41 protein-coding genes and 2 pseudogenes are annotated in these 53778 nt (G+C 56.8%); 32 read left to right on the top strand and 11 right to left on the bottom strand.

The genetic code is table 11. The features are described 5' to 3' along the window. The coding region (locus P3T22_RS30910; protein WP_429327017.1) for a porin at window positions 1-137 on the bottom strand (137 nt) is incomplete at its 3' end. A 324-nt stretch (window positions 138-461) separates the two neighbouring features. On the opposite strand from P3T22_RS30910, the pseudogene P3T22_RS30905 reads away from it, so the two are divergent. Beyond that, window positions 462-832: pseudogene (locus tag P3T22_RS30905) on the top strand (IS481 family transposase); the annotation flags it as partial. Window positions 833-1270: 438 nt separating this feature from the next. Then, window positions 1271-1831 carry a Uma2 family endonuclease gene (locus P3T22_RS30900; RefSeq protein ID WP_063498601.1) on the top strand — a complete coding sequence of 187 codons (561 nt, stop codon included), beginning with the start codon at window positions 1271-1273 and terminating at the stop codon, window positions 1829-1831. Window positions 1832-2230: 399 nt separating this feature from the next. On the opposite strand, the gene P3T22_RS30895 is transcribed toward P3T22_RS30900, so the two are convergent. Continuing rightward, on the bottom strand, window positions 2231-2512 hold the full coding sequence (locus P3T22_RS30895; protein WP_429327016.1) for a response regulator: 282 nt from the start codon (window positions 2510-2512) through the stop codon (window positions 2231-2233). 705 nt (window positions 2513-3217) lie between these two features. On the opposite strand from P3T22_RS30895, the gene P3T22_RS30890 reads away from it, so the two are divergent. After that, entirely contained in the window at window positions 3218-3910 is a 693-nt protein-coding gene (locus P3T22_RS30890) for a Crp/Fnr family transcriptional regulator (protein ID WP_429327013.1), read from the top strand. Between the two features lie 139 nt (window positions 3911-4049). Here P3T22_RS30890 and P3T22_RS30885 read toward each other — a convergent pair whose 3' ends face one another. After that, window positions 4050-5705, bottom strand: a complete 1656-nt coding sequence (locus tag P3T22_RS30885) for an AMP-binding protein (protein WP_429327012.1) — start codon at window positions 5703-5705, stop codon at window positions 4050-4052. Between the two features lie 317 nt (window positions 5706-6022). Between P3T22_RS30885 and P3T22_RS30880 the strand changes: the two genes are divergently transcribed. The 3 genes from P3T22_RS30880 (at window position 6023) to P3T22_RS30870 (ending at window position 9793) form a co-directional block, all read left to right on the top strand. Beyond that, window positions 6023-6748 (top strand): nitroreductase, encoded by a 726-nt coding sequence (locus tag P3T22_RS30880; protein WP_429327011.1) that lies wholly within the window; start codon window positions 6023-6025, stop codon window positions 6746-6748. 259 nt (window positions 6749-7007) lie between these two features. Beyond that, a complete protein-coding gene (locus P3T22_RS30875) occupies window positions 7008-7772 on the top strand; it encodes an SDR family NAD(P)-dependent oxidoreductase (RefSeq protein WP_429327015.1) in 765 nt (254 codons plus the stop codon). Between the two features lie 1091 nt (window positions 7773-8863). After that, the gene (locus P3T22_RS30870; protein WP_429327010.1) at window positions 8864-9793 is read left to right on the top strand and encodes a LysR family transcriptional regulator; all 930 of its coding nucleotides are present in this window, start codon (window positions 8864-8866) and stop codon (window positions 9791-9793) included. Window positions 9794-10118: 325 nt separating this feature from the next. Here P3T22_RS30870 and P3T22_RS30865 read toward each other — a convergent pair whose 3' ends face one another. Further along, window positions 10119-11306: an acetyl-CoA C-acyltransferase gene (locus P3T22_RS30865; RefSeq protein WP_429327009.1), complete on the bottom strand. Its 1188-nt coding sequence runs from the start codon at window positions 11304-11306 to the stop codon at window positions 10119-10121. Between the two features lie 21 nt (window positions 11307-11327). Then, window positions 11328-12095 (bottom strand): 3-hydroxyacyl-CoA dehydrogenase, encoded by a 768-nt coding sequence (locus P3T22_RS30860; RefSeq protein WP_063498593.1) that lies wholly within the window; start codon window positions 12093-12095, stop codon window positions 11328-11330. 502 nt (window positions 12096-12597) lie between these two features. Between P3T22_RS30860 and P3T22_RS30855 the strand changes: the two genes are divergently transcribed. The 6 genes from P3T22_RS30855 (at window position 12598) to P3T22_RS30830 (ending at window position 19623) form a co-directional block, all read left to right on the top strand. Then, on the top strand, window positions 12598-13617 hold the full coding sequence (locus tag P3T22_RS30855; RefSeq protein WP_429327008.1) for an AraC family transcriptional regulator: 1020 nt from the start codon (window positions 12598-12600) through the stop codon (window positions 13615-13617). Between the two features lie 413 nt (window positions 13618-14030). Then, a complete protein-coding gene (locus P3T22_RS30850; RefSeq protein WP_429327007.1) occupies window positions 14031-15344 on the top strand; it encodes an MFS transporter in 1314 nt (437 codons plus the stop codon). A gap of 43 nt (window positions 15345-15387) precedes the next feature. Continuing rightward, the gene (gene ltnD, locus P3T22_RS30845) at window positions 15388-16275 is read left to right on the top strand and encodes an L-threonate dehydrogenase (protein ID WP_429327006.1); all 888 of its coding nucleotides are present in this window, start codon (window positions 15388-15390) and stop codon (window positions 16273-16275) included. A gap of 28 nt (window positions 16276-16303) precedes the next feature. Continuing rightward, window positions 16304-17470: an acetyl-CoA acetyltransferase gene (locus P3T22_RS30840; RefSeq protein ID WP_429327005.1), complete on the top strand. Its 1167-nt coding sequence runs from the start codon at window positions 16304-16306 to the stop codon at window positions 17468-17470. Window positions 17471-17501: 31 nt separating this feature from the next. Continuing rightward, on the top strand, window positions 17502-19097 hold the full coding sequence (locus P3T22_RS30835) for an acyl-CoA synthetase (protein ID WP_429327004.1): 1596 nt from the start codon (window positions 17502-17504) through the stop codon (window positions 19095-19097). A gap of 1 nt (window position 19098) precedes the next feature. Continuing rightward, the gene (locus tag P3T22_RS30830; RefSeq protein ID WP_429327003.1) at window positions 19099-19623 is read left to right on the top strand and encodes a gamma carbonic anhydrase family protein; all 525 of its coding nucleotides are present in this window, start codon (window positions 19099-19101) and stop codon (window positions 19621-19623) included. A 412-nt stretch (window positions 19624-20035) separates the two neighbouring features. Here P3T22_RS30830 and P3T22_RS30825 read toward each other — a convergent pair whose 3' ends face one another. Next, window positions 20036-20260: a hypothetical protein gene (locus P3T22_RS30825; RefSeq protein ID WP_429327002.1), complete on the bottom strand. Its 225-nt coding sequence runs from the start codon at window positions 20258-20260 to the stop codon at window positions 20036-20038. Between the two features lie 362 nt (window positions 20261-20622). Between P3T22_RS30825 and dld the strand changes: the two genes are divergently transcribed. Then, window positions 20623-22341, top strand: coding sequence for a D-lactate dehydrogenase (dld, locus tag P3T22_RS30820; protein WP_429327014.1), 1719 nt, complete (start codon window positions 20623-20625; stop codon window positions 22339-22341). Window positions 22342-23240: 899 nt separating this feature from the next. On the opposite strand, the gene P3T22_RS30815 is transcribed toward dld, so the two are convergent. The 3 genes from P3T22_RS30815 to P3T22_RS30805 all read right to left on the bottom strand — a co-directional run bounded on the left by P3T22_RS30815 (window position 23241) and on the right by P3T22_RS30805 (window position 25289). Then, window positions 23241-23639 carry a PPC domain-containing DNA-binding protein gene (locus P3T22_RS30815; RefSeq protein ID WP_082855255.1) on the bottom strand — a complete coding sequence of 133 codons (399 nt, stop codon included), beginning with the start codon at window positions 23637-23639 and terminating at the stop codon, window positions 23241-23243. Between the two features lie 8 nt (window positions 23640-23647). Continuing rightward, window positions 23648-24325, bottom strand: coding sequence for a hypothetical protein (locus P3T22_RS30810; protein ID WP_429327001.1), 678 nt, complete (start codon window positions 24323-24325; stop codon window positions 23648-23650). Window positions 24326-24389: 64 nt separating this feature from the next. Continuing rightward, entirely contained in the window at window positions 24390-25289 is a 900-nt protein-coding gene (locus tag P3T22_RS30805; protein WP_429327000.1) for a LysR family transcriptional regulator, read from the bottom strand. Between the two features lie 176 nt (window positions 25290-25465). Here P3T22_RS30805 and P3T22_RS30800 point away from each other — a divergent pair, with 176 nt between their 5' ends. The 8 genes from P3T22_RS30800 (at window position 25466) to P3T22_RS30765 (ending at window position 36993) form a co-directional block, all read left to right on the top strand. Next, window positions 25466-26557, top strand: a complete 1092-nt coding sequence (locus P3T22_RS30800; RefSeq protein ID WP_429326999.1) for a sigma-54-dependent Fis family transcriptional regulator — start codon at window positions 25466-25468, stop codon at window positions 26555-26557. 85 nt (window positions 26558-26642) lie between these two features. Beyond that, window positions 26643-27662 (top strand): TRAP transporter substrate-binding protein, encoded by a 1020-nt coding sequence (locus tag P3T22_RS30795; protein WP_429326998.1) that lies wholly within the window; start codon window positions 26643-26645, stop codon window positions 27660-27662. 3 nt (window positions 27663-27665) lie between these two features. Then, a complete protein-coding gene (locus tag P3T22_RS30790; protein ID WP_429326997.1) occupies window positions 27666-29561 on the top strand; it encodes a TRAP transporter large permease subunit in 1896 nt (631 codons plus the stop codon). 18 nt (window positions 29562-29579) lie between these two features. Beyond that, a complete protein-coding gene (locus P3T22_RS30785; RefSeq protein ID WP_082855252.1) occupies window positions 29580-30389 on the top strand; it encodes an SDR family NAD(P)-dependent oxidoreductase in 810 nt (269 codons plus the stop codon). Window positions 30390-31643: 1254 nt separating this feature from the next. Continuing rightward, window positions 31644-32813: a porin gene (locus tag P3T22_RS30780; protein WP_063498581.1), complete on the top strand. Its 1170-nt coding sequence runs from the start codon at window positions 31644-31646 to the stop codon at window positions 32811-32813. A gap of 922 nt (window positions 32814-33735) precedes the next feature. Then, entirely contained in the window at window positions 33736-34902 is a 1167-nt protein-coding gene (gene prpC / locus P3T22_RS30775) for a bifunctional 2-methylcitrate synthase/citrate synthase (protein WP_429326996.1), read from the top strand. 508 nt (window positions 34903-35410) lie between these two features. After that, window positions 35411-36100 carry an adenylate kinase gene (gene adk, locus P3T22_RS30770; protein ID WP_429326995.1) on the top strand — a complete coding sequence of 230 codons (690 nt, stop codon included), beginning with the start codon at window positions 35411-35413 and terminating at the stop codon, window positions 36098-36100. A 242-nt stretch (window positions 36101-36342) separates the two neighbouring features. After that, on the top strand, window positions 36343-36993 hold the full coding sequence (locus P3T22_RS30765) for a reverse transcriptase domain-containing protein (protein WP_082855251.1): 651 nt from the start codon (window positions 36343-36345) through the stop codon (window positions 36991-36993). A gap of 333 nt (window positions 36994-37326) precedes the next feature. Here the strand turns inward: P3T22_RS30765 and P3T22_RS30760 are convergent, their stop codons facing one another. Continuing rightward, window positions 37327-38142: an IclR family transcriptional regulator gene (locus tag P3T22_RS30760; protein WP_063498574.1), complete on the bottom strand. Its 816-nt coding sequence runs from the start codon at window positions 38140-38142 to the stop codon at window positions 37327-37329. Window positions 38143-39119: 977 nt separating this feature from the next. Here P3T22_RS30760 and P3T22_RS30755 point away from each other — a divergent pair. From P3T22_RS30755 to P3T22_RS30730, 6 genes are read left to right on the top strand one after another with little or no spacing between them, the layout of a single operon-like run. Beyond that, window positions 39120-39434 carry a MarR family winged helix-turn-helix transcriptional regulator gene (locus P3T22_RS30755; RefSeq protein WP_082855250.1) on the top strand — a complete coding sequence of 105 codons (315 nt, stop codon included), beginning with the start codon at window positions 39120-39122 and terminating at the stop codon, window positions 39432-39434. Between the two features lie 5 nt (window positions 39435-39439). After that, window positions 39440-41503 carry an FUSC family protein gene (locus P3T22_RS30750; RefSeq protein WP_429326994.1) on the top strand — a complete coding sequence of 688 codons (2064 nt, stop codon included), beginning with the start codon at window positions 39440-39442 and terminating at the stop codon, window positions 41501-41503. Next, window positions 41500-41706 carry a DUF1656 domain-containing protein gene (locus tag P3T22_RS30745; protein WP_063498571.1) on the top strand — a complete coding sequence of 69 codons (207 nt, stop codon included), beginning with the start codon at window positions 41500-41502 and terminating at the stop codon, window positions 41704-41706. Before P3T22_RS30750 ends, P3T22_RS30745 begins: the two co-directional genes overlap by 4 nt. Beyond that, window positions 41703-42596, top strand: coding sequence for an efflux RND transporter periplasmic adaptor subunit (locus P3T22_RS30740; RefSeq protein ID WP_429326993.1), 894 nt, complete (start codon window positions 41703-41705; stop codon window positions 42594-42596). The genes P3T22_RS30745 and P3T22_RS30740 overlap by 4 nt, the downstream gene beginning before the upstream one ends. Next, window positions 42593-44038, top strand: a complete 1446-nt coding sequence (locus tag P3T22_RS30735; protein ID WP_063498569.1) for an efflux transporter outer membrane subunit — start codon at window positions 42593-42595, stop codon at window positions 44036-44038. The genes P3T22_RS30740 and P3T22_RS30735 overlap by 4 nt, the downstream gene beginning before the upstream one ends. Before the next feature lie 20 nt (window positions 44039-44058). Beyond that, window positions 44059-45012, top strand: a complete 954-nt coding sequence (locus tag P3T22_RS30730; RefSeq protein ID WP_429326992.1) for a LysR family transcriptional regulator — start codon at window positions 44059-44061, stop codon at window positions 45010-45012. Window positions 45013-45464: 452 nt separating this feature from the next. Here P3T22_RS30730 and P3T22_RS30725 read toward each other — a convergent pair whose 3' ends face one another. Further along, window positions 45465-46040: a TetR/AcrR family transcriptional regulator gene (locus P3T22_RS30725; RefSeq protein ID WP_063498567.1), complete on the bottom strand. Its 576-nt coding sequence runs from the start codon at window positions 46038-46040 to the stop codon at window positions 45465-45467. Window positions 46041-46563: 523 nt separating this feature from the next. On the opposite strand from P3T22_RS30725, the gene P3T22_RS30720 reads away from it, so the two are divergent. The 5 genes and pseudogenes from P3T22_RS30720 to P3T22_RS30700 all read left to right on the top strand — a co-directional run. Continuing rightward, window positions 46564-49434 carry an ATP-binding protein gene (locus P3T22_RS30720; RefSeq protein ID WP_429326991.1) on the top strand — a complete coding sequence of 957 codons (2871 nt, stop codon included), beginning with the start codon at window positions 46564-46566 and terminating at the stop codon, window positions 49432-49434. Continuing rightward, a complete protein-coding gene (locus P3T22_RS30715; protein WP_429326990.1) occupies window positions 49418-49642 on the top strand; it encodes a hypothetical protein in 225 nt (74 codons plus the stop codon). Before P3T22_RS30720 ends, P3T22_RS30715 begins: the two co-directional genes overlap by 17 nt. Before the next feature lie 206 nt (window positions 49643-49848). Then, window positions 49849-51318 (top strand): mechanosensitive ion channel domain-containing protein, encoded by a 1470-nt coding sequence (locus P3T22_RS30710; RefSeq protein ID WP_429326989.1) that lies wholly within the window; start codon window positions 49849-49851, stop codon window positions 51316-51318. Between the two features lie 1009 nt (window positions 51319-52327). Beyond that, window positions 52328-53551: a bacteriohopanetetrol glucosamine biosynthesis glycosyltransferase HpnI gene (gene hpnI, locus P3T22_RS30705; RefSeq protein ID WP_429326988.1), complete on the top strand. Its 1224-nt coding sequence runs from the start codon at window positions 52328-52330 to the stop codon at window positions 53549-53551. Between the two features lie 42 nt (window positions 53552-53593). Beyond that, window positions 53594-53778, top strand: a pseudogene (locus P3T22_RS30700) (hopanoid biosynthesis associated radical SAM protein HpnJ); the annotation flags it as partial.

The following is a 53778-nucleotide window of genomic DNA, read 5'->3' as shown; positions in this document are numbered from 1 at the left end:
GTGGCGGAGGTCTTGACGTTGTTGGTATACATCAGACCGGCATCGATCAGGCCGTACAGGGTGACCGAACTCTGTGCATGGGCGGCCGATGCGGCGAGGGCCGCGGATACGCCGAGGGCAACGGGGATCTTTTTCATAAATTCACTCCAGCGTGTTTGGATTGAGCCTTAAAGCAACGACGCGAGTATAGGAGGCGGGTGCAGTCCACCATCATTTTCGGACTGCATAAGATTTTCCCGATTTTCCGGGATAATCCGTCACAAACTCGCAACTATCGCGATGCAGCGCCACCAGCCAAGGTGCAGTACAGCCGAGTTTAATCCGTTTGGTAGGGTGTGTTGTTGTATCAACGCGACGGCGCCGGTGTTATCCGGAGTTCACACTTTTGACGTAGGGAAAAATGCGCATCGTCGATGTTTTCGCCTGGCATCACGCATCCCTCAGGAAACTGTTTGTTCGTTGAAGCGGCCCTGCAGGAAATCTCCCACCACCGCCCGCTGCTGAAGAACCACGTGGATCCGCAGGTCGAGGCCGCGGTGATCGAACTGGCCCTGGAACTGCCCGCTTACGGCCAGATCCGTATCGCCAACGAGGTGCTCAAACGCCATGCCCTCAGCGTCTCGCTGCAGGGGGTGCGTAGCATCTGGCTGCGCCATGCCCCTGGAGACCATGAACAAGCGCCTGAAGGCGCTGGAGGCGAAGTCCGCCCTGGAAGGGCTGGTGCTGATCGAATCGCAGCTCACCGCGCTGGAGCGCGGCCAAGCTGGAAAAGGAAACGCATGGCGAATTCGAATCTGAATGCCCCGGCTACTGCAGCGCGCAATCGAGATACCAGTTTGCGCGTTCTCCCGAATTGGTTTGCGTGCGAGCAACGCAACGGGTCGGCCGAACGAGGTGTTCGGTATCGCGCAAGCCAGCGCCAGGCGCGTTGCGCGTGAGAGTATCTGCCATTTCGGCTCGCAAATCACCCGCTGTATTGGAAGACATCTTTGCTCGATTAGCCACAATTGGGCCTGCACAGCCGGCTATGATTAGGTGGGGTCCCGAACACTATCGTCGCGACAGGCGGGACGCAGCGCGCGGGTGGATCGTTTGGGCGTGGCCGTCCCGATAGCTTCCGCATGGTGATTGAACTCCGCGGTGTAGGAGAGCTATCCCCGAAGGTTGAAGCTGATCCGAGAAGTCTCGTTGTTTGCGCTGTGCCTGTATATGAAGATATCGAACCGAGAAACGAGCGTCTACACCTAATTTAGTTACCTGTGAGAACCTAATGGATCGGTTGCCTTTCTTGGACCGCAACGCGTTGATTATGATGTGGCAGCGCCTGACCGTGAAGCCGGACGTGGTTCAATGGTACCCGTACGAGTTGAACGAGTGCGGGGAAATAGTCGCGAATGCATGCCCGTCGGCTCGGCGCCAGATAGTGCTCACGGACGTTTATGTCCAACTGAACGAGCGGTTGGGTCATCTTGCGGCAATGTCGGTGGCCGTTACCACTCTCTGCTTTGGCATCATGGTCCCGGACGTCGTATGGATGTTGCCCGAGAAATGGGAAGATTTCGACCGCGACGACCCGGTGCCGTTCGTGCCCGACCTCTGTGTCGAGGTGCTCCTGGATAGCGAGCGACAGCAGAACATAGCCCACCGGGTGCACGCCTATCTGGAAGGGGGAGCCCGTGAAGTCATCGTTGTCGGTCCAGACGGGAAGGTGGAGTTCTGGGGAGCGGAGGGTCTGCGACAGACATCGATGTTCGAAGTGGTGTTATCGCTTGACAGCGGGTATTTCGAGGTGGACGGCGCCATCGCAGAGCCAAATGGCGTCCGTTCGTGAAAGGCGGTAGGTCACTCAAGAACCTCTGCCACGTTTCATTCTTTGCGCAACAACTTGCTTAGTAGCACCGTCAGAATTCAATTCTTTTCTGCTGCGACGGGATGGCATTGCTGGTAAGTGACTGGCCCTAGGCTCGGGGCTCCAGACACCCTTCACAGGACGGCTCGTCCATCTGGTGGGGCGCGGCGGTAACGCTGTTTTTGGTGGCGGTCGCTTCCCAAAAAATGAGACTAAGGAAAAAGTTTCGATGGATTCGTTGACACAGGAGGAGAATCAAGTGCAGTAATAGTTGTGCAGTAGTGCTTGAATAGTGGAGACATCTTCGCCTCCGGGGAAAAAAACGCGAGACGTTCAAATAATCGATAGCCGATGGTGAATACCGAATTCTCCTGATCGGGCTTATCGCTCTGTCCTACCTACGACAGCCTCGAGGAGGGTGAGTAGCCGCACTGGAGCGAGTGGCTTTACACAGTACCCGTCAAAACCGGCCTCGAACGCCCGGGCTATGTCTTGGCGAGAGGCCCGTGCAGCGAACGCAACGAGCAGCATGTCGCAAGTGAGCGTGCTTGCCTTAAACCGGCGAGCGAGATCAATCCCGGTCATCCCGGGCGTCGCTATGTCGATAACGATGGCGAATGGTTGCCATTGTTCGGCGAGCGCGTACGCCGCGCTCGCGTCAATTCAATTTACCGGTGCTAGCCCGCATCGTCGATTGGCGTGCCGCGCTCGCCCCGCTGTTCAAGTCGGAGCGCGGGAAGTTTGTTCGCCCCCGGCGATCCCACGCAAGGCACATTCGGCCGTGTCGTTGTCAATTTCGACGCTGCCCGTCATCATGACGACATCCAAGTGTCTCATTGCGTGTTTCGGCTCTCGATCGGATCGCGTCCAACACGTGGTTCGAGTAGATCTGCGGAATCACGACAGATCAGTTGTACCTGATTGTCGCAGACATCGTTAAAAATGGCCAACTTCTTCGACCTCAGATATCTCATGGAACACGTCCAGGCGGGTGACAGATTTGTCGGTAGCGTTCGTCATCTTTCACGATTGGCGCCTATCCAGAGTATGGCGTCCGAACGTGTCGATTCGAACGTACACGCCGGCAAAAGCGCGGCGTTTTGGTAGACACTTTGGGCAGCCACTCCCGTGTGCTAGAAGATGTTGTAGTCGACCATCGAGTCGCCTTGCTGCCATTTCCTCTACGCATTTCCCGTCGGCGTGTCGTAGAAGCCATCCGCGAAGTTGTACCTCACGAATGCAAAGAGCCCGAGTGAGAACCGTAACGGTCCAAAGACTTCGACGTCACCTACAAATCTGGTCATCGTTCGGCGTCGGCCGGTAAATGGTTAAACTATGGCCACTTGAGACTTCGAACGTAACCTCCCTATGTCCCTCTCAATTGAGTTGCAGAGCTTCATATCGCGCTCCGCCTGGTCGGTTAATTTGACACGGGAGCAACTCGCTCGCGTGGAGAAAGATGCCTTTCAACGATCGTATGCTGCCGGCGCTCCGGTCTGTCATCGGGGAAGCCCAGCGGATCATTGGCTTGGCGTGATCGAAGGTTTAGTCAAAGTCGATGCGGTCTCTACAGCGGGGCGGTCCACAACGTTCGCCGGCGTGCCGGGGGGATGCTGGTTTGGAGAGGGCGCCGTACTAAAAGATGAGCCTCGTCCATACTCAGTGGTCGCGCTGCGCGACAGCGAAGTGGCTTTTATCCCGCGCAGCACATTCGAGTGGCTGCTTGACAATAGCCATTCGTTCAGCCGATTTGTCATCGATCAACTCAATGCACGGTGCGGATACTACGTAGGTCTCGTCGGCAGCCTGCGTTGGCATAAAGCGTCCGCAAGAGTCGCTTTCTGTCTCGCTGAGCTGTTCAATCCTCAACTCTTTAATGCTACTGATTTGACACTGGGTCTTTCGCAAGAAGAAATCGGGCGCCTGTCCGGCCTATCCAGGCAGAACACAAACCGAGCGCTTCGCGAGCTCGCTGATGCGGGATTCTTAATGATCGAGTACGGCTCGGTCCGAATTGTTGACCTGAAAGGGTTGCGAGATTTCGCCCACTCCGGAGATTGATCGCGCCATGGGTGCGATCGGTGTCGCAAGTGCAAGCATCGTTGCACCCGCGACATGGCTTAACTCGCTGCTGATGTAAGCAAAACTGGGGTTCGCTTCCCTGCGTTCCGAAGGTTGAGCCCGAAGGCCGCCTAAGTAGTTATGCGTGAGATAGCTTCGTAATGGCCTCCCGGCTACCAGCTTCCGCGCGAAGTCGGAATTTTTGAATTTTGCCGGTACCTGTTTTTGGCAGGGTGCCGTACACGATCCTCACGGGGCACTTGTAGTGAGCGAGCCGCTCACGACAGAACGTAATCAGCTCTCGTTCCGGCGGGGCATCGAAACCCTGCTTCAATTCGACAAATGCGCAGGGCACTTCGCCCCACTTGGCATCCGGCTGCGCCACGACTGCCGCGATGAGGACGGCCGGGTGTTGGTGCAGTACGTCTTCCACCTCTACTGATGAAATATTTTCACCACCCGAAATGATGACGTCTTTGGAACGGTCCGTGATCTGAACGTATCCATCGGGGTGCACTACGGCAATATCGCCGGTGTGGAACCAGCCACCTTCAAAAGCGTTTCGGGTCGCCTCCTCGTTCTTCAGATAGCCTTTCATGATTACATTGCCACGCAGCAATATCTCTCCCTCAGTCTTTCCGTCCGCAGGAACCGGCTCAAGCGTGGTGTGAGTTGCTACTCGCATGGCTTCAAGTCCGGAGGTCCGGTGACCTTGACGCGCCTTCAGGCGCGCCTGCTCCTCGTTGGCCAATGCGTGCCAGTTAGCCTGGATGAAGCAACTGACCGGCGTGCCCGACGCTTCGGTAATGCCGTACACGTGCTCAACTTCGAATCCCAACTCGCTTACCGACTTCAACACGCCGGCCGGGGGAGGTGAACCCGCCGTGCGCACGCGAACGGTCCGAGGCAACGGGCTACGCTCGCTGGCGGGTGCGTCGGCCAATGCGGCGAGGACGATTGGCGCCGCACAAAAATGGTCGACGCCGTGCTCCCGGATGGCTCTAAATATTCCTGCGGCATTGACTTTGCGCAGACAGACATGGGTTCCGCCAGCGGCGGTGACCGCCCACGCGAAGCACCATCCATTGGCATGGAACATGGGGAGCGTCCAGAGATACACCGGCCCGCGGGGCACGCCCCAATCGATCAACTGAAGCATGCTCATAAGTTGAGCCCCACGGTGACTGAACACGACCCCTTTCGGGTCTGAGGTCGTTCCAGACGTGTAGTTCAATGCGATAGCGTCCCATTCGTCTGCGGGCCATATGCCCTCGAAGTCCGGATCACCCTCTTCGAGCAATTGCTCATAGTCGAGCTCACCTATCGATGACCCAGGCGGCGCTTCGAGATCGGCAATGTCGATCACGAGTGGCCTATCTGGGACGTGCGCGAGGGCTTCCGCGGCAAGGGCGGCAAATTCACGATCCACAAGAAGAACCTTACATTCCCCGTGAAGCAGGATGAACCGAATGCCGTCGGCATCCAGCCTGCAATTGATCGCGTTGAGCACGGCGCCGCTCAGCGGCACCCCGAAATGTGCCTCCACCAGCGCAGGCGTGTTAGGCGCGATAATCGATACCGTATCGCCGCGCTTGACCCCTCGCCGGGCCAGCGCGCTGGCCAGTCGGCGGCAGCGACTGCGCGTGGCCGCCCATGTCTGGTGCAACGCACCATGCACGATAGCGATGCGCTCGGGAAACAATTCGGCACATCGATCGAGCGAGTGCAGCGGTGTCAGCGGCACATAGTTGGCTTCGTTTCGATCGAGCCCGTGCTCGTAAATTTGGGTGGGCATGTCATGTCTCCTCGCCGGTATGTGAATGTCTTCCGAACACAAGCGGTGCGTAGGTGCAACCTCTGAATTGGATCGCATCGAACCTTACGATGCCGGATCAAGTTTATACGCTGCACTAGCCAGGCACTGTCCCGAAGATGACACTTCGTGGGTTTATTGAAGCGATCGGCTATTGGTGTTGATTGCCATGTTCAAGACAATGTCTTGTACGAGACAACATATCTCTTTCCGCCCCGCTAATATTGCTCGCAAAAGCAATGCTGCCGAGTAAGGGAGTTGCTCGGCTTTGCCGAACTTGGAGACAGAGGGAGTGACCGATGAAAAGAAGTGACACACCGCCGCCGATGGATGCCGATGCGCTTCGCAAGGCTATCGAATGGGCCATCCTGTCACGTCGCAGCGTGAGGGCGTTTCTGCCCACGCCCGTACCTCGAGAGACGGTGGAATCGATATTGGACGTGGCGCGGTTCGCTGCCACGGGCGTCAACATCCAGCCCTGGCGAGTACACGTCGTCACGGGTCACGCCAAAGATCGCGTCTGTGCCGCGATTCAACAGGTTAATGACAATTCGGCATTGGACGAGACATGCGCGGACGAGTGGGACTATTACCCGCGTGAGTGGATATCGCCATACCTGGAAAGAAAACGCGCCGTGGGGTGGGAGCTATATGGGTTGCTTGGAATCGAAAAGGGCGACAAGGAACGAATGCAGGCCCAACACAGCCGCAACTATCAATTCTTCGACGCGCCCGTCGGCCTGCTCTTCACAATCGACCGCGTTATGCAGCAGGGCAGCCTGCTCGACTACGGCATGTTCCTGCAAAACATCATGATCGCTGCACGCGCCCATGGCTTGAGCACATGCCCTCAGGCGGCATTCATGAAGTACCACAAAGTCATTGCCGATCAACTCCGACTGGAGACGAATGAGATGTTCGTCGTCGGCATGAGTCTTGGATTTGCGGATCCCTCATGTATCGAGAACACCCTCGTCACGGAAAGAGCAGAGGTTGGCTCGTTCACAACGTTTTACTCAGACTAGCTGCGCGTCACCGGGACCGGGTTTGACCGGTTGAGGACCACTCGCGCGCACTGCGGACGACGTCCTAACTCAATAGCGATTGGACAGCCCCACCGCACCGGGCTGCGGGACTGCTTGTGCCCTCGCGAGTCTGCAGTTTTGCCCCGTGGAGAACAGCATCTGGGGCTGGCTGAAGGCGCCCTTGTCACGCATTCATTACGACGACGCTGCTTCGACTAGCGACGCGTTAACGGCAGCATCACATGAAAGAAAATCGGACATGCAGATCAAAGACAACGTGTTTGTAGTAACTGGGGCCGGTTCCGGTCTCGGGGCGGCCACAGCGAAAATGATCGTCGAACGGGGCGGGAAAGTGGTTCTGGCGGACCTCAACGCCGACGCGGGCAAGGCCATCGCCGCTGAGCTTGGGCCGAATGCCCGATTCGTTGTCACGGATGTCGCCAGCGAACACAGCGCCAAAGCAACTTTCGCAGTGGCCATGGAAATGGGGCTCCTCCGGGGACTCGTCAATTGCGCAGGTGTTGCTCCCGCCGAAAAGGTCATCGGTCGTCAGGGGACCCACAAATTGGATTCCTTCGCTCGAACGATCCATATCAACCTGGTAGGCAGTTTCAATATGATCCGAATTGCGGCGGAAGTGATGAGCACGTGCCCGCAAGAGACCTCCGGCGAGCGCGGGGTCATCATCTGCACAGCCTCGGTGGCCGCGTTTGAGGGACAGGCGGGACAGGCAGCCTACGCGGCTTCCAAGGGTGGCATTGTAGCAATGACGTTGCCACTCGCACGGGAACTCTCCCGACGGGGTATCCGGGTCATGACAGTAGCGCCAGGCATTATGGAAACCCCTATGCTGCTCGGCATGCCCACTGAAGTACAGGACGCGCTGGGCAAAACGGTGCCGTTTCCATCCCGATTGGGTAAGCCCGTGGAGTACGCCGCTCTTGTGGAGCACATCCTCATGAACGAATATCTGAACGGCGAGGTCATCCGTCTCGACGGCGCAATCCGTATGGCCGCCAAGTAAGCCGAATGGTTCGTTGTCAGCGGACAGGCCATGTCCATCGATTTCGTAGTGATCGTTTCTTCGTTCGCCTCCTTGCGTCAAAAGGTCTTTCCAGCAGCACGACGCCGTATTTCGGCGCCTTCGCAGTAAAGGCCGCTACCCAGTACGCCAGCATCAGCGCCTGGAAGGTCCAGCAACCATCGAACTATCGTTCTGGGATGTGTGCCGGCCGCCTGTCTCGGCCAGCTTCCCGGTGGGCCTGTCGGCACTCACCGGTGTTAAGCTTCTCCACTGTCAGCAACGTGCGGGATCTCCGCCATGCGACGTATGACTGTCGATCGCGGCAAAGTCAACATACTCGGAGGCACCTGTGTCATGTTTCTCTGCACCATCGGTGCAGGGTCCCTGCACCTTGAGAAAGCGCTGCACCAAATTTCCACCACGCCCGCCAAAAACCGAGGCGTAATATGTGCATTACGCTCATGTTGAGCGCACGCTGAAGACTGCATTTGCCACGAAATCTATCTATCGATAGATTCACAACAAGATACAATCGAACTTTTTGTATGAGGAATTTGACACGCGTTTCTAAACGGCTCCGAAACGCGCCCACTGCAATCTTAAGCATCGAACTCATGCATTGCATTCTCAAAGGGCCGCTCGATCTCACGGCCCTGCATCTCCAGGGTACCTGTTATTCTCGATTTGGAGGACGGTTCGTTCAACTCTTCAAGGCCGCGGCGGAAAATGGGGGCGAATCCAAGACACGCCAGCGTGAAATCGCATCGACCCGTGGTTTGAGCGCGGCTCCGATCAAGCGCTCGCAGTCGCACTTCCCGGCTTCACCTCGGCACGCGCCATTTCCGTCGCCGTTGCTTGCTCCACCGTCTACTACACAAGTTGACAGAGCTGCCGGCGCGGTACTTTGCTTACTGTAACGCCGAGAGACCTCTTCTGTCGGTCGGATGCCGGGTTCCCACCAACGTCTCTGACTGGCTGCGACTGCGGTACGAAGACTAGCGACAAGTCCAGTGGAAAGTTGGCGAAACCGGGTCGGCGCTCTTCAACTGCGTTTGGGATCGATGCAGTTTTAACTACGGGATGGATTCAACATGGACATACTGCACAGCATGCGCGTGTTCACGCGTGTCGTCGACGCAGGTGGTTTTACGGCCGCTGCATCAAGCATGGATATCACAACGGGGCACGCATCTCGGGCCGTCGCTGAACTGGAGGCACACCTCCAAGCCCGCTTGTTACACCGGACTACGCGCCGGGTAGCGCTGACTGATACCGGGGCACGCTTTCTCTCAAGGTGCGAGCAGATCCTTGAAGCAGTAGATCAGGCGGAAGTCGAAGCTCGGGATGCTATCTTCCGTCCTGCGGGAAAACTGCGGGTGCACGCTATGGGCAGTTTCAGTCAGCACTACGTGGTGCCGGCAATCGGTCGGTATCAGCAACGCTATCCGGATGTGAGGATTGAACTTACGCTAACGCAGCGTGTACCGGACCTCCTCGAGGAGGGGTACGACGTTTCGTTGGTCGCTTCGACTGGGCTGGAGGATTCCGGTCTAATTTGTCAGAGATTGGGAACCGCGTTCAGTATTGTTTGCGCCTCCTCGGAATATCTCGCGAAGCACGGTGTCCCGCAATGCCCGGCGGACCTTGTAGGCCATACTTGTCTCCAGCTCGAATCGCCAGTCTTTCGGTCGAACTTATGGACATTGCACCGAGCGGACGACATCGAGAACATTGAACTCGGGCCGTCAACATTCAAGGTCAACATAGCAGACGCTATGGTCGTCGCGGTGAAGACCGGAATTGGGATTGGGTTGCTTCCCATTTATACGGCTATGGATGGCCTATCGTCTGGAGAGCTGACGCGCATTCTGCCCGAGTACGTGTCTCAGGAAATGGACATATATGCTATGTATCTTTCCCGCGAGTTTCTTGACTCGAAGATTCGAACGTGGGTCGACTTTCTCCGCGAGGAAATGCCGAAGAGGCTTGAGGTCGATGTTGCGAAGCTCCGTTCCGAATGACCTGTGAGCTCCGAACTGGCATAGCGCGTTTTTATAGATTGAGGGAGCTGTTACCGCACCGCTCGATGCGGTAACAGCTAACCGATTACCTGCTACTCCCTGGCCGCCTTTAAGTGCACTGACGACGGAACCTCTGGATCAACGAGGAGTGTCCCCAGGCAATGTAACTGCGGAAGCAAATCGCGAGGCGTGGCTCGGGATTCGCGGCCGTCCTGGGCCCGTCTCAGGCAATCGACAATAGAATGTTTTTGCAGCGCGGCCTCGATCCCCTCCCGCAAGCTGATAATGCCTCCGGTACGCCTCAGCGACATCTAGGCACGCAACGTCATAGAGCTTCGATTGCGATGGCGGTAGCTTCACCGCCGCCTAGACATAGACTTGCGATCCCGCGTTTGAGCCCACGTGCGCGCAATGCGTGAATCAGCGTCACGATAATGCGGGCCCCCGATGCGCCGATCGGATGCCCGAGCGCGCAGGCGCCGCCATTCACGTTGACCTTGTCGTGCGGCAGATCGAGATCGCGCATCGCCGCCATCACGGCCACCGCGAACGCTTCGTTGAACTCGAACAGATCGACCTCCCGCAGATTCCAGCCAGTCTTCTCCGTCAGCTTGCGCACCGCACCGATCGGGGCCGTGGCAAAGAGGCTGGGCTTGTCAGCATGTGTAGCGTGCCCGACGATCACAGCCATCGGCGTCAAGCCGCGCCGAATGGCCTCAGAGCGACGCATCAGTACAAGCGCTGCCGCACCGTCCGAAATCGACGATGAGTTCGCCGCCGTCACCGTGCCGTCGTCCCGAAACGCCGGCTTGAGCATCGGGATCTTGTCGAGCTTCGCTTTGCCCGGCTGTTCGTCGATCTCGACCACCGTATCCGTCTTGCCCGCACGCACGGTCACGGGTGCAATCTCCTCCTTGAAGCTTCCGTCGGCGATCGCACGTTGCGCACGCGTGAGCGAGGCTATAGCGTACGCGTCCTGGGCCTCGCGCGTGAACTGGAAAGCTGCCGCGCAATCCTCGGCGAACGCGCCCATCAGACGGCCCTTGTCGTACGCGTCCTCGAGCCCGTCGAGGAACATGTGATCGAGCACCTGCCCATGGCCCATACGGTAGCCACCGCGCGCCTTGGGCAGTAGATACGGGGCCTGCGTCATGCTCTCCATGCCACCAGCGACCATCACGTTCGCTGAGCCCGCCAGCAACAGATCGTGCGCCAGCATCACCGCCTTCATGCCCGAACCGCACATCTTGTTGACCGTCGTTGCGCCCGCCGACAACGGCAGCCCCGCCTTCAGCGCCGCCTGCCGCGCCGGTGCCTGACCCTGGCCCGCCGGCAGCACGCAGCCGAAGATAATTTCGTCGATCTGCTCCGCCGACACGCCAGCGCGTTCGGCTGCGGCGCGAATCGATACCGCACCGAGTTCGCTTGCGCTGGCGGCCGCCAAGTCACCCTGAAATCCGCCCATCGGCGTGCGTGCCGCTCCAACAATAACAATCGGATCGTTTGTCGTCATAATTCCTTTACCTCCAGTAAGTCAACGCGGAGCCATGCGCAACGCGCCATCGAGACGAATCACTTCGCCGTTTAACATCGGGTTCTCGGCGATATGGCGTACCAGCGCCGCAAATTCCTCCGGCCGCCCGAGACGCGACGGGAACGGCACGCCCTTGCCGAGCGAATCCTGTACGTCCTGAGGCATCGCCGACATCATCGGTGTCGCGAAGATCCCCGGCGCGATAGTCACCACCCGGATACCGAAACGAGCCAGTTCACGCGCCACCGGCAGCGTTAGTCCAACCACGCCGCTTTTAGACGCGGCATAAGCGGCCTGCCCTATCTGTCCGTCGAACGCCGCGATCGACGCGGTGTTGACGATCACGCCGCGTCCGCCGTCCTCATCTACTTCCTGCTTCGACATGGCGTCAGCAGCGAGCCGGATCATGTTGAATGTGCCGACCAGATTGATCGAGACCGCGCGTGCGAAGCTGGCAAGACCGTGCGGTCCCTCGCGGCCGACTACCTTCTCGCCCGGCGCAACGCCCGCGCAGTTGACAAGGCCATCGATGCGGCCGAACGCGTCCAGCGCGGCGGCGACTGCGGCCTGGCCGTCGGTCTCGCTGGTTACATCTGCCGTCTGGAAGCGCGCCGCAGCGCCAAGTTCACGCGCCAGCGCCCCAACCGCTTCAGCGTTGACGTCGAGCAGCATCGCTTTGCCGCGCTGCGCCACAACCATGCGTGCCACAGCAGCACCGAGGCCTGAACCCGCTCCAGTGATGAGAAATACCCGATTTGTGATGTTCATTCGCTCCGCCCTCTTAAGTGTCTGATGCCCTGTCGGTTTCCATGTTGCACAGAAGGATGCCGGCGCGTGCCGCTCAGGGTCGACGGCAACGAGCCGCCTAATTCGAGCGCTCGTCGATAGGCCCGCACCGGGAGCGCCCATATCCGCGCGAAACTGAAGCTGCGATGCTGTCTGTTGACAGCGGCCGGGTCGAAGGCCGTCGTGTCCGTGGTTACAGACCTGTCGCCACATTCGACGCACCCGTTCAACCCGCGATCGACGTCACCGTGCAGATGCGCAACTTCAGCCCCAATGAATGCGGGCGCGGGCGACGGCGTCGGCATATACCTGTATCGACCGACTGATGGCTGCTGCTGGCATGGGTGCTCCTTCTTTCCATTTCGGCCGGAATCCACATGGCTACGACAGATTTGCTTCCAATGATCGGCAGTTCGAACATTGCAATCAATGACAAATAGAACCTAGAATTTTGATTGGATTTGCCATATGAGGAGACCACCAAATGGAGCCGCAGATGATCTCGCCGGGTTTTGTCGATGACGCTCTCGCGTGTCTGCGTCGGCAAGGATTTGCCGTGGAGCCGGTATTACGGGCAGCAGGCCTGCCGACCACGGTGCATGAATCCGTAACGACGCAGGAGTACGGTCGGCTCTGGCTTGCGATCGCCGACGCGTCCGACGATGAATTCTTCGGCTTGTCCGCGCGCCCGATGCGGCGCGGCAGCTTCACGCTGCTGGCCCAAGTGGTACTGCACGCGGAAACGCTCCGCAAAGCGTTACGCCGCGCGCTTCAATTCCTGCGGGTTGTGCTCGACGACCCACGTGGTGAGCTCATTGTCACGGACGGTCAGGCGCAGATCGTTCTCGCTGGAGAAGGCACTCCGTACCCGGCCTTTGCCTATCGGACGTTCTGGCTGATTCTGCTGGGTCTGGCCTGCTGGCTGATTGGCCGGCGCATCCCGCTGCAACGCATCGATTTCGCGTGCTCGAGCCCTGACCACCGTGCCGATTATCATCAATTCTTTGGTGTGCCTGTGCACTTTGATCAACCGAACAGTTGTCTTGCCTTTGACGCCGCCTATCTCGACCTGCCAACGATTCGTTCCGAGCAGGCGCTGAAGACCTTTCTGCGAAGCGCACCCAGCAATCTACTCGTACGCTATCACCACGACACCAGGTGGGTGACGAAAATGCGCTCACACCTGAAGAGCGTGCCTCTGGCGGAGTGGCCGGACTTCGACACACTGGCCCGACAATTACGCATGACGCCCGCGACGTTGCGTCGACGTCTGCGCAGCGAAGGCCAGAGCTTTGCCTCCATCAAGGAAGAGATGCGAAGCACGCTGGCGCAATCACTACTCCGGGAGCGCGGACTCAGCGTGGCCGACATTGCGAGCGAAGTTGGCTTCACAGAACCGAGCGCGTTTCATCGAGCCTTTCGCAAATGGACTGGAACCAGCCCGGGCGCATTTCGCCGCGACTTGTCCGACACCAAGCCAGCGCACCGGATCAAACGGAGCTAACCACCCGAGCGTACGCGGTGATCAAGCGCAAGAGAATACTGCTCGACCACGCATTCTGCGATGAGCGCGAGCCGGATCGGGAGTCGGCTCGTTCAACTCGGTACCGCGCACGAGTTGGACGAGATTGATGCCTGCTGTGCGGGTCTTTGCCACCGTTCGCAGCACGCGCAGCGCAAGTGATCCCGCGTGCGCGCCGGGACCCACCCTCCCTGAAATCATCAATAAATAACGGTCCATATTGTAGCTCCATAGTTAACCCTACTTAGGCACACTTTCCCCTTTAAATATATGGACTCTACCGTTAGCATAAGTCTACTTGATTAACTTTAAAACACAGAGTCCATTATATGGACCGTTAATCGGAAGGTAACCATCGGATCCAAGCGATTCTGGAACCTTCCAGAAGGAGGCACATGTCTAGCGTCAAAGGTATTACCCAGTCTGGGGAGGCAGTTAGTCAAAATTCCGAAGCCGCGGTGTATTCGAAGGTCACGTGGCGAGTGATTCCGCTTTTGCTCATGTGCTACGTCGTCGCCTACCTAGATCGCGTAAACGTTGGCTTTGCCAAGCTTCAGATGCTTCGCGACCTACACTTCGACGAAACTGTGTACGGTTTGGGTGCCGGCATTTTCTTTATCGGCTACTTTCTATTCGAGGTTCCAAGCAACATCATCCTGCACAAAGTCGGCGCACGCGTGTGGATTGCGCGGGTTATGGTCACGTGGGCGTTCATTTCGGCTGCAACGATGTTTGTTACCACGCCCACCATGTTCTACTTCTTTCGCTTTGCTTTAGGCCTTGCCGAAGCGGGACTATTTCCAGGCGTAATCTTGTATCTCACGTACTGGTATCCATCAAAGCGTCGGTCGAAAATGATCTCGCTTTTTATGACTAGCATCCCGGTAGCAGGCGTGATCGGTGGCCCGTTGTCTGGTTGGATCATGCATTCAATGTCGGGCGTATACGGATGGGCCGGGTGGCAATGGCTCTTCCTGCTTGAGGCATTGCCCTCAATCGTCATGGCAATTGCTGTTCTCGCTTACCTCGACGACCGAATCAGCGACGCGAAATGGCTCACAGACGATGAGCGCAGGTTGATCACCGCAGAAATCGCCAAGGACCAGGCTCAAACACAATCCCACTCACTGCGCGATGGTTTCACTAACCCGCGCGTCTGGCTCATGTGCAGTATCTATTTCTTTCTAGCCGTCGAACTTTACGGCGTCGGATTCTTTCTGCCGACGCTGATCAGGAACTCCGGCGTCAAGGATCCGCTTGCAATTGGCATTTTGAGCATGGCGCCGTACGCGGCCGCAGTGATCGGAACGATCCTCGTTGGTCGCTCATCAGACGCGATGCACGAACGCCGCTTGCACATCACCATACCGGCGTTGATCGGTGCGCTCGCCTGGCTCGTCGCTGTGCGGTTCGGCCACGACATCGTCGTCGCGATGATCGCACTTACGGTGGTGACCTGCTGCGTGATCATCGCTATCTCGCAGTTCTGGTGCCTACCCACGGCCATTTTAAGTGGTGCTGCCGCGGCCGCGGGAATAGCGGTCGTGAATTCTGTCGGCAATCTTTCGGGTTTCCTAGGACCTTTCTTTATCGGGTGGGTTACCGAGAAGACTCATTCAACCGATATCGGACTTTACGTTCTGGCGACAGCACTCGCAATCGGCGGACTGCTGGTGCTGCACGTCCGGAAAGAACTAGTGAACCGATAGCAATATTTATATGCGGTGCCAGGCGCCGTAATGGAGAAAACGGATGAAAAGAGTCGGCGTCATTGGACTCGGTGCGATGGGACAGGGCGTGGCCAAAAATCTCATCAAAGCCGGCTTCGAAGTATTTGGATGCGACGTTCGCGCAGAGTCAGTCGCGGCCTTCGTAGAGCACGGCGGCAAGGGTTGCGATACCCCTGCGCAGCTTGGCTCTCAATGCGACGTGGTGATCACGTTGGTGGTCAACGCAGAGCAGACTGAGCATGTATTGTTCGGCGAAGCCGGCGCAGCGCAACAACTCCGTCCAGGCAGCGTTGTCGTGGCGGCGGCCACGGTACCGCCCGGATATGCGGCTCAGTTGGGCAGGCACCTCGCCGAAAGGAGCATCGACCTCATTGATTCGCCCGTGTCGGGTGGAGTGGTCGGTGCCGCAAACGGCACTTTGGTATTACTCAGTTCGGGACCAGAGTCTGCTTATGCAGCCTGCGGCGACGTTCTCGACGCGATTTCCTCGAAAGTGTACCGACTGGGTGGCGAGCACGGAATTGGTTCGACAGTGAAGGTAATTAACCAACTGCTTGTCGGGGTCCAGATAGCGGCTGCCGCAGAGGCGATGGCATTGGGATTGCGAGAGGGTATTGACCCGCAGAAGCTCTACGACGTGATCAGCCATAGCGCAGGGAATTCATGGGCATTCACGGACCGCGTCCCTCACATACTGCGCGGAGAATTCGCGCCCCCTCACACGGCACTAGACATTTTCGTCAAGGACCTGGGGCTCGTGCTGGACGCGGCACGATCGAGCAAGTTTCCGCTACCGCTCGCGTCCGTCGCCCACCAGATGTTTACTACGGCATCCGCCGCCGGCTTCGGAAACGAGGACGATACAGCTGTCATCAAAATTTTTCCCGGCATCACGCTTCCCCGCGTTTAAATTCCCTTCTCTCTCAGAGGTCAAGAAAATGCAACCTTCCATCATCGGCTGGAGCCATCTCCCCTTCGGCAAGCTCGACGCTCTCGAACCGGAGGAAATGATTTCCCGAGTCGCCATTGAGGCTCTCGAGCACGCCGGGATCGACGCAAAAGCAGTCGATTCCGTCCACATTGGTACGTTCAACGGTGGCTTCGTGTATCAGGATTTCCCGTCGACACTCGTTTTCAATGCCATTCCCGAACTCCGCTATACCTCGACGGTGCGCAGTGAGAACGCGTGTGCTACAGGGTCGGCCGCGATTTATTCAGCCCTCGACGCTATTCGCGCTTGTCGCTCAAAGTACGCGCTGGTAATTGGCTACGAAAAGATGACTAGCCTCCCGACGAAAGAAGTCGGCGAAATACTTCAGAAGTGCTCGTACGCGAAGGAAGAAGCCAGCGTACCTGGTGGTTTCGCAGGGATATTTGGAACGATCGCACAAGCGTATTTCGATCGCTATGGTGACCAGTCTGACGCGCTGGCTGCGATCGCAGCAAAGAATCACCGCAACGGCATGTCGAACCCCTATGCGCACATGCGGCGTGATCTGGGTTTTGATTTCTGCCGCACGCCTTCCGAAAAGAATCCCTTTGTCGCCGGCCCACTCAAGCGCACCGACTGCTCGATGATCTCCGACGGCGCAGCAGCCATGGTTATTGCCGCGCCCGACGCGGCCCGTGACGCAAAGCGCGCAATCACGTTCCGATCGTCGGTTCAGATCAGTGACTTTCTTCCGTTGTCACGGCGCGAACGGACTGAATTTTCTGGAGCCCGCCTCGCATGGCAACGGGGATTGAGCTTGGCAAAACTGACGCTCGACGACCTTGCATTCGTCGAAACGCATGACTGCTTCACCATCGCGGAACTGCTGGAATACGAGGCAATGGGTCTGGCTGAACCGGGGCAAGGAGCCCGCGTGATTCTCGATGGCGTAACGACGAAGGAAGGCCGATTGCCCGTCAATCCGTCTGGCGGCCTGAAGGCAAAGGGACATCCGATCGGCGCGACGGGCGTCTCGATGCACGTGATGGCGGCGATGCAGCTCTCGGGTGACGCTGGAGACATGCAGATTCCAGACGCCAATATCGCCGGTGTCTTCAATATGGGGGGCGCAGCAGTCACCAACTACCTCAGCATTCTCGAACGTCGCGCCTGAAGATGCCGGCATTAAGATAGAGAGACTCGCAATGCTAACCACTGTCATGAATCTCGGCGACCTATTGACCCAAGTCGCACACCGCCATCCCGACGAACCCGGTTTTATTACCCCGACACGGACGCATAGCTGGGCCGAAATCAACCGACGCGTCGATGCCGTATGCACTGCCCTGCGAGAGCAAGGCGTGAAAAAAGGCGACAAAATCCTCGTGCACTCCCGTAACAACCTTTCACTATTTGAAAGCGCATATATCGCGTTCAAGCTGGGAGCTGTGTGGGTCCCGACGAACTTTCGCATAGCGCCGCCCGAGGCGGCCTACCTCGGAAAGTCGAGCGCCGCGAGGGTAATGATTTACGACTCAGGCTTCGAGAGTTACGTCGACGCCGTGCGCGATGCGTCGTCAGCACTGGAATTAGTTGTTTCCCTGGGTAACCCCAGAAGTGGCGAGTTCGCATACGAAGCTTTCGCCGAAAGACCCACAGCGCGATTTCCGTCTGAGAAGGTCGACCGAGATGACCCGCTGTGGTTTTTCTACACTTCCGGCACTACCGGGCATCCAAAGGCGGGCACGCTGACGCACGGCCAGATGGCCTTCGTTGTGACCAATCACCTCGCAGATCTAATGCCCGGCATCGACTATCGATCACGCTCGCTAGTCGTCGCTCCCCTTTCACACGGTGCCGGTATCCATGCCATTGTGAATACGGCCCGGGGCGCGGCTAGCGTTTTGCCGGGCTCCGAACGGATGGAGCCGGAAGAAATCTGGGCACTGGTCGAAAAGCATCGGATCGACAACATGTTCACGGTGCCAACCATCGTCAAGATGCTCACCGAGCATGAATCGGTGGATCGCTTCGATCACAGCTCGCTGAAGTTCGTGATCTATGCCGGCGCGCCCATGTATCGTGCGGACCAAAAGCACGCGCTACGCAAACTCGGCCGCGTGCTGGTGCAGTATTACGGCCTTGGCGAAGTAACGGGAAACATCACAGTGCTGCCGCCGTCGATGCACGAAGAGAACGACGATGCCCCGAACAGCCGGCTCGGTACGTGCGGCTACCCCCGGACCGGTATTGAAGTGGCCATCTGTGACGAGACAGGAGAGCAACTCGAGCCCTACGAAACGGGCGAAGTCTGCGTTCGTGGTCCCGCGGTTATGCTTGGCTACGACAACAATCCGGAAGCCAACGACAAGGCGTTCAAGCACGGATTTTTCCACACCGGCGACCTCGGTCACCTCGATAGAGAAGGTTTTCTGTACATCACCGGTCGATCATCCGACATGTATATCTCAGGTGGGTCGAACGTCTATCCGCGAGAGGTGGAGGAGGCGTTGCTGATTCATGACAGTGTCCATGAAGTGGCGGTGCTTGGTATGCCCGACTCAAAATGGGGCGAGCTTGGCGTGGCCGTGATCGTCTGCAAGGCAGGATGCCAAGCTACGTCCGACGAGCTGATCGAGCATCTGGACGGCAAGCTTGCGCGCTACAAATGGCCACGGCACGTAGTGTTCTGGGACGCGTTGCCGAAATCCGCATATGGCAAGATAACCAAAAAAGACGTTCGTGCCTTGCTCGCAAAAGAGTGGGAGAAGTTCTGTCTCGATCAGAAAGCGAGCGTTTGATATGGCCGTCTACCGAATAGGGTCGCAACGGCCGCTAATCCATCCCGGCGCGTACGTGTCCGAGGAAGCAGTGATCATTGGGGACGTCGAGATCGAGGAAGGCGCGTCCGTCTGGCCCGGAGCCGTGATTCGGGGCGACAACGAAAAGATCATAATCCGGCGCGACGCTAACGTGCAAGACGGTGCGGTTATTCATGGGGACCCCGGCTTTCCAGTAATCATCGGTGAGGGTGTTTCCATCGGCCATCAAGCAATGCTGCACGGATGCACGGTTGGACAAAACTGTCTCATTGGAATTCAGGCAGTTGTGTTAAACGGCGCGATGGTCGGCTCGAATTGCCTAGTCGGAGCTGGCACTTTGATCGGGGAAGGAAAGTCATTCCCCGCGCGAAGCTTGATTATCGGTGCGCCAGCAAAGGTACTTCGAGAGCTAACGGATGAGGTTATTGCGAAATTGCGCGCAAACGCGATCGACTACCGTGAACGCGGCATGAATTACTCGAAAGAACTGGAACGAATCGACTAGGCCGCTCATTGGCTCGACGATTACTGACCATCTCGACATCGGAGCCGCTGCACTGCGGCCCGATGTCGACCCGTGATTTGAAACCCATGCTCGATGGAATGAAAGTACGTTGAATCTGGTAGAGGGCTCGATATGTTGGAACGACACGCCATTGCCGGAAATCGCACCTACTCGCTTAAATAGCGACGATCGTATTGCATTGCTCGACGCTATCTCGAGTCACGATGAGCCTTGTTTCCTCGTCACTACGGGAGACAACGTTATTCGTCGTTCCATTCGACGATCGACTCGGCTCGTGGCGTGACAGAAGTACAGTCGCGATAGTGCTCGCGGTCGCCACGAACTTCGTTGAAGCGACCCCGAGTCCGACGAGGTGCTGAGCTTCAACTCGCCGCCCAGCTAGAAACGCCGCTCAGGCCAAACGTGTGTTTACCCAATCGCGCACTACCGGGAAAGAAATTGAAGGACCGTCGGAGGACGGCGGGATGTCAGATAGCAAATTGGCAAACAAGGCACGACGGGCACCACTCAGTGACAGACGAACCAGCCACCCCGACGCGAGATGATCGACGACGGAATATTCCGGTACCCACGCAACTTCCTTTGCGCCCGACGCCGCACAGACGATCAAGTTCATGTTGCCAGGCGTTCATCGACCCAACAACACCAGTACAGGCGATGCTAGAGCTCCCAACGACAAGCTGCGTCGTTCACGAATCGGTATGGGACGGAGCAATGTCGGGCCCAGTTCCCGGGGTGTCGCGGGGATCGTGGTGAGACTGCTCGTCAGCGATAAGAGGAAGTGGCGCATCCGGCGGAGTCACATCTCCTTCGTTCCCGAAAAACGGCGTCGAGGTATTGAACCAACGACCGACCTAATTTTACGCCCTTGTGTCGACCCGACGCGCTCGAAGGTTGCCGCCAAAACGCTGGGTTAAGTCGATCGCGCCACCTTTAACATTTCGAGAGAAAAATTTGATGTCTGAAGCTTGCGCGCAGATGGCAGTTACTCCCGCCGATGTGGTCCACGCGTTGATTGTGGACCTGGGCAATATCGTCGGCAAGAAGTACACCCTGACCGATGAAGGCGCGACCCGCCGCTACCGCACCGGTTTTCGCTTTGGTTTAGGCAAGGCGCTCGCGGTGGTACGTCCTGGTACGATCGTCGAACAATGGAAAGTGCTGCAGGCGTGCACTGCAGCGAATGTGATTGTGATCACGCAGGCATCGAACACGGGCCTCACTGGCGGCTCGACACCGGACGGCAACGACTATGATCGCGACATCGTGATCGTCAGCACGAGCCGCATGAAGAAGGTGTACGTGATCGATGGTGGCAAGCAGGTCGTCTGCTTTCCCGGGGCAACGCTCGACCAGTTAGAACAGACATTGAAGCCCCTTGGCCGCGAGCCGCATTCGGTGATCGGCTCAAGTTGCATCGGCGCATCGGTATTCGGCGGAGTCTGCAACAACTCGGGCGGTGCGCTGGTGCAGCGCGGCCCAGCGTATACGGAAATGGCGGTATTCGGGCAGGTGGATGTGACGGGAAAACTGAACCTCGTCAACCATCTGGGAATCGAACTCGGCGACACCCCTGAAGACATCCTTGGCCGGCTCGAGCGCGGTGAGTTCACAGATGCCGATATTCGCCACAATGCGGGCGCAGGGTCCGATCGCGGCTACGCGACCCATGTTCGTGAGATCGATGCCGATACGCCGGCGCGGTTCAACGCCGATCTGCAGCGCCTCCATGAGGCATCAGGCTCGGCTGGCAAAGTCATGGTGTTTGGAGTGCGGCTCGATACGTTTCCGATTGAGCGGAACACCCAAGTGTTCTATATCGGTACGAACCGCCCTGACGAGCTTACCGAGATCCGCCGTCATGCACTGCACGACTTCAAGCATTTGCCAATCTCGGGCGAATATATCCATAGAAACGCTTTCGACATCGCTGAGGAATACGGAAAGGATACTTTCATCGCGATAAACTATCTCGGCACGTCCCGGTTGCCCGCATTGTTCAGACTAAAAAGCCGTTTGGAAGCGCTGTTTGATCGGCTCGGGTTTTTCCCTTCGCATTTCACTGACCGCGTGATGCAGGCAGCGAGCCGGCTATTGCCGAGCCACCTGCCCCCGCGAATGAAACAGTATCGTGAAAAGTACGAGCACCACCTGATGCTGAAGGTTACTGCCGAAGGCGTCGACGAAACTCGCGCGTTCCTTGCAAGCTACTTCGCCGACGCCACCGGGGGCTATTTCGAATGCACTGTCGACGAAGGCAGAAAAGCGTTCTTGCATCGCTTCGTCGCTGCCGGTGCAGCCGTCCGCTATCGTGCAGTGCATACCCGGGAAGTGGAGAATATCGTCGCGCTCGACATAGCCTTACGTCGCAACGATCCCGACTGGATGGAGACGCTGCCGCCCGGCATCGAAGATGCAATCCTCTTGAAGTTGTATTACGGCCACTTTCTATGCCACGTGTTCCACCAGGATTACATCGTCAAAAAAGGCAACGACTGCCTCGAAATTGAACACAAGATGTGGAGGCTGCTTGATCGCCGAGGCGCCGAATATCCAGCGGAACACAATGTCGGCCATCTGTATCACGCGAAGCCACAGCTTGCGGCGTTCTATCAGAAACTGGATCCGTGCAATTGCTTCAACCGGGGAATCGGAAAGACATCGAAATTGGCGAAGTACCGGGAAGCGGCCGCTTAGTGGTGAGTAGCCCCGGGGAGTTTCGCCCCGAGGCTCTCGTAGAACCGGACATGAGGCTCGCGCCTCATCCGGCTCCCCTTAGTCAACCGGGCACCGAGCGACACGCCAGTGGGCGAACAACCGCGGAGCAAACTCCTTCATCTTGCGAGCCATTAGACGCTGCGCTGCTTTCGCCGTCGCATGGTCTTGTACCTGCGTCTGGCCCACAGGGCGAGTTTCTGGTCCATGTAACGGAAGAGCTAGCGCATCCCCGCCCCATAGAACGCTCCGTAGTGGTTCCACTGCCCTGTTATCGTTCGATTGCATAACTGCGTGAGATCCTCAAGCGTCGTCGCCGCCCGCCGGCGATGGAGCCAGCCACGCACGACCCGCCTCATCCGCTTGAGCGCGTCGCCACTCACTGCCGGCAAGAAACCGGTGAACAGCCGGTTGTGTCGGCTTCGCACCCCTCTGGGCCGAAACGTGAAGACCAGAATCGTGAACTGCACGTTCGGATACCAATTAAGGATAACGTTGATTGAGCAACACACTGATGCGCAACCTCGGCGTCGCGATAGCTATCGCTGTCGCGAGTACGATGCTCAACGATCGCCTGCCCTCCACTACGAGTAGCTTGCCGAACACGTGACAGTAGAACGTCCGCTTATCGAGCCGTTGCTACACGCGCGGACCGTGCGCTTGGCGCCGGTTGCGAGCGACACCTGGACCCGACCGGAGCTGGCTTGGAGATGCTGCATGCATCTGATGATGCGTGAAGCGCTTGTGATGACTTTCTCCGACGCGTTACACGTGCTCGCGTCGTGCTTCGCGGTGGGCCTGTGCAGCATCATTCCGTTATTTGCAGAAATTGCACCAGGCAGGTGTCAATGTGCGAATTTCCGTGCGCCCCCTTTCTCATCTCAATCAGATATCCATTCTTGCAGCGATACTTCAATCGTTATGAACGAAAGATTCGCACCTCGTCTGAAGCGTCCAGCGAACATTTGTCCTTTGGTGTCTGCGACGATTCCGCTGAGTACCGTATTTGGGTAAGCCCGGTCCCTCAAATCGATTTCACCAAATACGTTCAAGATCTCGACCCCCGGCCCAGAAATAGGCTGCTCACAGGTTGTATTTCCATGCCCGCGCTCCAGGGATGCGTCAACGAGACTTCCCACGACACCACGGATGATTGCTCGACCAATCCCATGCTCAAGGCATTTGTTTTCGAGCGATTCAATCAAATCCTCATTGGGTTTGAGACGCGCAACCACAAGTCGCCCATAATGTCCGGACTCAACAACGACATCGGTATCCATAGTAGATTTCACCGTACCTTAATTGGAAGTAAAAGATCGAAGGTTGTCTCGTGATCGGGTGAGGCAACGAGATCCACCTGTTCGAATAGGCAGAGCCTCACGATCATTGGACTGCCTGCCACGACTGTCTCATCGAGAATGATGTGACCACCGTGCTGAGTGCCGCTGCTGTCGAGGAAGCCGCCGTGGCAATGTAGGATGCGCTTTCCATCACCGCGATGGCCGATGGTGATAGCCGCGGTAATCAATGTGCATTCAAGCGCACAAAGGATCGGTGCCCCATAGACGAAAGGTTTGACGCCTTGTGTTGCCTTCGTCATAACGTGGTACTGGATCGTGCCACAAAGGCCATAGACGATTCTGCCGCAACCACCGCTGTTCGGATAAGCGTCAAGGACGCGGTGCAAGGCTGGTCCCACACTCGCTAGTGCCGGGAGCGAGATACGAAGGTCGCGCGTTCCCGTTGTCGTCGTCACGTCGACAACACGGGGGGCGCAAGCTGTTCCGGGGTGTGTGAATCGCTTGGCCCGAGCGCGCGACTCGGAAACTTGCTCAGACTTGTGTGCCGCTTGATGCATGATTTCAGCCTCCAGATCGTGGTTTCTATCCACAGGCAAGAAGAATGCCAATCTGAAGTACGTTCCTATCCACGCGGACCCGCGCGGGTCTGCGGTCGCTTTCGCCACGACTTTCTCTTGTGCGCATGCGCCTCAATGCGACATGTGTCGCTCGCCGATGGACAACTGTCGCTTATCCGGTTCCGTTTGTGAGTTCATTCGAGATCTGATTTGCGACTGCGACAAAGGTCTCAATGCAAGGGTTGTGATTCTCCTGATTCCAACTGACATTCAGATCGACGATCGGGGGATTGGCTAGCGTCCTGAACTTCACATTCAACGGGCGAGCGGTCTTCATTGACCGATGAACCAGCGCGACTCCGAGTCCTTGTCCGACAAGGTTCACGATGGTCTGCTGATAGTTGGTTTCGAGCCGTATCTTGGGAACGAACCCGCATTGCTTGCAATGTGAGACGATCGCGTCATAGATGTAGGGCGCGGCTCGGCGCGGCGATATGAGAAAGGACTCCTTGCGCAACTCAGAGGCCTCAATGGTGGGGCAGCGTGCCAGGGGGTGATCGGCCGGAAGGGCTACCACAAGGGGTTCCCTAAAGACAGTTCGAGTTTCTAACCCCTCGGTGTCTTCGGGCGGGTACATGATTCCGACGTCAGAATTGCTCGTCCTGATTTCTTCGACCAGCAGCGCAGGTATCGACTCTGTGAGCTGTAGATCTACCTCAGGGTAGGTGGAAGTGTAGGCGCGCGCAATGGCCGGGACGACGCTATAGCTGGCGGAAAACATAAAGCCAACGGACAACGTGCCGGTGTGTCCAAGGCTCGCTGTCAACGCATTGCGCTTTGCCCGTTGCACAGAGCTAAGAATCTCCTTCGCATCAAGAAAAAATCTCTCCCCCGCTGCAGACAGTCGGACGCTGCGGCGTGTTCTATCGAAGAGTACGACACCCAACTCCTTTTCCAGCAACGCAATCTGCCTGGATAGTGGCGGCTGCGAGATGTGCAGAAGCTCCGCTGCACGACCGAAATGAAGCGTCTCTGCCAGAACGACAAAGTACTGGAGATGGCGCAATTCCATATTTATGCCTTCATGGTATTACAGGGTGACTATTATTGTATTGGAAAATATTAGTGGGCGACATTAACCTGTATTCACAGCGGTACCACCAGCACACGGTCACAAGCCGTTGACGGCTTCGGTTCACTGCCAGTCGCGGCGGCCCGACGTTGGAAAAATATTCGATGGAGATAGACGTGAGCGCTCGTCAAACAACTCACTGTGATTCGGGCCCGTGGAATAAGCCTTATCCGCGACTCGAAGAGCTCACTGCCAACGACGCGGTCATGATCGAGATTGTCGAGAGAGGAAAACGTTTCGTAGATCGGGGCATTCCGGTACTTATCCTTGGCGAAACCGGAACCGGGAAGGAATTGTTGGCGCGAGCGCTGCATGCTTACAGCACTCGGCGCGATGCGGCCTTCGTAGCGCTAAATTGTGCGTCGATTCCTGATACCTTGATTGAAAGTGAGCTGTTCGGTTATACGCGAGGCGCCTTTTCCGGCGCGCTGACTGCTGGTATGAAGGGGAAGCTGATTCAAGCGAACGGCGGCACGCTGCTTCTTGACGAGATTGGCGATATGCCTGCGGCGCAGCAAACACGGTTGCTGAGAGCGCTATCCGAACGCGAGGTCACACCGCTCGGTGCTGCATCGCCAACTGCGATAAATTTCCAACTGATCTGTGCAACGCATCAAGACCTCAGCGCTCTTGTGGAAGAAGGTTGCTTCCGGGCCGACTTATTTTATCGGATCGCGGTAGGCGTCCTGCGCCTGCCCGCGCTCCGGGAACGTAGTGACCTAGTGAAACTGATTGAGCGCATCACTAACGAGGAAGCGGACGACCAGGTCGACCAAGTGACCTTCGAGGCCGATGCTCTCGGCGTTCTGATGTCATGCGAGTGGCCCGGCAATCTTAGGCAGCTCCGAGCCGCCCTTCGCTACGCGTGTGCTGTCATGAAGGATTCGACAATCCGCGTCGAAGATCTCCCCCGTGAGTTGATGAACGTGCGCGCATTCTCGGCCAAACAGCAACGCATAGGACAGACCCTTTCCCAGATCGAAGATTGCGTCAAGCCGGACCGCCGCGACCGGCTTCTTGAGGTTCTGGCTGACAAGCGCTGGAACATCTCCGCAGCGGCGAAAGACCTTGGAATCTGTCGATCGTCACTGTATCGGCAATTGAAATCGCTTGGCATCCCGCACGTGCGCGACGCCGGGCACGAGTTACTGAAAGCGCGGGAAAATCGCGCTTTGCCAATCTGGGGAGGACCGGCCATCGCAAATTGAACTTCGCGTCGTTCCGAGCGCCTCGATTCAAGGGCCACCTCAACTTAGAAAAAGCCGGAACACCGGCTGGTCTCAGGAGACAATCATGCATCCGACGAGCAGACGTTCCTTCCTGCAAGGGATTTCACTTGCGGTAGCCGCACCCGCGCTGTCATTGATTTCAACGCGAGCCAGTGCCGCGGAATTTACCCTTAGGTACGCCAATAACCTGCCGGCGACGCATCCAATGAACATGCGCGCGAAAGAGATGGCATCACGTATTCTTGCCGAATCAAAGGGGCGCGTGGATATTCAGGTATTTCCAAGCAATCAACTCGGCAGCGACACTGATACGCTTTCTCAACTTCGCTCAGGAGCTGTCGATTTCTTCACGCTGTCACCACTGATCCTCGGCACTTTTGTACCAGAGGCGCAGATCAGCGGCATCGGCTTCGCCTTCAAAAACTATGATGAGGTGTGGAAGGCCCTCGACGGTGACCTCGGGGCACATGTGAGAGCGAAGATCGGAACTACGTCAATTTTTGCGTTCGAGAAGATCTGGAACGGCGGATTCAGGCAGATCACCACATCGGAGCGTCCGGTCGCCCACCCCAAGGACCTGAAAGGCCTGAAGCTAAGAGTTCCGCCGAGCCCCTTGTGGACATCAATGTTCAAAGATCTAGGGACGTCCCCGGCAAGTGTCAATTTCGCAGAGGTCTATTCCGCATTGCAAACTCACGTCGTGGAGGGGCAAGAAAATCCTCTATCGATTATTTACACGGCGAAGCTTTATGAGGTTCAGAAGTTCTGCGCGTTGAGCAACCACATGTGGGATGGATTTTGGTTCCTTGCTAATAAAGACTCATTTTCACGTCTGCCCAGGGAGCTTCAAAAAATCGTTGCCGACGCGATCAATGACGCGGGCGTCAAGCAGCGACAAGACGTGCAGCGGCTTGATCAAACACTTCGGGCCAAACTCGAATCCGCCGGACTCAGGTTTAATGAGATCGATACGGATGCATTTCGCAAACAGCTGAACTTGTCCGGGTTCTACACGGATTGGCGTAGCAAGTTTGGCGCTGAAACGTGGGGCCTACTCGAAAAGTACACCGGAACGCTGGGGTGAGATATGCAAACCGTTGGACATCTATCCGTGCCCGCGACGCTCTCCGAGCTTCGTCACTCCTTTAGCGCTGCACGCACCGCAGTATGTCTCATCGAGGTTTTCGCAGCGGTGCTTCTGGCAGCCGAGGTAACGATTCTGCTTTGCGGGGCAATCTGGCGTTATGCCTTGAACTCCCCTTTGATCTGGTCCGACGAACTTGCTTCGTCTCTGTTCAGTTGGCTAGCAATGACGGGCGCAGTTTTAGCGCTTATTCGCGGCGAGCACATGAAAATGACAGCCGTCGTCAAGCGATGGAGCCCGGCCTTGCAGGATTGGGCAGAGAGTGTCTCGTCATTAATTGTCTGTGTCTTTGTAGCGATGGTCATGCTCCCTGCGGGACAGCACGCAATCGGGCAAATGGAGATCACCACACCTGCGCTAAATATACCTGACGGACTTCGAGCTTTTGCGTTGCCTTTCGGGGCAGCATTGATGTCTCTTGTGGCGGTGGCAAAGGCGTTCAGCTTGGGAAGTTTTCGACGTACGGCATGGGCAATCCTGACAGTGGCTATTGTCGTAGCGATCCTTTGGGTGTCCGCGCCTGCGTTGATCGCGATGGGCAACCTCAATCTGCTGGTGTTCTTTGTTGCCTTGGTCGGCGTCGCGATCGTACTTGGCACACCGATCGCCTTCGCTTTTGGGATCGCGACAGTTAGCTACCTGGCACTTGTGACCCATGCGCCGCTTGCGATCGTCGTGAGCAGAATGGACGAAGGGATGGCGAACCTAGTTCTGCTGGCCGTTCCGGTGTTCGTGTTGCTGGGAGCGATGCTCGAACTTAGTGGTATGGCCCAAGCACTGATCAACTTCATGTGCTCACTCCTTGGCCACGTCCGCGGTGGGCTGCAGTACGTCCTGCTAGGTGCGATCTTCCTTGTCTCCGGCATCTCGGGTTCCAAGGCCGCGGATATGGCTGCGGTTGCTCCCGCACTGTTCCCTGAGATGCAGAAGCGTGGATCCGACCCGGAGGAACTGGCGGCGCTCCTCAGTGCTTCTGGCGCGATGACAGAAACTATCCCCCCAAGCCTTGTTCTGATTACCATTGGAGCGGTGTGTGGCGTTTCCATCAACGCTCTGTTTGTCGGGGGCCTCATGCCGGCGGTTGTCGCCACCGTGACAATTGCCTTGGTTTGCTGGTTACGGACACGTCATGAGAAGCCGACGCACGCTCAGCGGGCACCTGTCAAACAGATTCTTCGCACGTTTGTTATCGCATTGCCCGCTCTGCTGCTCCCAATCCTGATCCGCGTGGCAGTGATCGAAGGTATCGCAACCGCGACGGAGGTGTCGACAATTGGTGTCGCGTACACGTTGGTCGTCGCAGTCATTGCGCGCTTGTGCGGCAAACCGGTTGAATTACGCCGGCTCTACGGGATGTGCGTAGATGCGGCCGCGCTTTCAGGCGCCATCTTGCTAATCATCGGTCTAGCCACGTCTATGGCATGGGCGCTCACGCGTTCTGGGTTCTCGTCGCAACTCGTTTCCCTCATGCAATCCGTCCCTGGAGGAACGATCGGTTTCTTGCTCGTGACGATCGCTTGCTTTGCGATTCTTGGCAGTGTTCTGGAAGGTATTCCGGCGATCGTGCTCTTTGGACCACTTCTTTTTCCGGTGGCCAGATCAATGCAGATTAGTGACGTGCATTACGCGATGGTTGTGATCCTCGCCATGGGCGTGGGCCTCTTCGCACCGCCCTTTGGCGTCGGCTTCTATGCCGCGTGCGCAATCGGCAAGGTATCCCCTGATGGCGTTAGCAGACGTGTATGGCCTTACATGCTTGCGCTTCTCGTTGCACTCGTGCTTGTCACCTTCATTCCATGGATTTCCACCGGCTTTCTTGGTGCCACACCAAACTTTTAATCGATAACGGAGCATTTGATGAATGACACCACTTGCGCTGATCTGTCCGTGGTAGCTCATGCGCCCCAACGGAGCAACGGTAGGGTCGCCCTCGTAACCGGAGGCGCGATGGGTATTGGCGCTGCCATTGTTGAGCGGCTCGCAACCGACGGTTTTACAGTCGTCGTAGCTGATCGAAACGTGCCTGCAGCGGAAGAGACGGCTGGAAAGTGCCGTAGCACGGGGTTGCGAGCGTTGGCGATGAGTGTGGACGTCGGGAGCAGCTCGTCCATTGCATCGCTGTTCGAGAGCATTGCCGCCGAGGTCGGTCGCTGCGATGTGCTTGTGAACAACGCCGGTATCGCAAAGACGTATCCCTTTTGCGAGTACCCGATCGATCATTGGCGTGCGGTAATGGACATCAACGTCACCGGACCGATGTTTTTGACTCAGGAAGCAGCACGGCATATGAAGAAGGAGCGCTGGGGCCGCATCATTAACATTGCGTCGGTGAGCGGGTTGCGTGCAAGCGCCGGTCGTGCAGCCTACGGCACCTCGAAGTCGGCGGTGATAGGCCTTACGCGGCAGGCGGCGATCGAGCTCGCTGAGTTTGGGATTACAGCCAATGCAATCGCGCCCGGACCGATTGAAACGCCCTTGGTTGCGACGCTGCACTCGCAAGTTACACGCGACAATTATCTTCGGGCTGTGCCTATGGGCCGGTACGGTGCTCCGGCCGAGATCGCCAGCGTTGTTTCGTTTCTTGCATCAGAGGATGCATCTTATGTTACGGGTCAGACGCTGGCCGTCGATGGCGGATTCATTGCAGCGGGCGTACTTGAAATTTGAACAGCGCCTGTTCCTCGTTTTAGTACGATAGGACAATTGAAGGGAACGCAGATGGATTCTGCAAGAATGTCTTTGCAATGCCTACGCGCCGGTCAGCGTATCGACGACCGCTTGTTCGGTTCTTCAGCCGCAAATACACTTCATCACGTCGAGTGGGACCGACCTGGGTGCAATGCAGGCAGTCGATGCGTCACGTCAGCCGCGATCATCTGGGTTTGCTATCTTACCCACCGGGTGGCAGCAGATTCCGGAACAGGCGAAAGCGCTCAGCATTCCAGACGCTGAAATCGAAAATCCGCGGGTAGTCACCAATCGTGAAAAATGGCGTAGGCTACGTTCAATACAATTTCTGATGACGATCTGAGCGCACAAAGCCGATCCAGATACGAATGTGCTACTGAATGCTGTGACAGCAAAAGGTACGTTCGAACTACTTTCGCGGTTGGCCGTGGCGAAACATGCAGACATAGGGCTGCTGGAAAAGGCTGCACTGCAAGAATCCAGCCTTCAGTTGTGGCAGAAAACCCGTTGTGAGATCGACCCGCCCTGCTTCCATCGCGTCCCTCAGATTCACTGCGGTGTTGCGCAGCTTGCTCACAGAAACCCCGGGGGTGACGTCTAGCAGTGGGTTTCAGCTTGAATGGCTCTTCAAGCATCCCGGATGCCGGCAGAATCCTAGCGGCATCTATCGCGAATGAAATAGGTCATTCTCGATTGGCCCAAACCGCTGCAGTTTCGTAATCGGTATAACGTCCCGGTCAAATTGACTCGCGAACTTGCCGACTTCATCTCCCGAGTGCCCCGCCTTGCGCTAGATTCGTCGTTGCTTCCCCGCAACAAGAACGCTCGTGTCGAATCGCATATTTGCTGACCTGCGAGTAATTGCATCTTAATAAACATTACGTTATGGCTTCAAGCGCCACGACTCCCAAGACTAGAAAACTAGGGCTACTCCGCGCCGGGCGAGCCTGTTGCGGCGCGGCGGGATGCGGCTCATAAGTGAATACTTTCAGTCAACCTGCAAAAAGTGAAAACACCGTTGCTCTACCTGCAATATGTATACAAATTTTGTCCGCGTCCAATACATCGCCTTATCTGCAATATAAGCGGTCTGCTAGCGACCTCAACGAATTGCTTCCCGCCGATTTCGCGTGTTTGTCCAGCCGTCGGTTGTGGTCGCATGTCGACGAAAGCGCAGCTATTTTTGCAGTCGTTTTTTTTTCGTGGATCTGCCCCACATTCCTGGAGATTAGAATGAAACTCAGCAAGCCGTACCTGATTTCGCTGACCGCATTAGCTGCGGCCGGTAGCGCCCACGCTCAAAGCAGCGTCACTCTGTACGGAACGATCGACACTTCCCTAACGTTTGTCCATAACGCTACCGCGACTGGTAAAAATCTGTGGTCCCTTGGAAACAATAGTGGTGGCGACCTTTCCGGCACGCGTTGGGGCCTCAAGGGACAGGAGGATCTCGGCGCCGGACTAAAGGCTATTTTCCAGTTGGAGAATGGTTTTAACCCCACGACGGGCGCGCTCGGGCAGGGTAGTCGCGAGTTCGGTCGTCAGGCGTTCGTCGGACTGGCAAGCGATCAGTACGGTACGTTGACGCTCGGTCGCCAGTACGATCCGCTAGTCGACCTCGTTCAGGGGATTACCGAAGACAACTACTTTGGCAGTGTCTTTGCGACCGTCGGCGACGTGGACAACTATGACAACAGCTCGCGCACCAGCAATGCAATCAAGTATGTGTCGCCGGTATACGCAGGCCTGCAGGTGGAGGGTATGTACGCACTTGGCGGTGTTGCTGGCCAGACCGGTTCCGGTCAAACCTGGTCGGTAGCTGCAGCGTACAACAATGGCCCGATCTCCGTCGCCGCTGGCTATTTCGTAGCAGACAACCCGACAGGGACGGTCGCACAACGAACGACTTGGGGTGGCACGTCGGACGGCACATTCGACGGTTCGCTGGTTAATCTCGGCTACCAAAGCGCGAAGTCGATCAACATCGCCCGAGTTGCCGCTCAATACGTTGCCGGCCCATTCACATTCGGCGCCGGATATAGCAACGCACAATACAAGTCGGACTCGCAATCGACGTTCGCCTCTACCGAGAAGTTCAACACAGGCCAAGGTTTCGTAAACTACCAAGCGACGCCTGCCCTGCTTGTTGGCGTTGGTTATAGCTATACGAAGTCGAGCGGCGATACGGGCGCGACGTATCATCAGGTTTCGCTGGGTGCGGACTACAACCTGTCTAAACGTACGGACGTTTACCTTGTCGGTGCGTGGCAGCACGCCAGTGGCGAAACACTTAACGCCGACGGTACCGGCGTAGTCAATGCGCAGGCTTCAGTGGGCTCGTACGGTTACCCGGGCACCAACACGCAAGAACTTGTCAGCCTCGGACTGCGCCACAAGTTCTAATTCTTGTCTGCTGATAAGAAAAGCGATATTGCGCTTTTCACATGTTCTGTCGAAGCCCGTCGCGCGCGACGGGCTGCCGAAGCGCGCGTAGCCAAGCAGAGCGAAACAACCGTGAGCGTCGCTGACACCAGCGGCGTCGGCGGCACGGCCACAGGTTCGTCAGCATCTGGTGTCAGTTGCTCAACCTCATCCTGTGACGGCATGAAGCCGATCTATTTCGGTCAATAAATCATTCGGCCCACATGCTGCGAATTGCCCGCATAAGGCAGAGCAACGCCTCTCGAACGCGCCGCACCTCCAGGGCGCAACCCGTGAGAGTCTGGTTTGAGGAAAGTACGGGAACCTTAGGTGTGCTCCGTAACCGTCCGCCCACGACTGTTCGTGAAAGCGTGTTGATATCGAACAGCTAAAGGCAGTGTGTCGAGTTCAGGCGGCGTCGACGTCGATCAGGTCGGCAACGACCCATGGCAACAATTCGTCAACGACTGGACCGATGCATTCCGGTGACAGGATTCATCTGAAATTCCTCCCGTTTAGGGTTTTGTCCCCATCTCCGGTTGTGTACGAGCCAGATGCAAAATTGAAACAGAAATTTCATTACTGAAATACACGACGTGCTTCGCCAGCCCATCAAGTTCTTATAAAACAAACACTTACCCAATTTTCTCGAGAATGGCCCGGTCTTTGCAATTGTCCAGGAGTGACTTGGGGAGCTAAGAGGTCGCGCCTAGTTGCGCTACGAACGCGGCGGCATTGATCTTTCGCGATACGACGGTGGGCGACGGCGCGCGGAGAGACGCTCTCCCGACGATGCAGACGCACACCGATCTCAGCAATTCTCGTGGCAGTCATGCGTCCGACACCGAACTTGGTGCCCTGTTCGCCGCAAATCAGTATCGATCAAACCGGAGACGAGTGGATCATGAGCCAAACAGAAAGCAATACGTCGGCTAACGCCACATTTAAACCAAAAAAGTCGGTTGCACTGTCGGGAGTAACCGCCGGCAACACGGCGCTCTGCACAGTGGGACGTACAGGCAACGATCTTCACTATCGCGGCTATGACATTCTTGACCTCGCGCGCGCATGCGAGTTCGAAGAAATAGCGTACCTGTTGGTGCACGAAAAGCTGCCGACACTGTCCGAACTCGTCGCGTACAAGACGAAGCTAAAATCACTGCGTGGACTGCCCGCGAACGTCAAGGCCGTACTCGAGTGTCTGCCGGCCGCAGCGCACCCGATGGATGTTATGCGCACGGGCGTCTCGACCCTCGGCACGGTTCTACCCGAGAAGGATGACCACAATATCTCGGGCTCGAAGGATATCGCCGACCGCCTGATGGCTTCTCTCGGGTCGATGTTGTTGTACTGGTATCACTATTCGCACAATGGCAAGCGCATCGAAGTCGTAACCGATGATGATTCAATTGGCGGCCACTTCTTACATCTGCTACATGGTGTGGAACCGTCAAGGTCGTGGGTCGATGCGATGCACGTCTCGCTGAACTTGTACGCGGAGCACGAATTCAACGCATCGACGTTCACAAGCCGCGTGATCGCGGGCACGGGCGCCGATTTCTACTCGGCGATCACGGGTGCGATCGGCGCGCTGCGCGGGCCGAAACACGGTGGCGCAAACGAAGCAGCCTTCGAGATCCAGTCGCGCTATCAAACTCCGGATGAGGCCGAAGCCGATGTCAAGAGGCGTGTCGAGGCCAAGGAGGTAGTCATTGGCTTTGGGCACCCCGTGTATACCATCTCCGATCCGCGCAACGTTGTAATCAAGAACGTTGCGAGAGAGCTGTCGCTGGAAGCGTCAAACTTGAGAATGTTCGACATCGCCGAGCGGCTTGAACAAGTCATGTGGGATGCAAAGAAGATGTTCCCCAACCTCGACTGGTTCAGCGCCGTTTCGTATCACATGATGGGCGTACCGACGGCGATGTTTACGCCATTATTTGTGATCTCGCGTACCGCCGGTTGGGCCGCGCATATCGTTGAACAACGGACCGACAACAAGATCATTCGTCCGAGCGCAAATTATATCGGCCCCGATGACCTTCCTTTTGTCCCGATCGCCAAGCGTTAGTCGAGAAAGAGGAATAGCTGACCGTATGCGGGCAACTACCCCTGACCGTCATTATTTTTCTAGCACGGTTTGACCACCGCAGCTCGCAATCCTCTGAACGGCACAAGATCGGAAGATTCAAGGTTCCATTCAAAAGTCATACAGGATTGTCGTAGCAGCCTATTGAGACTATTCATCTTGAGAGAATATTACGATGATTGAAAACTCCCTTTCTGGGGCCGCAGACGATAGCACGCTGGATCAAAACTTCGACACACTGCAGAGCGGCACCAAAGCGCTAAAACCGCCTCTGATTCAGGAACGTACATGCTGGAGTTGGTCTTCGGGGCATTTCGACTGGATGGATAAGAGCAGCCCTTTCGTGCCGACTGATACTGCGTTGTATTGAGGTCTGCGACGATGCATGTTCTCCGGAGAATATGGTCACCTCGTAAGGTACGCGAGCGGTGTTACAACGGGCGGTGGCCCTCCGGTGTACGAGGTTTCCCTAACAGTTCAAGGTAACGGTATGCGAATGATCCTCTTAGGCGCACCAGGTGCAGGCAAGGGTACACAGGCAAACTTCATCAGGCAAAAGTTCGGCATCCCGCAAATCTCCACAGGTGACATGCTGCGTGCGGCGGTTGCTGCCCGCTCACATCTCGGCGTCGAAGCGAAGCGATATATGGATGCGGGCGAGTTGGTTCCGGACGCGCTCATCCTCAATCTTGTGAAAGAACGACTGCTACTGCCTGACTGCGCGAGCGGTTACCTGTTCGACGGTTTTCCACGCACCTTGCCGCAGGCTGAAGCGATGAAGCAAGCAAACGTTGCAGTCGACTACGTTTTGGAAATCGACGTCCCATACAATGAAATCATCATGCGCATGAGTGGGCGTCGTGTGCATCCAGCATCCGGCCGCACGTATCACATCACGTTCAACCCACCTGCGAACAATATGTTTGACGATGTCACTGGTGAACCGCTCATCCAACGCGACGACGACAAGGAAGAAACCGTGAAAAGGCGCCTTGATATCTACGTTGCACAGACGAAGCCGCTGATCCAGTACTACCAGGAATGGGCTCAAAGGGGCGAGTGCAACGGGCTGAAGCCGCCTGAGTACCGGAAAATCCATGGCCTCGGCAGCATAGACGGGATCAGCGAAACAATCGCTCGCTTGCTGAGAGAGAAGCCCAGCGGCCCAGTCAGACGTTGAAACGCAGTGTGCGCCGCAATTCGTACCAGTCGGCACGCCAGAGACACCATCCGCCTGGCATACGAGGCTGCCACCCTTGCCTGAGATAAATGCGTTGCTCGCATTGGCCTTCCTGAACGCGACCGGTGGTTCGGACCGTGGCGCGGCCTGGCTGAGGCTACCGGGGAAGAGGCGAAGAAGATGACAGAGCTTACCTTTGAATCAGACCTGGAGCCTACAGATATCATAGGTCCCTTTACCACATGCTGCGGAATACTCTCAGACCGTTGTGGTCCTGCAAGCGTCACCTGCAGGGCGAGGCTTATCTGGGTCGCTATATCGACGATTTTGTAATGTGTTTCCAAAATCAGTCTGATGCACTTCGTGTTCAGGATGCCTTGCGCAAACGATTAGAGAAATTTGGTCTGGCGCTCGAACCGACCAAAACCAATCTCGTTGCATTTGGTCGTTTTGCCCAACGGTACGCAAGCCATCACGGGAAGCGGCGTCCAGAGACGATTTACTTTCTGGGCTTCACCCTGTACTGCACGCGCAGCCTGAAAGGCAATTCCAAGATAGGGATGCGCACGGAAAAGTCTCGACTCCGGCGTAGTCTGGCTAGCTTGCAAGACCTGATGCGTCAAGTGAGGCATTTATCGATTCGGGAGCAAGCTGAAAAGCTCAATCGGGTATTACGCGGCCACTATGCGTACTACGGCATTGCCGGGAACTTCCGGGCGTTGCAGAAGGTACATAGAGCGGTGGAGCGTTACTGGCGCAAGATGCTGAGTAGTCGGAGTCGTTCAGGCGGCGTTACCTGGGAGGCATTCCAGGAGATCAAGAAGCGGTTTCCATTAATGCGACCAAAGCTGCACCTTCCCTATCGGGCGTTGCAAGCTATCGCGGTGCTGTGAATCAACTGCTGAAGAGCGTAGTGCGGGAAATCCGCACGCTACGTTCAGTGGGAACCGGGGGCGGGTGACTGCCTCCGGTCACCCGGTGCTCGAGGTGAAATCCCCCGGGCCTACTTACCAGTTCGTGACGTTGCGCGGCGGCGAGCTGTATCTGTTGTGGCGAGCGGTCGACTAGCACGGTGTTGAACTCGACGTACTGGTCCAAAGCGGCACGATAATGCCGCGGCCCCGCGCGTAACGTAATGCGCAATCTGCTCAGGCAGCACGGCCCTGCGCCGGCGCAGATCGGCGCGTTACCGGCAACGTTTCGCATCAGTCTATGATCTGGGGTCGTCAGTTTCGTCCGGTGCGCTTCATTTTGTGCTCCGGCCGCATGGCAGCGGCACCTGCGAGATGTTTCTCAAGATGCCGTGCTTCATCTTGCAATTGCCGCCCCATCTCCTGCTGACGGTCTCTCTGCAGTCGCGACTCAACCGCGGCGATCGTAAGGGCTCCCACGACATCTCCCGACGGCGAGCGGACCGCAGCAGCGACTCCCCAAGAACCGCTAACCACCCTCCCCTCGTTGACCGAATATCCCCTCTCCCGCGTAAGAGCAACTTCCTTTCGTAGCATTGGCACAGAAAAGTTCGGATATGCGGTCCTCAGTTGCTCGTCGTTTATCAGAAGGCAGCGTTCAACTTCAGCGTCGTCCATAGCGGCGAGCATAGCAAGGCTGCCTGCGCCGACACCTAGCGGGTGTCTAGTTCCAGGTTGTAGGACATGCGTCTTGAGCGGGAAGTCTCCGTCTTCTCGCAGAACACAAACGGCATACACGTCGCTGCGAATCGAGAAGAAAGCCGAATCTCCCGATGAGCGTGCGAGGCGCGCCACAGCGTCTGCCGCTTCGCGACCTAACCCGAAGCGCTCGTTCGCGATGCTGCCCAAGACATAGCATTCGCGTCCGACAAAATATCGCAACGATCGCGGATCCTGCTCGACCATTCCTTCAGCGATCAGCGCAAGCACCAGCCGATGGACGGTCGGTTTGTTGAGATATGTGTCGCGCACCAGTTGCGCGAGATTGATGCCAGCGCTTCTCGTCCTCGCGACCGCTCGCAGAACACGCAGGGCGCGGGATACAGCCTGCGCTCCAGGTACAGCTTCCATCACGCCCCTCCAATTCTTGCCTTGATCCATATTATGGCACCATCACTAACGCAATATATGGCTTTGAGAGCTTAATCTACTCAGATTATCTGTATAAAATCAACACATCGCAAAGGTTACGACGACCAATGGTCCATTATACGGACCTATATGAAGATCAACCAATGGACCGCTCACCCAGTGTCGTGAGTTAGACATTCGTTGCATTGATTCGCCGCTCTTTCCCGAATGACGAAGTGCTGATAGAGGTATTGTCAAGTTGTCCAACGGCACGCGCTCGAACACATTGTAAGCAAGGGCGACCGATTGAAGCAGCGATGCCCTCTGGCATCGGAGCGCCCGTTCCGCCCACCGGGCGTGCTTCGTCCGCACAACGCTTTGCGCCACTTTCGAAACTGAGCAGAGTTGCGGCTCGACGCCACGCCCTGCCCACGCGCGCGGCATGTTGCTAATGCACACGTATCGCTTGGTACGAGCGTAGCAACCGATCCGGGACGCAGGACACCGCATCTCCCGCTTGTAATTTTGCCGCTGCCCTGCCGTCGCAACGGCGCCGGCCACTACGACCTTGGCGCGGTCCCATTTCTTGTTGTTGTCGGTCAAAGTCGACCACGCGTTCGGCGGTCCACGTGTATGCAACGATCTACATCGACCGGTCAAAGGTTTCAAAAATCGGAGAAAAAGAACAAATTTTGCATTTTTACCAACGTTGGCATGAATCTCTTGGCAACCTCGGTGTGTCCTCGAACCGCGCGCGTGCGTACACTGAATTTTTCTAGACGGAAGCCGCTTCCCACTGCTGATTGCTAAACAGTCACCAGTCGGTCGAATCGGCAGCATCGACCATGTGTTCAGACACCAACGCAAAGCGACTTGCTGCCAGCGTAGCCCTGACAACGGCGGCGCGGCAATGGCGTTTCATCAGGAGACAATGTCTCAGCTCACTGCCGCTCACAGAGGCATGTGCAGAGCCGTTAATGCTCCTGAAGAAACTTGCCGAACCGGTTCATCAGTCGACGTTAGCCCAAATGGCTAGCCTAAAAGGCCCATCCCTCTGCCGGTTGATTGACCAGCTCGCCCTCGCGGGCCTTGTTAAACGGTTGAGCTATCCCGGAGACCGTCGAGCCAATTCCGTCTTTTTGACCGAAAAGGGTTTTGAAGTGGCGGATGCTGCTGAGGTGAGACTTGCAGAGTTGCGCTCTCGAGCTCTCGCAAACATTTCAGACAATGACCTGGACACAACGATCAAGGTGCTCCAAGCGTTCTTCAACGCTGAACGGGGGCAAGCGTGATAGCTATGTTGAAGGGCACGGGGTTCCGCTTCCCGTCTCGACTCGAATGGCTCTTTTCTCTCAAGACGTTCATTGCGTCGATGATCGCGCTCTACATCGCGCTCAAACTGGAACTACCGCGACCATACTGGGCGATGGCCAGCGTCTACGTGGTGGCGAACCCATTTGTCGGAGCGACCCGGTCCAAGGCCGTTTATCGAGCCGTCGGAACAGCCATCGGTGCAGCTGCCGCCGCGCTGCTACTTCCTCGCTTCGTTGAAGAACCGTTGATCTTTTCCGCAATCGTTGCACTATGGAGCGGTCTGCTCGTGTTTGCGTCGATGCATGACCGAAGCGCACGCGGCTACTTGTTTGTTCTCGCTGGATACACCATGCCACTGGTCGCGCTGAGCGCTGTCGATTCACCATACACCGTGTTCGACATAGCGGTCTCCCGCACCGAGGAGATTACGGTTGGAATTATTTGTGCGAGTGTCGTCGGAAGCATTCTCTTTCCCGTAAAGCTCAGTTCCTCTCTCGCCGACAGAGCAAGCGGTTGGTTTGCTGACGCGACCAAGTTCGGTCAGATATGCCTCTCGGGCAACGACCAGAAAGCTGATATGCCGACACTGCGCAGGCGACTCGTCACCTTGTCGAATTCGCTAGAGTTCGTGGTGAGTCAATTGTCCTATGACCACGTGACGCCGTTGGCCATAAAGCAGGCACAGCAGCTAATTTCCCGGATGCAACTCTTTGTGGTGATTGGTTCGGCACTCATCGACTCATTGTCTCAACTGAAGCGCGAGAACCGGGCCATCCCTGCCGACTTGCAAAAAGCGATCGATTTGGTTACCCAACGGTTTGAAAACGGCGGCTCCTCTAGAAACTCCTTACGCCATCTACGCCATGATGTGGCGACCTTGGCACGAGAGTGCTTGGCTGCTCACGCACCTGACTCTGCCAACCTCGCGGGCGTCTTCCGCCGCCTGAGACAGTTCACGGACGTCTGGGAAGATTGCCTCACTCTCGAAGCCGCCCTTCGGGAGCCCAATCCATCCTGGCGAGGAGCGCTCCGCCATTGGCGGGTAAGCAGCCCAAAGCCATATCGTGACACGCCCGTGCTCGTGTTTTCTGCGGCTTCTGCCGTTCTTGCAATATTCGTCGCTTGCTGCTTGTGGATTTATTCGGGATGGACAGACGGCGCGCTGGGAGTAACGCTCGCGGCCGTTTCCTGCTGCTTCTTTGCGACGGCCGACGACCCGGCTGCACAGATAACCCAGTACTTTGTCGCTGTCTGTTGCAGCCTCGTCATCGCTGGCATCTATGTTGTTGCAGTGTTACCGCACACTCAGGACTTCGCAATGCTGGTTATCATATTCTGCGTGCCGTTTGTCCTGATAGGTACCGTGCTTCCTAGACCTCGATTCGCCGTCGCCACTGCGCTAACCGCCGTACACACAGCAACATTTCTGAGTATTCAAGGTATTTTCGATATCAACTTTGATTCGTTCCTCAATCTCAACATTGCCGGTGTCGTTGGACTGCTGTTCGCAATCATCTGGATGCGTCTGACGAAGCCATTCGGACCTGATCTACTCGTAGCACGGCATACACGTCAGTCATGGTCGGACATAGCTACGGCGGCGTCGCTCCGACCAATTGCGAACCAACGGTTGTTCGCCGCACGCGTCCTTGACCGACTAATGCAATCGCTGCAAAGGCAAACCTCCAGCGGCAACAATAAAAGCCATCCTTCGTCCGAAAGCCTAAGGGACGCACGAATCGTTTTCAGTGTCCTTGACCTTAGGAGAAAGCAGCGACGTGTAACGCAGGACATACAGACGACGCTCGAGGGTGTTTTTCGGAACATTGAGTCGTACTTCGATACGTGTGTTCGACATCGGCATCGGAAGCCGGTCCCAGCTGCTCTGCTGGCATCCATCGACAACGCCATGAGTGAGGTTAGTTTTCCTAAAAGTGGTGTTGCCTCCGGAGGACGAGAGCGAGCTAAGGCTCGAAGTGAAATCGCCTTTTATTTGGCAGACTTGCGCGTCGCTCTCGTCCGTGGCGACAACGGAGAAGTCAATTGATAGAAGACGTGGATATCGTAGGCATCTTCGCTCCAGCAATCGTTCTCCTGATGCTGATCGCCTGGATGCTAAATCTAGCGGTAAAACGGGTTCTGGAACAGGTCGGATTTTATCGGCTGGTTTGGCATCGTCATCTTTTCGACCTGTCCATGTACGTCGTGATACTTGGAATTCTTGTTCTCTTTACTGTGCCAAGAAAGTGAAAAACATATTTTTAGTAAGCGGCCGCGTCCTGCTTACGCTCATTGCAGCGTCAGTTGCTGGATATATTCTCTGGAAGCTCGTCGCATACTACTCTTTCGCACCATGGACAAGAGACGGACACGTTCGTGCGGACGTCGTTCAGGTTGCGCCTGACGTCTCGGGGCTCATCACCGCAGTACCAGTTCAAGACAACGAACGGGTCACCAAGGGGCAACTTCTCTACGAGATTGACAGGGAACGATACACGCTTGCGCTCAGCGACGCCATGGCGGTGGCAAGTCAACGACGAGTCGAACTGGACGAGGCACGACGCGAAAGTGCCAGAAATGCTGCCCTCGGAGAGCTCGTCTCGGCCGAAACGAGCGAACAGGGTCGAACGCGCGTCGAGGCCGCTCAGGCGCAACTCGACGCAGCAAATGTTGCGGTGGGCGTAGCGCGGGTCAACCTGCAAAGGACTCGGGTGTACAGCCCCGTCGACGGCTACCTGAACGACCAAGCTCCACGAGTCGGAGAGTTCGCGACGAGCGGGAAGTCTTTGTTATCGATTGTCGACCTCAATTCGTTTCGGGTTGACGGCTACTTCGAAGAAACGAGACTAAGAGGCATCACCATTGGAGCACCTGTTGATATCAAAGTGATGGGAGAACCAATCCTCCTGCATGGCCATGTCGAGAGTTTTGCTGCGGGCATCGAAGACCGTAACCGGACACAAGGCTCAAGTCTTCTGCCAAACATCAACCCGGCTTTTAGCTGGGTCCGTCTCGCTGAGCGCATTCCTATTCAGATTGCGTTTGACAATGTTCCGGTCGATTTCCGGCTCATCGCGGGCCGTACCGCTACAGTGTCGGTCCGACAATCGGGCGGCGAAACAACAGGGAGCGCTCGATGAGACAGGCTGTAGCCGTGGTCGCCCTTTCGACCATCCTTACAGGATGTGTGGTCGGTCCGAACTATCGGTTGCCATCTGAGGCCGCGATAAATCAGGACGTGGCTAAACAGCCGCTTCTCGATGCAAAGGGATACACGACGGATTCGCAATCTCCGCCTCCAAACTGGTGGAAGCTGTACGATGACCCCGTTCTGAACGACATGGTCCAAAGAGCGTTGCAGCAGAACACAGACCTCAGGGTAGCGATGGCGAATCTTGAGCGCGCACGCGCTGGCGTCCAGTTTGCTGACGAGCAGGGAGGTTTCTCGGGGGGTGTTTCGGCCCTGCAGGAACGCACGCAGGAGGCGGGTGAGCAATACCTGCTGCCCGAAAAGGTGCCCGTCACCAACGCCAGCAACTTCGGCATCAACGTCACGTACGAAATCGATCTGTTCGGAACGCTTAAACGAGGGGTAGAGGCCGCAAAGGCAGATAGCGACGCAGCACTAGCGGCAAAAGACGTTGCACGTGTCGCCGTCGTATCGGACGTCGTGCACGCTTACGTTGAGAACTGTGGCTCTGGAGCAGAGTTGAGTGTCGCTCGCCAAGCGGTTGCTGAGCAGCAGTCTCGGGGAGATCTCATTGCACGACTGCACGCACTAGGCCGAGCGGACGTATCCGAGACCTCTCGACAGGAAACTGCGATCCGGGAAATAGAAGCTACCATACCCAAGTACAGCGCACGTCAACACATTGCACAATACCGCTTGGCCGCTTTGCTCGCAGAAAGCCCAGCAGAGCTTCCAGAAACTGTCCGCGAATGTACACGTTTACCTCAGCTCGAATCAAAGATACCTATCGGAGACGGCACCGCACTATTAAAGCGGCGCCCGGACGTTCGGGAGTCGGAGCGAAAGCTTGCAGCCTCGACCGCGCGCATTGGCGTGTCCATCGGCGCCCTGTACCCTAACGTAATTCTTGGTGCGTCTACCGGTCTAACAGGCGAAACTGGCGACTTGGGGATGGGAAGCACTGCGCGCTGGTCCGTCGGCCCGATGATTAGTTGGACTTTCCCCGTAAACGGTGCGCGCGCACGTATTTCCGAAGCCCGTGCCGAGCAGCGCGCAGCGTTGGCTTCGTTCGATGGTGTCGTCTTGCAAGCACTGAAGGAGGTTCAGTCGAGTCTGGCAGGCTATGAAGCAAGCATGGACCAACTCAACGCACTTGAACGTGCGCACGCCTCGGCTGTCGAGTCCGCGTCCGATGCACATCGGATGTTTGTTGGCGGTAGGGCAACTTATCTTGACGACCTCGATGCGAGTCGTACCTTGACAGCGAACGAACTCAGGCTGACCGAAAGCAAAGTCGATGTGGCAATGAGCCAGGTGGACCTGTTCAAATCACTCGGCGGGGGATGGGAAACTAGTAGCGATATGATTACTCCGGCAACCGCCTCGCGTTAATCAAAACAACAGGGAGCAGCATGGACATGTTCAATCAGATGCGCGTATTTGTGCGTGTGGCTGAATGCGGTAAGTTTACAGCCGCTGCCGAGATATTGAATACCAGCCCCGGCGCCATTTCCAGAGCCATAACCGAACTCGAAATGAGATTGCGTACACGGTTGTTCCATCGTTCTACACGAAAGATTGCGTTGACACCCGCGGGTGAGGTTTATCTCGATAGATGCAAGCAGATTCTCGCAGATGTCGAGAGAGCCGACGAGGAAGCTAGCGGTGCCCAGCAGCGCCCCATTGGGAAATTGCGCATTCACAGCTTCGTGGGATTTGGTCAGTACTATATTTTGCCGGCAGTCAAAGAGTACCGGACTCGTTATCCTCATGTCGCCGTCGAGCTTACGCTATCGCAACGGCTCCCGGAACTCTATGAGGGGAGCACCGATGTCGCGATCGTAGCAACTTCAGCGGCGCTTGCGGACTCCGACCTCGTTTCTCACCTGCTCGGCACCTCGTTCAGCGTGTTGTGCGCATCCCCCGAGTACGTGCGCGATCGTGGTATGCCACGCAGCCCAAGCCAACTCGCGCAGCACGAGTGTCTCATCCTGCACACTCCCGCGTTTCCTGCATATGAGTGGTTGCTGGAAAGTGACAAAGGTATCGAGGCGATGAAAGTGTCCGGCTCGGTAGAGTTGAACACGGCAGAGTCCATGGCGATGGCGGTAAGTTCAAGCATGGGAATTGGCGTGTTGCCTGTATATTCGGCGCTCCTCGGCTTGGCGAACGGAAGCCTGGTTCGAGTTCTGCCCCAATATACATTGCAAAGGATGAACATCTACGCGCTGCATCCCTCGCGACGATATACCGATGCAAGGATACGGACTTGGATAGAGTTCTTGCGTGAGTTCATGCCCACTGTGATTGCGCGCGACGCTCAGGTGATCGAGAGGCATGGGGATTTGGCAGGTGAGCAACCGTGAATCACCCGTTCTCGGAGTGCCACCCAGTTGGATTGACGTATTCTTTTTGCGTTATGACGTCCTTCCCGAGACGGATTTTCCGTTCAACCGGCGGCGCTTTGCATGAGCATGCGGTCGACGTTGCTACGGGTCGTGCTCGAATACGCGCAGACAACGTGGACCTTGTCGACAACCGACAGGGCTCCATCGATTGATATACCAGGCAGCGAGATCTTCAATCCAACCTCGATACCAAAGCCAACCTGATTAGATCCGACGCTTACCCTACCGTTGATCGAGACGTCAGCCGGGATTGCGATCTTGCTCTGCGCTCCCGGGAAACACGCTATCTCTTACTAGATAGATTTTTGCACGAAATCCGTCACACCTTCGGTTCATCGCCCGCCCGCAAACAAAGTGCAAGAAGAGGGTTTTCGCGTTGTGTGAAAAGCTCCGCCCTTTTCGGTGCTGTTTTACCTCATGATCTTCCATGCGGCTTCGATTTCTTTGCGACGTGCTGCCGTTCGGAACAGGCGACTCGCCAACATGCTGCCCTGATATGCAGCAAAGAGCATTCGGGCCGCACTATCCCACGTACAGTTGACGGCGAGCGGGCGCTCGTCGAGCCCTTGTGCTAGCACTTTCGCCAGCCAGCTCTCGTTGGCCGTGAAGAATGTCTGGACCGCAAGTCGGACGCTCTCTGGCAGCCAGCGAATGTCCGCGGCTAGCATACCGCACAGACAAATCTGGTTACCGTCACTCAATGCGCTGTCGAACAGCTCTGCGTACTTCGCAAGCTGTGTGTCCGCTGGTAACGCGGCATCGATCTCCTGCATGGAGTTGAGTACGTTATCGCTGTACTCGTTGACGGCCTCAAGCACAAGATCTTCCTTGGACGGAAAGTAGTAGTGGATGCTCGAAGTCTTAACGCCAACCAGTTCCGACAGGTCCCGATAGCTAAACCCGTTGTAGCCACGCTCCATGATCAGGATTATGGCATGGTCGAGAATCCGCTCGCGGACTGTTGGTGTTCCCGTTGGTGTTCCCATGTGTCGCTGCAGTTTCCATAGACGGCACACCACCGTCCGGTTGATCAGACCTCAAAACGAATTTCTGATGAGGCTATTTCTTCCGCGTTATGATGGCTCGCTGGACGTTGAAAGCGCCCTTGCTGACTGTGCAGGTCAGGTTGCACGTTCGGTGCAAGGGCGCGACCATCTGATCATGCGGCGGAGCCAGATAGCCGTTGAACTCTCGTCGGCCGGGCGCTCAAGAACGATAATCGTTTCGTGGGATTGCATGTTCGTTACTCCACTGACACGCATGTTGGCCAAGCCGAACATGCATCGATCATAGCCGCCCGGCAACGTCATCTCCTCTTGGTATGCTGAAAAGTCCTGAAATCTTCTGGCGCTAGGCTGCCGCGTCCCAGACAGCAGTGGAGCCGCCAGCAGGAAGTTGGAAGGGGGCGGAAGTCGAAGGTCTGAGCAGCAAGTACTTCAAGGAAAAAGTGGCGCCGCGTTGCCTGTAACGTTACACTTTTCAGAGTCCGCGCTGCCCAGAGGACACATCATGGTCACGCCGTCTCAATCTGCCATCCTGTTTCGCTTCGGCGCGACGACCGTTAACCCCGGCCGTCGCGAGCTGAGTCATGACGGTGTATGCGTCAGCGTTGGGAACCGCGCGTTCGACCTTCTCGTACTGCTCATCGAACAGCGTGGCATGGTCGTTAGTAAGGAACAGATCATGGAGGTGGTCTGGCCGAGAAGAGTCGTCGGCGTGAATACCCTCGAAGGCCAGGTATCGCTACTGCGCCGCGCGCTGCGAAACGACCGCGGCGCGATACGGACCATTGCCGGACGCGGGTACCAGTTCGTCGGAGATTTGGGCATTGATACGTCGTTAGCTCCAGATCCGTCAAGCCTGGCACCGACAAGCACATCGGCATTCCGCGGCAAAGGGCTTCCAGCTCACGTATCGCGTCTCATCGGCCGCGAAACGCAGCTCGTCGAGGTCGCCGGTCTCATCCGGTCACGCCGCCTCATCACGCTCGTTGGCACAGGCGGCGTCGGCAAGACCCGGCTCGCGATCGAGGCCGCCCGCCAGATGTCATCGTACTTTGCCGACGGCACTGTTCTCGTGGAATTGGCGGCGACCGCGTCGGCTGACTACCTGCCGGCCACGGTCGCTGCCGCGTTCGGTTTCCCGCCTGGCGATGGGGCGCGAGATCTCGAGAAAATCGCCCCTACCCTCCATGGTCGTCGCCTCCTTATCGTTGTTGACAATTGCGAACACCTGATTGAAAGCGCGGCGCAGCTCGTAGAGACGCTGCTGCAGGTGACACCGAACTCGACAGTAATCGCCACGAGCCGGGAAGCGCTGAGAATCGCGGGAGAGCGGGTCTATCACGTGCCGTCGCTCGACATGCCGTCGCATTACGATGCGCAAGACGCCGTGCGCTTCGGCGCGATCCAGCTTTTCCTCGAACGGACCGGTTTGGAGCCGGACGCGGAAGTCGACGCATACACACCGCTGATCGCTCGTATTTGTAGACAACTGGACGGCATCCCTCTGGCAATTGAACTCGCTGCCGCTTGCACTGCTGCCCTTGGCATTCAAGGGGTCGCCGATCGTCTCGACGATCGCTTCCAGATTCTTCGAAACGGCGCGCGAACCGCGCTCCCGCGCCAGCAGACATTGCGCGCGACGGTGGACTGGAGCCACGCGCTTTTGCCGCCGCACCTTCGGACGGCGTTGGCGCGACTCAGTCTGTTCGCCGGGACTTTCACGCTGGACTCGGCGCAGCGGATGATCGGGGGCGCCGACATGCCGCAACATGAGGTGGCGACCGCTATCGCCGAACTCGTCGACAAGTCACTTTTGTGTGCCGTTCCTAACATCCCCCAGATGCATTACCGGCTTCTCGACACGATCCGCGCGTATGCGCGTGACCGTCTCGTCGAAAGCGGTACGAGCCACGACTGGCTAGTGGGCCACGCGCGGCACGTTCTGGACATTTTCCGAACCGCCGAGAGGTTCGCTAGAGAACGCGTGGAGATCGACTGGAGCCGCACGTTCGGGTTTTATCTGGACGATCTTCGCTCTGCTGTCGAATGGAGTTTTTCAACAGACGGGACAACGGTTATCGCCATCGAGCTCACCGTGGCCAGTATTGCCCCGACCATACAACTTGCATTGTTCGAGGAGTGTCTCTCGCGCCTGGACACAGCTCTGGACGCGTTAGCCAGACTTCCCGTGCAGGCCCGGCTGAATTTGCCGGTAGTCGAATGGGAGATGAAGCTGCAGACGGCGCGCGGCGCATGCCTGCTGTTTCAAAGTGTAGGGGCTCAGACTTGCGAGCCATTTGACTCTGCTTTGGCGCTTGCCCAGGAGACGGGTGATATTGAATATCAGCTGCGGGCCTTATGGGGTTGCTGGAGTCATGCATGGCTGAATGGGCAGTATGCGCGGACGCTTGCTCTAGCGACGCGCTTCACGGAGGTTGCCGGGGAGTCGCGCTGGCTCAGCGACCGGACCGTGGCGCGGAGGATGTCCGGAATGGCTCGTCTGTGGCTTGGGCAACTCGATGAAGCACTCGCCGAACTGGAGTCGATCAGAATACCGGACGGCCGAGCCAGCCACGCCGAGCGTATCCGCTTCCTTTTTGACGAGCACAGCGCAACCGGCTCCGTGCTCGTGCAGGTACTGGCCTTTCTCGGCCGCGACGATGACGCTGAGCTGACAGCGCGGCGAGCACTCAAGAATGCGCAAGCACTTGGCCACACGCCATCGATCTGCTACGTGTTGAGCGAGGCACTATGTCCGACAGCATTGCTGCGAAACGACGGTGCAGGGCTCGACCAGGCGGTCCAGATGCTCTCGAACGCCGTGCGGCAGCACTGCGTGTGGGCATTTAAGCCACGCGCGGAAATGTGGCGAGGTTTGACTGCGCTGCGCCTGGGGCAGGTCGAATCGTATGACACCAGCATCGCCCCTTCGCTGGAGAAAATGGGCGATGCGCAGTATTGCGTCGTGCTGATCGCGTTCCTGGCTGAAACCGCAATTGCGCTAGCGAGATTTGGCAGAGCCCGCGATGCTGACGCGTTGCTCGCTCGTGCGATGACAAGGGCAGCCGCTATGAACGACCTTTTCTCCTGGGTGGAACTGCTGCGAGCCGAAGCAGAGATCATGCTTTTACGACGCGAGTTCGACGCCACCTCGCACTTGGCGGAATGCACACTCCTGAACGCATTGCACATCGCGCGAAGTCGCGGGTTCGTGGCGTGGGAGATGAGGTGCAAGGATAGTCTAGAACGGTTATGGAAACTCACTGGAAAACCGCCGGTTGAGTTCGACCTAGCGGAATCAACCTTGCAAATGTCATACGAGTTCTTCGATTTCCCTCTCGCGATCGCACTTGGCGCCAATGACGCCGCAGCCTGATACCAGAACATTTCAGGACTTTTCGGCGCAACAGGAGGCAGTGACTGTCCGCGCCCACGTCGATAAGGGTCAGGATGACTTCTTCCGTGGCAACGAGGTCGTCCTGATCCTCATCGAGATTGCCATTCAGGCAGAACATCATACTATCCAGCGCCAGACGCATGTTCCCGCAGATCCAGGAACAGTGAATTGCCAAGCCTGGAATTGATCCGATCTCTATCCGACGGGTATCGTTCAGCCGTCGAACCGCGGCGTCGATATTTCCCGCGGTTTGCGCTTCGCCCTCACTTCTTCTACTTCGGTGACGGATCCAGACGACACATCGTCAATTTACTGCACGCATGAAAACGCGGAGTCGCGCCATGCTGCACGTACCTGCTTGAAACGCAGGTCAGAGGCGGCTTCCAGAATCCCATGCAACATCCGCTTAACCAACTGCTATTGCCGATCGCGGCGGCGGTCGTAAACCTTCTCGTCTTTCTCTGGAAAATGGGCCCGCGTCGCCCGGTCGTGTACGCAGCGATCAAGTCTGCTGCCTTCGCGTTGTTCACGGTCACAATGCTGACGTATGGGGTCGTGCCAACACAAGCGGCACAGCATATCGCGTTACCCGCGATGCGTTTCGTGAGCGGGGTACTGGAAGTCGTGTGGTGGTTACTGTCCGCTGCCGCCGTCTCATCGGTCGTGCGGGCCTATTACGCAGTTGGATTAAGTCTTCGGCAGCACAGGTTCACACTGGACGTCATAGCAACGCTCCTATACGCGGGCGCAGCGATGGCAATCACTACGGACGTCCTTGACATACCATTGAAGGGTGTACTCGCTACGTCTGGCGCCCTCGCGATTGTTTTGGGCCTCGCATTGCAGAGCACTCTCTCGGATCTGTTCTCCGGCTTGCTAATTAACGCTACGTCACCCTACCGTGTGGGAGACGCCGTCACGCTAGACGACTCAACCGAGGGAGAGGTCGTTGAAATTACGTGGCGAGCTACGCACATCGCTAAAACCAATCGCGACACAATTGTGGTGCCGAACAGCGTGATAGCAAAGTCTAGAATCATCAATCGAAGCGTTCCCGCAGGGGCTCATGCGACGGTTGCAAAGTTCGATGCATTCACCAAGTTCCGGCCTTCCGACGTTGTTCGTGCACTCGAACTTGCCATCGATACCTGTGTCGGCATAGCAAATCATCCGACGCCAACAATTGCAACGACATTAGTCGGACGCAGAACGACCCGTTATGAAATCACGTTTTTCCCTACCGGACAGCGATCGTCAATCGAAGTGTTGAACAGGTTTTACGACGCGGCACATCGGCATATGGAGTCATTTTCGGCACTGATCGAGCCATTCGACACAGCAGTCGGCGGCGGGGAGTCTGCGCTCACGTACCGTCTGATCGAAGGGATCGGAGTGTTTGGCACGCTGTCACGCATGCAGCGTGTTCAGCTTGCTGCCGCGCTAGTCAGACGCGAACTGACACCCGGACACGTCATACTTGCCGCCGGCGAGATGTCAAGGGCCATTACCATCATTGCCCACGGGATCGTAGGTGCAACCTCGCAGCGCGGCGACGCCGACGACATCGTGCGCTTCGGTCCGCGAGAGTACTTCGGCGAAAGCGGGCCTATTGCAGGCGTGACCTCATACGTATCATTCGTGGCACGAACCTACGTAATCGCCTACGAACTACCGAGGGGCGTGGTTGCCAGCCTTCTTAAGCAGCACAGCGACGTCGCGCATGCACTCGCAGCACGACTGGCTGCCCGGGAGAGAAAGGGACAAGCACTGATGCATCCCATCCACGAAGCCGAGTTTTCACGCAATGGCCTCATAGATTGGATCTACCATCGCATCAAGTCTATGCACCATTCGCAGGCCTGAACGAGCAACGGAACTCGCAAAATGCTGGCTTCCTTGACGCTCGCGTCTGGTAAGGATGGAAGGTGATCAAGCCGCTCCCGCGGTAAATCCACAAAGAGTTGCTCGCCACACGCTACCAAACCGCCTCTAGATGGCGGGGAGTGCGCCGACTCGATCAAGATTCTTGAATGGTGCTCCGAATCCAGCCCCGTCATTTCCTGGTGCGGCTCGACCTCAGGTTTTATGCCGAGCAGATATGGCATCTATGCCAGACACATCGTCACAGAGGCTGTTCGTTGTCCAGGTCTGCGATCAGGGACGTGGCCCTTCCACCGTCTGTTCATCTGTCCGGGGTCGCGGCCGCCAATCAAAAACCGTGCGATGAGGCATGTAGTACTGGCCGATGGGCGGTCGATTGGCCTCAAACCAATAATGCGACCGCTTCAGCACGCTGCTTCTTCGATCGAATCGTTCGCCTACGTCGTGACAGCATAACAGCCAGTCTAATCGCGACAGCATTCTAAAAACATTCACTGAATTACACAGCATTTTCATTGTGAATTATTGAATACACTATTCTATCTTCTATAGCTAATCAAGAAAGAAAAATGTAATTTTCATATCTGCAGAAGTACGGCATCATTGGCGCGGACACCTGCGCTGCAAACTTATCCACGCGCTGCTACAATCTCTCACGGCTCGATGAGCGTGTGTCCTTTCTCGAATCACACGCAATTGAAATGAAGGTACGCACGATTTTTTTCATCCGCACCAGCATATTCCATATTGATTAATCTGATTAATTGCAATCAGATCTGTATCGTATCGAACTAAAGATCTGCATAATGTTTTCATTAATATTACCGGGCATTACGGAGGTGGTTTGTCGCTCCCTGGAAGCTACCCGACAAAAATTGCGCCGCTTCACTTGTAAGAAAGGAAACGAAGCCGCGTCCACTTGTGCTCCGACGAAGTTTGTGTCGCCATCTCCCGGGCCAATTCTGCGCGGAGTGTGTAAGAGCATCAGCCAATGACGGTCCATTCAATGCAGGTATCGATCTGCCTGCTTATTCTTTCGTGCGGCCTCGGTTCCGTGTATGTAACCATCGCTGCCGTCGCGATGCCCTTTTTCGAAAGATCGCGCGTCTGCAAAAGAAACGATCGTCAGATCGGGGGCATCAGCGTACTGAAGCCATTATGCGGACCGGAACCGCGCTTGTACGAGAACCTTGCGACATTCTGCGAGCAGACGCACTCGAACTTCCAGCTTCTGTTTGGCGTCTCATCCTCGAATGATCCGGCGATCACCATCGTCCGACGGCTACAAGCCGCGTACCCATTGCGCGACATTGAGCTCGCAATCGACACACGGGTTCACGGCAGCAATCTCAAGGTGAGCAATCTGATCAACATGGCGGAACGAGCGCGACATGACATCATCGTCATCGCCGATAGTGACATCGCCGTAAGACCAAATTATCTGAAGACAGTGGTCGCGCCACTGACCGATGCCACCGTCGGTGTAGTTACATGCCTGTATATGGCTCAGAGTGTAGGAGGCTTCTGGCCGCGTGTGGGTGCGTTGTTTATTAATGAATGGTTTGCGCCTTCGGTTCGAGTCGCGCATGCAGGTGGCTCTCGCCGCTTCGGTTTCGGCGCCACGCTTGCGATTAGACGCGAGACACTCGAGAAGATTGGGGGTTTCGAGGCACTTAAAAATTGCCTCGCTGACGACTACTGGCTCGCCGAGCACGCTCGCGCCCTCGGCTTGCGAACTGTGCTGTCTCCGGTGATGGTCGCGACGGACGTCATTGAGCCCACGTTCGCGACGCTTTGGCAACGCGAAACCCGCTGGCTGCGAACGATACGCTCGATCAATCCATGGGGCTTCGCATCCCTCTTCATTACGTTTCCGACACCGTGGCTTCTGTTCAGCGCCGGTATTGCAGTGCTCTTCCACTCAGCAAACGGCGCTTGCTCTCACCACCTGGCGGCCGCGATTCTGGCCGCAAACACGGTTTTTGGCCTCGCCGCGCGTATTATTTTGCACGGTCGCAGTGCACGTCATACACGGACATTCTGGCGAGATCTGCCTCTCGTACCTCTGCGCGACATGCTTCTCACGCTACAGTGGCTTGCTGCAGCGTTCGGATCGTACGTAGTCTGGCGCGGAGCGCGCATGCCAGTCACTCAAGCTATCGAATCGGTACGCACCTCAAACACGGCAGCGATGAAGGCATCCGATGGACGATGATATTCGTACACGTGCCGTGTGATCAGCATCATCGTCCGGTTCATGATTTACGCTCCAGGAGTACCCATGAATACATTATTTTTACAGGCGCCATCGTACGACGGCTTCGATGGTGGCGCGGGTTCGCGCTATCAGGCTAAACGCGAAGTGCGTTCGTTCTGGTATCCGACGTGGCTCGCGCAGCCCGCCGCACTCGTCCCCGATAGCCGTGTACTCGACGCCCCCGC

The organism is Paraburkholderia sp. GAS348 (genome assembly GCF_050434205.1).
Lineage (GTDB): Bacteria > Pseudomonadota > Gammaproteobacteria > Burkholderiales > Burkholderiaceae > Paraburkholderia.
Note: the sequence above shows the minus strand (reverse complement) of the source record. Positions and strands in the feature narration are given on the sequence as shown.

What these genes read in the sequence shown, in the direction of transcription:
- P3T22_RS30795 (WP_429326998.1), top strand. Translation starts at nt 26,643, where the DNA reads ATGCATCCGACGAGCAGACGTTCCTTCCTGCAAGGGATTTCACTTGCG.
- P3T22_RS30765 (WP_082855251.1), top strand. Translation starts at nt 36,343, where the DNA reads ATGCTGCGGAATACTCTCAGACCGTTGTGGTCCTGCAAGCGTCACCTG.
- P3T22_RS30840 (WP_429327005.1), top strand. Translation starts at nt 16,304, where the DNA reads ATGCAACCTTCCATCATCGGCTGGAGCCATCTCCCCTTCGGCAAGCTC.
- P3T22_RS30805 (WP_429327000.1), bottom strand. Translation starts at nt 25,289, where the DNA reads ATGGAATTGCGCCATCTCCAGTACTTTGTCGTTCTGGCAGAGACGCTT.
- P3T22_RS30755 (WP_082855250.1), top strand. Translation starts at nt 39,120, where the DNA reads ATGCTCCTGAAGAAACTTGCCGAACCGGTTCATCAGTCGACGTTAGCC.
- P3T22_RS30855 (WP_429327008.1), top strand. Translation starts at nt 12,598, where the DNA reads ATGGAGCCGCAGATGATCTCGCCGGGTTTTGTCGATGACGCTCTCGCG.
- P3T22_RS30865 (WP_429327009.1), bottom strand. Translation starts at nt 11,306, where the DNA reads ATGACGACAAACGATCCGATTGTTATTGTTGGAGCGGCACGCACGCCG.
- P3T22_RS30815 (WP_082855255.1), bottom strand. Translation starts at nt 23,639, where the DNA reads ATGGATACCGATGTCGTTGTTGAGTCCGGACATTATGGGCGACTTGTG.
- P3T22_RS30790 (WP_429326997.1), top strand. Translation starts at nt 27,666, where the DNA reads ATGCAAACCGTTGGACATCTATCCGTGCCCGCGACGCTCTCCGAGCTT.
- P3T22_RS30880 (WP_429327011.1), top strand. Translation starts at nt 6,023, where the DNA reads ATGAAAAGAAGTGACACACCGCCGCCGATGGATGCCGATGCGCTTCGC.
- P3T22_RS30750 (WP_429326994.1), top strand. Translation starts at nt 39,440, where the DNA reads ATGTTGAAGGGCACGGGGTTCCGCTTCCCGTCTCGACTCGAATGGCTC.
- P3T22_RS30850 (WP_429327007.1), top strand. Translation starts at nt 14,031, where the DNA reads ATGTCTAGCGTCAAAGGTATTACCCAGTCTGGGGAGGCAGTTAGTCAA.
- P3T22_RS30725 (WP_063498567.1), bottom strand. Translation starts at nt 46,040, where the DNA reads ATGGGAACACCAACGGGAACACCAACAGTCCGCGAGCGGATTCTCGAC.
- P3T22_RS30730 (WP_429326992.1), top strand. Translation starts at nt 44,059, where the DNA reads ATGGACATGTTCAATCAGATGCGCGTATTTGTGCGTGTGGCTGAATGC.
- adk (WP_429326995.1), top strand. Translation starts at nt 35,411, where the DNA reads ATGCGAATGATCCTCTTAGGCGCACCAGGTGCAGGCAAGGGTACACAG.
- P3T22_RS30760 (WP_063498574.1), bottom strand. Translation starts at nt 38,142, where the DNA reads ATGGAAGCTGTACCTGGAGCGCAGGCTGTATCCCGCGCCCTGCGTGTT.
- hpnI (WP_429326988.1), top strand. Translation starts at nt 52,328, where the DNA reads ATGACGGTCCATTCAATGCAGGTATCGATCTGCCTGCTTATTCTTTCG.
- dld (WP_429327014.1), top strand. Translation starts at nt 20,623, where the DNA reads ATGGCAGTTACTCCCGCCGATGTGGTCCACGCGTTGATTGTGGACCTG.
- P3T22_RS30780 (WP_063498581.1), top strand. Translation starts at nt 31,644, where the DNA reads ATGAAACTCAGCAAGCCGTACCTGATTTCGCTGACCGCATTAGCTGCG.
- prpC (WP_429326996.1), top strand. Translation starts at nt 33,736, where the DNA reads ATGAGCCAAACAGAAAGCAATACGTCGGCTAACGCCACATTTAAACCA.
- P3T22_RS30890 (WP_429327013.1), top strand. Translation starts at nt 3,218, where the DNA reads ATGTCCCTCTCAATTGAGTTGCAGAGCTTCATATCGCGCTCCGCCTGG.
- P3T22_RS30735 (WP_063498569.1), top strand. Translation starts at nt 42,593, where the DNA reads ATGAGACAGGCTGTAGCCGTGGTCGCCCTTTCGACCATCCTTACAGGA.
- P3T22_RS30710 (WP_429326989.1), top strand. Translation starts at nt 49,849, where the DNA reads ATGCAACATCCGCTTAACCAACTGCTATTGCCGATCGCGGCGGCGGTC.
- P3T22_RS30825 (WP_429327002.1), bottom strand. Translation starts at nt 20,260, where the DNA reads ATGAACTTGATCGTCTGTGCGGCGTCGGGCGCAAAGGAAGTTGCGTGG.
- P3T22_RS30835 (WP_429327004.1), top strand. Translation starts at nt 17,502, where the DNA reads ATGCTAACCACTGTCATGAATCTCGGCGACCTATTGACCCAAGTCGCA.
- P3T22_RS30830 (WP_429327003.1), top strand. Translation starts at nt 19,099, where the DNA reads ATGGCCGTCTACCGAATAGGGTCGCAACGGCCGCTAATCCATCCCGGC.
- P3T22_RS30715 (WP_429326990.1), top strand. Translation starts at nt 49,418, where the DNA reads ATGACGCCGCAGCCTGATACCAGAACATTTCAGGACTTTTCGGCGCAA.
- P3T22_RS30860 (WP_063498593.1), bottom strand. Translation starts at nt 12,095, where the DNA reads ATGAACATCACAAATCGGGTATTTCTCATCACTGGAGCGGGTTCAGGC.
- ltnD (WP_429327006.1), top strand. Translation starts at nt 15,388, where the DNA reads ATGAAAAGAGTCGGCGTCATTGGACTCGGTGCGATGGGACAGGGCGTG.
- P3T22_RS30785 (WP_082855252.1), top strand. Translation starts at nt 29,580, where the DNA reads ATGAATGACACCACTTGCGCTGATCTGTCCGTGGTAGCTCATGCGCCC.
- P3T22_RS30720 (WP_429326991.1), top strand. Translation starts at nt 46,564, where the DNA reads ATGGTCACGCCGTCTCAATCTGCCATCCTGTTTCGCTTCGGCGCGACG.
- P3T22_RS30875 (WP_429327015.1), top strand. Translation starts at nt 7,008, where the DNA reads ATGCAGATCAAAGACAACGTGTTTGTAGTAACTGGGGCCGGTTCCGGT.
- P3T22_RS30900 (WP_063498601.1), top strand. Translation starts at nt 1,271, where the DNA reads ATGGATCGGTTGCCTTTCTTGGACCGCAACGCGTTGATTATGATGTGG.
- P3T22_RS30885 (WP_429327012.1), bottom strand. Translation starts at nt 5,705, where the DNA reads ATGCCCACCCAAATTTACGAGCACGGGCTCGATCGAAACGAAGCCAAC.
- P3T22_RS30870 (WP_429327010.1), top strand. Translation starts at nt 8,864, where the DNA reads ATGGACATACTGCACAGCATGCGCGTGTTCACGCGTGTCGTCGACGCA.